At 61.4% G+C, this 55,353-nt stretch carries 62 protein-coding genes (1 of these 62 only partly in view); 11 read left to right on the top strand and 51 right to left on the bottom strand.

Translation table 11 applies throughout. The annotated features are described in order from the left end of the window. A protein-coding gene (locus F759_RS40860) for a DUF6726 family protein (protein ID WP_084534261.1) crosses the window boundary here: on the bottom strand, nucleotides 1-59 show its 5' end (the start). It extends 139 nt beyond the left edge of the window; 59 of the gene's 198 nt are visible here — the first part of the coding sequence; it begins with the start codon at nucleotides 57-59; its stop codon lies off the left edge, out of view. 15 nt (nucleotides 60-74) lie between these two features. After that, entirely contained in the window at nucleotides 75-266 is a 192-nt protein-coding gene (locus F759_RS40855) for a hypothetical protein (protein WP_084534260.1), read from the bottom strand. A gap of 478 nt (nucleotides 267-744) precedes the next feature. Between F759_RS40855 and F759_RS0114035 the strand changes: the two genes are divergently transcribed. Together F759_RS0114035 and F759_RS0114030 are read left to right on the top strand one after the other, a co-directional pair. Then, nucleotides 745-1,485, top strand: a complete 741-nt coding sequence (locus tag F759_RS0114035) for a response regulator (RefSeq protein ID WP_027800402.1) — start codon at nucleotides 745-747, stop codon at nucleotides 1,483-1,485. Then, a complete protein-coding gene (locus F759_RS0114030; protein ID WP_027800401.1) occupies nucleotides 1,482-2,792 on the top strand; it encodes an ATP-binding protein in 1,311 nt (436 codons plus the stop codon). Before F759_RS0114035 ends, F759_RS0114030 begins: the two co-directional genes overlap by 4 nt. Before the next feature lie 217 nt (nucleotides 2,793-3,009). Here F759_RS0114030 and F759_RS0114025 read toward each other — a convergent pair whose 3' ends face one another. Continuing rightward, on the bottom strand, nucleotides 3,010-3,954 hold the full coding sequence (locus tag F759_RS0114025; RefSeq protein WP_027800400.1) for a tyrosine-protein phosphatase: 945 nt from the start codon (nucleotides 3,952-3,954) through the stop codon (nucleotides 3,010-3,012). 362 nt (nucleotides 3,955-4,316) lie between these two features. On the opposite strand from F759_RS0114025, the gene F759_RS0114020 reads away from it, so the two are divergent. Then, a complete protein-coding gene (locus tag F759_RS0114020; RefSeq protein ID WP_027800399.1) occupies nucleotides 4,317-5,576 on the top strand; it encodes an MFS transporter in 1,260 nt (419 codons plus the stop codon). 30 nt (nucleotides 5,577-5,606) lie between these two features. After that, nucleotides 5,607-6,920 (top strand): D-amino acid dehydrogenase, encoded by a 1,314-nt coding sequence (locus tag F759_RS0114015; protein WP_027800398.1) that lies wholly within the window; start codon nucleotides 5,607-5,609, stop codon nucleotides 6,918-6,920. Nucleotides 6,921-7,121: 201 nt separating this feature from the next. Here the strand turns inward: F759_RS0114015 and F759_RS0114010 are convergent, their stop codons facing one another. From F759_RS0114010 to F759_RS0114000, 3 genes are all read right to left on the bottom strand, one after another. After that, complete coding sequence (locus tag F759_RS0114010; protein ID WP_027800397.1) at nucleotides 7,122-8,591, bottom strand: glutamate synthase subunit beta; 1,470 nt, start codon at nucleotides 8,589-8,591, stop codon at nucleotides 7,122-7,124. A 126-nt stretch (nucleotides 8,592-8,717) separates the two neighbouring features. Further along, complete coding sequence (locus tag F759_RS0114005; RefSeq protein ID WP_027800396.1) at nucleotides 8,718-13,421, bottom strand: glutamate synthase-related protein; 4,704 nt, start codon at nucleotides 13,419-13,421, stop codon at nucleotides 8,718-8,720. A 295-nt stretch (nucleotides 13,422-13,716) separates the two neighbouring features. Then, nucleotides 13,717-14,424, bottom strand: coding sequence for a transposase (locus tag F759_RS0114000; RefSeq protein ID WP_027800395.1), 708 nt, complete (start codon nucleotides 14,422-14,424; stop codon nucleotides 13,717-13,719). Nucleotides 14,425-14,611: 187 nt separating this feature from the next. On the opposite strand from F759_RS0114000, the gene F759_RS0113995 reads away from it, so the two are divergent. Continuing rightward, entirely contained in the window at nucleotides 14,612-15,337 is a 726-nt protein-coding gene (locus F759_RS0113995; RefSeq protein ID WP_027800394.1) for an OmpW/AlkL family protein, read from the top strand. A gap of 355 nt (nucleotides 15,338-15,692) precedes the next feature. Beyond that, complete coding sequence (locus tag F759_RS0113990) at nucleotides 15,693-16,073, top strand: DUF883 family protein (protein ID WP_027800393.1); 381 nt, start codon at nucleotides 15,693-15,695, stop codon at nucleotides 16,071-16,073. 246 nt (nucleotides 16,074-16,319) lie between these two features. Here the strand turns inward: F759_RS0113990 and F759_RS0113985 are convergent, their stop codons facing one another. The 7 genes from F759_RS0113985 to pilM form a co-directional block, all read right to left on the bottom strand. After that, nucleotides 16,320-17,525: a deoxyguanosinetriphosphate triphosphohydrolase gene (locus F759_RS0113985; RefSeq protein ID WP_027800392.1), complete on the bottom strand. Its 1,206-nt coding sequence runs from the start codon at nucleotides 17,523-17,525 to the stop codon at nucleotides 16,320-16,322. Nucleotides 17,526-17,595: 70 nt separating this feature from the next. Then, nucleotides 17,596-18,681, bottom strand: a complete 1,086-nt coding sequence (gene aroB / locus F759_RS0113980) for a 3-dehydroquinate synthase (protein ID WP_027800391.1) — start codon at nucleotides 18,679-18,681, stop codon at nucleotides 17,596-17,598. Beyond that, a complete protein-coding gene (locus F759_RS0113975) occupies nucleotides 18,681-19,232 on the bottom strand; it encodes a shikimate kinase (RefSeq protein WP_027800390.1) in 552 nt (183 codons plus the stop codon). Before F759_RS0113975 ends, aroB begins: the two co-directional genes overlap by 1 nt. A 106-nt stretch (nucleotides 19,233-19,338) precedes the next feature. Continuing rightward, nucleotides 19,339-21,051, bottom strand: a complete 1,713-nt coding sequence (locus tag F759_RS0113970; RefSeq protein ID WP_027800389.1) for a type IV pilus secretin PilQ — start codon at nucleotides 21,049-21,051, stop codon at nucleotides 19,339-19,341. Further along, the gene (locus F759_RS43315) at nucleotides 21,051-22,022 is read right to left on the bottom strand and encodes a hypothetical protein (protein ID WP_027800388.1); all 972 of its coding nucleotides are present in this window, start codon (nucleotides 22,020-22,022) and stop codon (nucleotides 21,051-21,053) included. The genes F759_RS0113970 and F759_RS43315 overlap by 1 nt, the downstream gene beginning before the upstream one ends. Next, complete coding sequence (locus tag F759_RS0113960) at nucleotides 22,019-22,759, bottom strand: PilN domain-containing protein (RefSeq protein ID WP_027800387.1); 741 nt, start codon at nucleotides 22,757-22,759, stop codon at nucleotides 22,019-22,021. Before F759_RS0113960 ends, F759_RS43315 begins: the two co-directional genes overlap by 4 nt. Continuing rightward, nucleotides 22,756-23,748 carry a type IV pilus biogenesis protein PilM gene (pilM, locus tag F759_RS0113955; protein WP_027800386.1) on the bottom strand — a complete coding sequence of 331 codons (993 nt, stop codon included), beginning with the start codon at nucleotides 23,746-23,748 and terminating at the stop codon, nucleotides 22,756-22,758. The genes F759_RS0113960 and pilM overlap by 4 nt, the downstream gene beginning before the upstream one ends. A gap of 254 nt (nucleotides 23,749-24,002) precedes the next feature. Between pilM and F759_RS0113950 the strand changes: the two genes are divergently transcribed. Next, a complete protein-coding gene (locus F759_RS0113950) occupies nucleotides 24,003-26,396 on the top strand; it encodes a penicillin-binding protein 1A (protein ID WP_027800385.1) in 2,394 nt (797 codons plus the stop codon). A 123-nt stretch (nucleotides 26,397-26,519) separates the two neighbouring features. On the opposite strand, the gene cyaY is transcribed toward F759_RS0113950, so the two are convergent. After that, entirely contained in the window at nucleotides 26,520-26,837 is a 318-nt protein-coding gene (cyaY, locus tag F759_RS0113945) for an iron donor protein CyaY (RefSeq protein ID WP_027800384.1), read from the bottom strand. Between the two features lie 35 nt (nucleotides 26,838-26,872). On the opposite strand from cyaY, the gene F759_RS0113940 reads away from it, so the two are divergent. After that, entirely contained in the window at nucleotides 26,873-27,226 is a 354-nt protein-coding gene (locus F759_RS0113940; protein ID WP_027800383.1) for a lipoprotein, read from the top strand. Between the two features lie 9 nt (nucleotides 27,227-27,235). Then, complete coding sequence (gene lysA, locus F759_RS0113935) at nucleotides 27,236-28,498, top strand: diaminopimelate decarboxylase (RefSeq protein ID WP_027800382.1); 1,263 nt, start codon at nucleotides 27,236-27,238, stop codon at nucleotides 28,496-28,498. A gap of 93 nt (nucleotides 28,499-28,591) precedes the next feature. Here lysA and msrQ read toward each other — a convergent pair whose 3' ends face one another. From msrQ to F759_RS0113910, 5 genes are all read right to left on the bottom strand, one after another. After that, the gene (gene msrQ, locus F759_RS0113930; protein ID WP_209440486.1) at nucleotides 28,592-29,302 is read right to left on the bottom strand and encodes a protein-methionine-sulfoxide reductase heme-binding subunit MsrQ; all 711 of its coding nucleotides are present in this window, start codon (nucleotides 29,300-29,302) and stop codon (nucleotides 28,592-28,594) included. Nucleotides 29,303-29,313: 11 nt separating this feature from the next. Next, a complete protein-coding gene (gene msrP, locus F759_RS0113925) occupies nucleotides 29,314-30,309 on the bottom strand; it encodes a protein-methionine-sulfoxide reductase catalytic subunit MsrP (RefSeq protein ID WP_027800380.1) in 996 nt (331 codons plus the stop codon). 182 nt (nucleotides 30,310-30,491) lie between these two features. Continuing rightward, nucleotides 30,492-31,703: a c-type cytochrome biogenesis protein CcsB gene (ccsB, locus tag F759_RS0113920; RefSeq protein ID WP_027800379.1), complete on the bottom strand. Its 1,212-nt coding sequence runs from the start codon at nucleotides 31,701-31,703 to the stop codon at nucleotides 30,492-30,494. 4 nt (nucleotides 31,704-31,707) lie between these two features. Beyond that, nucleotides 31,708-33,906, bottom strand: a complete 2,199-nt coding sequence (locus F759_RS0113915; protein WP_027800378.1) for a cytochrome c biogenesis protein ResB — start codon at nucleotides 33,904-33,906, stop codon at nucleotides 31,708-31,710. Between the two features lie 116 nt (nucleotides 33,907-34,022). Then, a complete protein-coding gene (locus F759_RS0113910) occupies nucleotides 34,023-34,676 on the bottom strand; it encodes a c-type cytochrome (RefSeq protein ID WP_027800377.1) in 654 nt (217 codons plus the stop codon). A 217-nt stretch (nucleotides 34,677-34,893) separates the two neighbouring features. Between F759_RS0113910 and yihA the strand changes: the two genes are divergently transcribed. Next, a complete protein-coding gene (yihA, locus tag F759_RS0113905) occupies nucleotides 34,894-35,547 on the top strand; it encodes a ribosome biogenesis GTP-binding protein YihA/YsxC (RefSeq protein ID WP_027800376.1) in 654 nt (217 codons plus the stop codon). Nucleotides 35,548-35,814: 267 nt separating this feature from the next. Next, the gene (gene hemB / locus F759_RS0113900; RefSeq protein WP_027800375.1) at nucleotides 35,815-36,813 is read left to right on the top strand and encodes a porphobilinogen synthase; all 999 of its coding nucleotides are present in this window, start codon (nucleotides 35,815-35,817) and stop codon (nucleotides 36,811-36,813) included. Between the two features lie 159 nt (nucleotides 36,814-36,972). Here hemB and dsbD read toward each other — a convergent pair whose 3' ends face one another. From dsbD to tuf, 32 genes are all read right to left on the bottom strand, one after another. After that, nucleotides 36,973-38,832 (bottom strand): protein-disulfide reductase DsbD, encoded by a 1,860-nt coding sequence (gene dsbD, locus F759_RS0113895; protein WP_027800374.1) that lies wholly within the window; start codon nucleotides 38,830-38,832, stop codon nucleotides 36,973-36,975. Continuing rightward, complete coding sequence (cutA, locus tag F759_RS0113890; RefSeq protein WP_036024371.1) at nucleotides 38,825-39,157, bottom strand: divalent-cation tolerance protein CutA; 333 nt, start codon at nucleotides 39,155-39,157, stop codon at nucleotides 38,825-38,827. The genes dsbD and cutA overlap by 8 nt, the downstream gene beginning before the upstream one ends. Nucleotides 39,158-39,516: 359 nt before the next feature. Next, nucleotides 39,517-39,909 (bottom strand): 50S ribosomal protein L17, encoded by a 393-nt coding sequence (gene rplQ / locus F759_RS0113885; RefSeq protein ID WP_006052227.1) that lies wholly within the window; start codon nucleotides 39,907-39,909, stop codon nucleotides 39,517-39,519. Nucleotides 39,910-40,080: 171 nt separating this feature from the next. Next, a complete protein-coding gene (locus tag F759_RS0113880; protein ID WP_006052226.1) occupies nucleotides 40,081-41,058 on the bottom strand; it encodes a DNA-directed RNA polymerase subunit alpha in 978 nt (325 codons plus the stop codon). Between the two features lie 124 nt (nucleotides 41,059-41,182). Continuing rightward, entirely contained in the window at nucleotides 41,183-41,806 is a 624-nt protein-coding gene (gene rpsD, locus F759_RS0113875) for a 30S ribosomal protein S4 (protein WP_027800372.1), read from the bottom strand. A 156-nt stretch (nucleotides 41,807-41,962) separates the two neighbouring features. Next, nucleotides 41,963-42,367 carry a 30S ribosomal protein S11 gene (rpsK, locus tag F759_RS0113870; RefSeq protein WP_006052224.1) on the bottom strand — a complete coding sequence of 135 codons (405 nt, stop codon included), beginning with the start codon at nucleotides 42,365-42,367 and terminating at the stop codon, nucleotides 41,963-41,965. A 28-nt stretch (nucleotides 42,368-42,395) separates the two neighbouring features. Beyond that, a complete protein-coding gene (rpsM, locus tag F759_RS0113865; protein ID WP_012434566.1) occupies nucleotides 42,396-42,761 on the bottom strand; it encodes a 30S ribosomal protein S13 in 366 nt (121 codons plus the stop codon). A 42-nt stretch (nucleotides 42,762-42,803) separates the two neighbouring features. Continuing rightward, nucleotides 42,804-42,920: a 50S ribosomal protein L36 gene (rpmJ, locus tag F759_RS0113860; RefSeq protein ID WP_004199844.1), complete on the bottom strand. Its 117-nt coding sequence runs from the start codon at nucleotides 42,918-42,920 to the stop codon at nucleotides 42,804-42,806. Nucleotides 42,921-42,940: 20 nt separating this feature from the next. Beyond that, nucleotides 42,941-43,159: a translation initiation factor IF-1 gene (gene infA, locus F759_RS0113855; RefSeq protein ID WP_004521905.1), complete on the bottom strand. Its 219-nt coding sequence runs from the start codon at nucleotides 43,157-43,159 to the stop codon at nucleotides 42,941-42,943. An 8-nt stretch (nucleotides 43,160-43,167) separates the two neighbouring features. Further along, nucleotides 43,168-44,514, bottom strand: a complete 1,347-nt coding sequence (secY, locus tag F759_RS0113850) for a preprotein translocase subunit SecY (RefSeq protein WP_027800371.1) — start codon at nucleotides 44,512-44,514, stop codon at nucleotides 43,168-43,170. A gap of 46 nt (nucleotides 44,515-44,560) precedes the next feature. After that, nucleotides 44,561-44,995, bottom strand: a complete 435-nt coding sequence (gene rplO, locus F759_RS0113845; RefSeq protein WP_027800370.1) for a 50S ribosomal protein L15 — start codon at nucleotides 44,993-44,995, stop codon at nucleotides 44,561-44,563. Nucleotides 44,996-45,024: 29 nt separating this feature from the next. Further along, nucleotides 45,025-45,207 carry a 50S ribosomal protein L30 gene (gene rpmD / locus F759_RS0113840; protein WP_007180126.1) on the bottom strand — a complete coding sequence of 61 codons (183 nt, stop codon included), beginning with the start codon at nucleotides 45,205-45,207 and terminating at the stop codon, nucleotides 45,025-45,027. A 10-nt stretch (nucleotides 45,208-45,217) separates the two neighbouring features. Continuing rightward, nucleotides 45,218-45,736: a 30S ribosomal protein S5 gene (gene rpsE, locus F759_RS0113835; RefSeq protein ID WP_013340735.1), complete on the bottom strand. Its 519-nt coding sequence runs from the start codon at nucleotides 45,734-45,736 to the stop codon at nucleotides 45,218-45,220. 14 nt (nucleotides 45,737-45,750) lie between these two features. Further along, nucleotides 45,751-46,116 carry a 50S ribosomal protein L18 gene (rplR, locus tag F759_RS0113830; protein ID WP_027800369.1) on the bottom strand — a complete coding sequence of 122 codons (366 nt, stop codon included), beginning with the start codon at nucleotides 46,114-46,116 and terminating at the stop codon, nucleotides 45,751-45,753. A gap of 12 nt (nucleotides 46,117-46,128) precedes the next feature. After that, a complete protein-coding gene (gene rplF / locus F759_RS0113825) occupies nucleotides 46,129-46,659 on the bottom strand; it encodes a 50S ribosomal protein L6 (protein ID WP_006052217.1) in 531 nt (176 codons plus the stop codon). Nucleotides 46,660-46,677: 18 nt separating this feature from the next. Then, nucleotides 46,678-47,073, bottom strand: coding sequence for a 30S ribosomal protein S8 (rpsH, locus tag F759_RS0113820; protein ID WP_006052216.1), 396 nt, complete (start codon nucleotides 47,071-47,073; stop codon nucleotides 46,678-46,680). Between the two features lie 14 nt (nucleotides 47,074-47,087). Beyond that, entirely contained in the window at nucleotides 47,088-47,393 is a 306-nt protein-coding gene (gene rpsN, locus F759_RS0113815) for a 30S ribosomal protein S14 (protein WP_006052215.1), read from the bottom strand. 7 nt (nucleotides 47,394-47,400) lie between these two features. Continuing rightward, nucleotides 47,401-47,940, bottom strand: coding sequence for a 50S ribosomal protein L5 (gene rplE, locus F759_RS0113810; protein ID WP_006052214.1), 540 nt, complete (start codon nucleotides 47,938-47,940; stop codon nucleotides 47,401-47,403). Between the two features lie 17 nt (nucleotides 47,941-47,957). Continuing rightward, a complete protein-coding gene (rplX, locus tag F759_RS0113805; RefSeq protein ID WP_006052213.1) occupies nucleotides 47,958-48,266 on the bottom strand; it encodes a 50S ribosomal protein L24 in 309 nt (102 codons plus the stop codon). A gap of 9 nt (nucleotides 48,267-48,275) precedes the next feature. Beyond that, nucleotides 48,276-48,644, bottom strand: coding sequence for a 50S ribosomal protein L14 (gene rplN, locus F759_RS0113800; protein ID WP_006052212.1), 369 nt, complete (start codon nucleotides 48,642-48,644; stop codon nucleotides 48,276-48,278). A 290-nt stretch (nucleotides 48,645-48,934) separates the two neighbouring features. After that, complete coding sequence (gene rpsQ / locus F759_RS0113795; protein WP_007180129.1) at nucleotides 48,935-49,207, bottom strand: 30S ribosomal protein S17; 273 nt, start codon at nucleotides 49,205-49,207, stop codon at nucleotides 48,935-48,937. Next, nucleotides 49,204-49,398 (bottom strand): 50S ribosomal protein L29, encoded by a 195-nt coding sequence (gene rpmC / locus F759_RS0113790; RefSeq protein WP_007180130.1) that lies wholly within the window; start codon nucleotides 49,396-49,398, stop codon nucleotides 49,204-49,206. Before rpmC ends, rpsQ begins: the two co-directional genes overlap by 4 nt. Before the next feature lie 10 nt (nucleotides 49,399-49,408). Continuing rightward, the gene (rplP, locus tag F759_RS0113785) at nucleotides 49,409-49,825 is read right to left on the bottom strand and encodes a 50S ribosomal protein L16 (RefSeq protein ID WP_013340739.1); all 417 of its coding nucleotides are present in this window, start codon (nucleotides 49,823-49,825) and stop codon (nucleotides 49,409-49,411) included. Between the two features lie 2 nt (nucleotides 49,826-49,827). Then, a complete protein-coding gene (gene rpsC, locus F759_RS0113780) occupies nucleotides 49,828-50,634 on the bottom strand; it encodes a 30S ribosomal protein S3 (protein ID WP_027800368.1) in 807 nt (268 codons plus the stop codon). Between the two features lie 11 nt (nucleotides 50,635-50,645). After that, nucleotides 50,646-50,978 carry a 50S ribosomal protein L22 gene (gene rplV, locus F759_RS0113775; protein WP_007180133.1) on the bottom strand — a complete coding sequence of 111 codons (333 nt, stop codon included), beginning with the start codon at nucleotides 50,976-50,978 and terminating at the stop codon, nucleotides 50,646-50,648. 7 nt (nucleotides 50,979-50,985) lie between these two features. Further along, nucleotides 50,986-51,261: a 30S ribosomal protein S19 gene (rpsS, locus tag F759_RS0113770; RefSeq protein WP_004199273.1), complete on the bottom strand. Its 276-nt coding sequence runs from the start codon at nucleotides 51,259-51,261 to the stop codon at nucleotides 50,986-50,988. Between the two features lie 10 nt (nucleotides 51,262-51,271). Further along, nucleotides 51,272-52,099: a 50S ribosomal protein L2 gene (gene rplB / locus F759_RS0113765; protein ID WP_025601735.1), complete on the bottom strand. Its 828-nt coding sequence runs from the start codon at nucleotides 52,097-52,099 to the stop codon at nucleotides 51,272-51,274. Nucleotides 52,100-52,101: 2 nt separating this feature from the next. Then, nucleotides 52,102-52,416, bottom strand: a complete 315-nt coding sequence (gene rplW, locus F759_RS0113760; protein WP_007180135.1) for a 50S ribosomal protein L23 — start codon at nucleotides 52,414-52,416, stop codon at nucleotides 52,102-52,104. Continuing rightward, a complete protein-coding gene (rplD, locus tag F759_RS0113755; protein WP_007180136.1) occupies nucleotides 52,413-53,033 on the bottom strand; it encodes a 50S ribosomal protein L4 in 621 nt (206 codons plus the stop codon). The genes rplW and rplD overlap by 4 nt, the downstream gene beginning before the upstream one ends. Then, the gene (gene rplC / locus F759_RS0113750; protein WP_027800367.1) at nucleotides 53,033-53,692 is read right to left on the bottom strand and encodes a 50S ribosomal protein L3; all 660 of its coding nucleotides are present in this window, start codon (nucleotides 53,690-53,692) and stop codon (nucleotides 53,033-53,035) included. The genes rplD and rplC overlap by 1 nt, the downstream gene beginning before the upstream one ends. Nucleotides 53,693-53,893: 201 nt before the next feature. Then, entirely contained in the window at nucleotides 53,894-54,205 is a 312-nt protein-coding gene (rpsJ, locus tag F759_RS0113745; protein WP_006998489.1) for a 30S ribosomal protein S10, read from the bottom strand. A gap of 157 nt (nucleotides 54,206-54,362) precedes the next feature. Further along, nucleotides 54,363-55,353 (bottom strand): elongation factor Tu (gene tuf / locus F759_RS0113740; RefSeq protein ID WP_027800366.1); only part of this gene is annotated, 991 nt, incomplete at its 5' end.

Below are 55,353 nucleotides of genomic sequence, written 5' to 3'. Positions count from 1 at the left end.
CCAAGCGCGAGCCATGCAGCGGCGCGGGTAAAACGCTCAAGGATTCTCGGGGTCGACACGTGGGCCTCGGTAGGTCAGGCCGTCGTGTTGACGTGATGGCCGACGAGGCCCGCGGGCATCGACGGCTGCGGCTGGGTCGCGGAGCCCTTGGCTTGCGCGGTGCTGCCGGCATTTGCGGAAGTGCCAGTAGACGCCGGCTTTTCCGTCGCTTTGGTAGGCGCCACCGGAGAAAAGCGTGTGGAATTAAGGTTGGTTGGAACGGTCATGATGAGCCTCGCATGGTTTGGCGGAATATCGGTCTCGCGCCGCCTATGCCGGGGCCCAGGCGTTGGGCTCTTCCGGCGTGCGGCGCAACGTATTGCAGGACGAATCATCCCGCCGCCGTGACCGTTGCGATGCACGAAGAAAAGCGCGCTTTTCAGCGGTTCTTACGACCGGTTTCGAGTGATTTCCATTGCTTCCCGTTGCGCGCGATTTGTTTCCGGAAAGCGGCTCGCGGTATGAAAAATTCGACGTCATGCACGGCGTTGTGACTGCATCGCCCTGGCCGCGTTGCATCGCGTTGCCAATCGCATTGCCAACCGCATTGCCAACCGCATTGCCAAATATGGCCGTGCTGAAATATGCTGCGAGCCTTCAGTGACGGGCGTTACGCGCAAACGCGCCAAACCCACGCGGCGCCGGGTAAGCATTCGTAAGAAAACAGTCGGCCGCGCGTCGCGCGCGTCAGTCTAGAATTTCGCCATGAATCCACAGGTCCTTATCGTCGACGACGATCCGGTCGTACGCGATCTGCTTTGCAAGTTCTTGCAGTCGAACGGCTTCGACGCGTCCGTGCTGCATGACGGCACCCATCTCCAGCGCCGGCTCGAGCGCGAACGGCCGTCGGTTGTCGTGCTCGACATCATGATGCCGAACACCGACGGCCTGCGCGCGCTCACCGCGCTGCGCGCCGCGGGCGACGACATTCCGGTGATCTTCGTCACGGCGCGCGGCACGGTAGCCGACCGCATCGTCGGGCTTTCGCTCGGCGCCGACGACTATCTGACCAAGCCGTTCGATCCGCGCGAACTGCTGGCGCGCATCCACACAGTTCTGCGCCGGCGCGGCCCGTCGACCACGAGCGCGCCCGAAGCCCGCAAGCCTTACAAGTTCGGCCCGTTCGAACTGGATTTCGCCACGCGCTCTCTGTCGCGTGCTGACTCCAGGCTTCCGTTGCGCGACAGTGAGTTCGCGCTCCTGAAGATCTTCGTCAACAATCCGTATAAGGTGCTGTCGCGCGTGCTGATTCACGATCTCGTGCACCGCGACAACCTCGCATTCCGCGACCGCAGCCTCGACGTGCCGATCTGGCGGCTGCGCCGCGTGATCGAGGACGATCCGTCCAATCCGTGCTACGTGCAAACGGTGCGCGGCAAAGGCTACGTGTTCGTGCCCGATGCGGACGGCACACCGTTCTCCGAAGAGGCTGCCTCGAACGCATGAGAAACCCGCTGAACACGCTATTCGGCAGAATGGCGTTGCTTTCGACGGCGGTGCTCCTGGCGATTCAGGCCGGCTGGTTCGTACTGGTGGTGATGCAGCCGCCGCGTCATGAAATCGACGGCTTTGCGCGCGGCATCGTGCTGGTCCTGCAAGCCATCAACGGTGAGCCGATCAAGGGCGCCGCGCTCGCGCCCGCCATGCGCGTGCATCTCGTTCCAACCTGGAACATGCCGCCGAATATCCATCTGCACGAACCGACGGAACATCTCGTCGTCGAATTGGCGCAACACCTGCGTCAAAATCTTCCGCCCGGCACCAGGATTGCCGTCGACGACCTGCGTCCGCCGCAACTGTGGGTGCTGTTTCCGGGCAAGTCGAACTGGGTGGTGCTGCCGGTCGATCTTCCGCCGCCGCCGCGCTTTCTGATCGAATCCATTTCGATGCTGGCGGCCGCGCTGATCCTGTCGCTGTTCGCGGTCTGGCAGATGCAGCGCCCGCTGTCGCGCGTCGCCGACGCCGCGCGCGCGTTCGGTTCGGGCGGGCGGCCGGAGCCCGTGACGGTGCAAGGCCCGCGCGAACTGCGCGATCTGATCGGCTCGTTCAACGACATGATGCGGCGCCTGAACGAAGCGGGCGACGATCAGGCCGTCATGCTCGCCGGCGTCGCGCACGACCTGAAAGCGCCGCTCACGCGCATGAAGTTGCGCGCGAGTGTGCTGGTAGCGGAAAGCGAGCGTGCGGGCTTGATACGCGACGTGGATTCGCTAACGAACATCGTCCAGCAGTTTCTCGAATTCGCCGGCCAATCCGCCGACGCAGGGCCTCCGGTCGAAGTCGACGAGTTCCTGCGCGAACAGTTTTCCGCCAGCGACAGCATCGCCGAAAATACCGACGGCGCCAGCAGTACGGAAGACGCGCCGCTCTTCGCGCTCGATTTGCGCGCGGGCCCGTCGTTCACGCTGCCGCGCACGCTGCTCGACCGGCTCGTCACGAACCTTGTGGATAACGCTTTGGAACACGGTGCGCCACCCGTTGATATCGCCACCGCGCGCAACGACGGCCATTGGGTCATTCGCGTGCGGGACCACGGCGCGGGCATCCCCGACGAGCGCATTGCCGCGGCAATGAAGCCATTCGTGCGGCTCGACGCCGCGCGCGGCGGCGAAGGCCATTGCGGCCTCGGCCTCGCGATCGTCGCGCGGCTTGCGCATGATCGCGGCGGACGTTGCGAGGTACGCAATCACGCGCAAGGCGGTCTGGAAGTGTGTATCGAACTGCCGGTTGTGTCGGGGGCGGCGTCGACATAGGACGCCGGCTGCAACCGTGAACTAGCGGGCGCCGCACATGCGCTTACGTCACCTTACCGGATCGTCTGTCGCATGGCCGGCGGCCTTATAGTCGCCCCCGGCAACCTCGATGCCGCCCTTCTCAGTCCGCCCGCTTATCCGGGGCGGATCTTTTTTGCCCGCGGTTTTGTTGTCCGCGGCTCTTGCCGGCTCTGTCGCCGCGCCGTTCGCACGCCGCTCAGATGACGAGCCGGCTACGCAAGCTCTCGATAGCGGACTCCGACACGCCAAGGCCTTCGGTCAGATAGCGCGTCATCGTGCCGTAGCTTGCCTGCACCTGATCGAAGCCCGCTTGCAGAAAGCTCTCCTGAACGCCGAGCAAGGGCTCCTGGATCGCGGCGAGCGCATCGCCGTCCTGCGCGCGCAAGGTTTCCTTCTGCGACCTGATGGCTTGAGCACGATAGACGTTGCTCAGCAGGTAGTCCTGCATGATGACGTCAAGCGGCACGTTCGCAATGCTCTGCAACAGCGCCGCGACCCAACCGGCGCGATCCTTACCGGCGTTGGAATGGAAGAGCTGCGCGCCCGCGCCATCCGCCAGGTCGCGCAGCAACGCGCCGAAGTTCGCTCGCTGCGCGCCGCCGGTCACATAGCCTCGAGCCTGCGACTCCATGAACGCCGCTGCGTCGGCCGCCGAATTCAAAGCGGGGGCGACGAAGTCGCGGACGCCAAGAACATTCAAGGTCTGCGATACCGAGCCGCGCGGCAGGATATCGGCCGTGCGCTCGATCTCGCCGGGCGTGCGCAAATCGTAGATGCCGGCAATGCCGAGTCTCTCGATCTCCATCTGATCCGCCACGCTGAGCGCGAGCACGTTCGCGCGAAAGAACGCGCCGCGGCGCATCGTCTTGCCGTCGACGGTCGGATAGCCCGCGGCAGCGCCAGCGACATCGCGAAAATTGTCGACCGATGCCAGTCGCGGCGTCTGGCCCTGCTCGTTATCGAGGTTACCGCCGCCGCACGCGGAAAGCAGCGAACTGCTCACGCCGGACACCAGCAGAACACTGGCCGAGCGCTTCAGGAACGTCCGGCGCGACGGGCATGCCGCAGGTACGTGAGCGGGCACGGCCGTGCGCGCAAAATGGCGGCGAGGTGCCGGGCAGGTTTTCGCGGTGGCGGACATTAGGCGATTAGACGTAGCGGGCGCGAGCGTGAGTAAATAAAGTGCAGTCTATGCGCTGCGCGCGCAGTGTAACGGTGTTCAATATTTTTTTGGTTACGGCGTATTAGTTCGTAAGCAAACGCTCGCGTGGCCTTTCCCCGGCCAACGCGCGTTAGCCCGTATGCCGGTTGGAATCAGGCGGCGAAATCGATTTCTCACGCATTTCGTCAGTTATCGGCCGCTTACTTTTCGCTGCCAATGCTTGTTGCCAATGTTGCTGCCAATTTTGACCACGCATGGCCGCATCATGCCTCGTCCCCGTAGAATAGAAATACCTCCCACAAGCCGCCGGCACACAAAAAACTTGGAGAACACAACAAAACATGCCCTCTCTCCAATGGTTCACCGAACTGACGCAGCGGGAACGCCGCACCCTGTACGCCGGTTTCGGCGGCTATGCCGTCGACGCGTTCGATTTCATGATCTACTCGTTTCTCATTCCGACGCTGATCGCGACGTGGGGCATGACGAAAAGCGAAGCGGGCATGATCGCCACCAGTTCGCTGATCTCGTCGGCGCTCGGCGGCTGGCTCGCCGGCATTCTGGCCGATCGGTATGGCCGCATCCGCGTGCTCCAGTGGACGATCGCGACGTTCGCGCTATTCACGTTTCTGTCGGGCTTCACGCATTCGTTCTGGCAGTTGCTCGCCACGCGCACACTGCAGGGAATCGGCTTCGGCGGTGAATGGTCTGTCGTGACGATCATGATGGCAGAGACGATCCGCTCGCCGCAGCATCGCGCGAAAGCTGTGGGCACGGTGCAAAGCAGCTGGTCGTTCGGCTGGGCGGCAGCGGCCATCATCTACTGGGCGTTTTTTGCGTTGCTGCCGGAACAATATGCGTGGCGCGCGTGCTTCTGGATCGGCCTGCTGCCGGCGGCCTGGATCATCTATATTCGCCGCAACGTCAGCGACCCCGATATCTATCTGGAGACGCGCCGTGCGCGCGAGAGCGGCTTTGAAACCGCGCACTTCCTGCAGATTTTCTCAGGGCCGCATTTGCGCACCACGCTGCTGGGCAGCGCGTTGTGCACCGGCATGCTGGGCGGCTATTACGCGATCACCACGTGGTTGCCCACCTATCTGAAGACCGTGCGTCATCTGTCCGTGTTCAACACGAGCGGCTATCTGATCGTGCTGATTGTCGGCTCGTTTACCGGCTATATCGTCGGCGCGATTTTGTGCGACAAGATCGGGCGGCGCGCGTCGTTCATTCTGTTCGCGGTCGGTTCGTTCGTGCTCGGCATGGTCTACACGATGCTGCCTATCACCGACGGCATGATGCTCGCGCTCGGGTTTCCGCTCGGCATTGTCGTACAAGGTATTTTTGCGGGCGTGGGCGCGTACCTGTCCGAGCTTTATCCGAACGCCATTCGTGGCTCGGGGCAAGGTTTCTGCTACAACCTTGGACGCGGCTTCGGCTCGTTTTTTCCGATTCTCGTCGGTACGCTTTCGCAGGGCATGTCGCTCGTGAAGGCAATGGGCATCGTCGCCGGCGCGGGTTATCTGCTCGTGATCGTCGCCGCGCTGTGCCTGCCCGAAACGAAGGGCAAGGTGCTCGGCACGGCCAATCCTGCCGCCTGACATCGCTGCTGATCTTTGCCGTATAAGCACATGAAAACGATTGTTCTGGGGGGCGGCGTGATCGGCGTCGCCACTGCTTTCTACCTGCGCCAGCAAGGCTGCGAGGTCACGCTGATCGAGCGCGAACCGGACGTCGCGCTCGCCACGAGTTTCGGCAACGCGGGCGTGATCGCGCCCGGCTACGTGACGCCGTGGGCCGCGCCGGGCATGCCAGCCAAGATCCTCAAGTATCTGTTCAAGCCGGCTTCGCCACTGATCTTCCGTCCGACCTTCGACCCGGCTCAATGGCGCTGGATCGCGCGCTGGCTGCGCGAATGCGACCTCGAACGTTTTCGCGTCAACAAGCAGCGGATGCAGCGTATCGCCTACTACAGCCGCGAATGCCTGCACGAATTCCGTAGCCATCATCCGTTCGACTACGGGCGCAGCCAAGGCTATCTGCAACTCTTTCGCAGCGAGTACGACGCCGAACTCGCGCAACCGGCGCTGGCTGTGCTGCGCGACGCGGGCATCGCGTATCGGGAAGTGAGCGCCGCGCAATGCGTCGATATCGAGCCCGGCTTGCGCTGGGCGCGCGTCACTCCGCTGTCGGGCATTCATCTTCCCGACGACGAAGCCGGCGACTGCGCGCGCTTCACTCGCGAACTGCGCGCGATCTGCGAGCGCAACGGGGTTCGGTTTCGCTTCGACACTCGCGTGACATCGCTCGATGTGCAAGGCGGTGCGGTGCGCGGCGTGCGTGTCCAAAGTGAAAGCGGTGGGGAACAGGGCGGTGCAAACGTCGGTGCAAACGCCGGCGGGCGCAGCGGCGAGACCGTGCCGGCGGATAGCGTCGTGGTGGCGCTGGGCGTCGACAGTGCGGCACTCCTTGCGCCGCTCGGCGTGAAGGTGCCGCTCTATCCGGTGAAGGGCTATTCGGCGACGCTGCCCGTCATCGACGATGAAAAGGCCCCGCGCGCCGCACTCATGGACGAGTCGCTGAAGACAGCGATCACGCGCTTCGGCAACAACCTGCGGGTGGCGGGCACGGCGGAACTGGGCAATCGCCAGGCCACATTGCGCGAGCAGGCCTTGCAGACGCTGATGAAAGTGCTGGGCGACTGGTTTCCGCACGCCGCCGCGCCGAGGTCGGCGCATTTCTGGGTGGGCCGCCGCCCGATGACGCCCGACGGCGCGCCATTGCTCGGACCGTCTGGCATCGACAATGTGTGGCTCAATCTCGGCCACGGCTCGACAGGCTGGGCGATGTCGATGGGCTCGGCGCGCGTGGTCGCCGATCTGGTCACGCAGCGCAAGCCGGAAATCGATCTCGACGGGCTGACGCTGGCGCGTTATGGAAAGTAACGTTGCGAACTAAGTGTCAGGAAACGCACGTTAAAAAGCCGGGTCACCCTCTCGGGCGCCCGGCTCTGTTTTTACCGCTTTGTGTACCGCCTCGGTGTGCCGCTTACCGCTTACCCGGCACGCCGTCGTCTCCACCTCTTCCCGCAAGCATTAGCCGGCTTGGCGCTACGAACTACAGTTGCCGCAGACCGGCAGCGACGATTAGCGCGGCAGGTCCGAACGGCCCATCAGGAAAGCGTCGACCGAACGCGCACACTGACGGCCTTCGCGGATTGCCCACACCACCAGCGACTGGCCGCGACGCATATCGCCGGCAGTGAACACCTTGTCCACCGACGTGTAGTACGCCTTGTCGCCTTCGGTCGAGGCACGCACGTTGCCGCGCGCATCCTTGTCGACGCCGAACGCTTCGAGCACCGGCGACACCGGCTGCGTGAAGCCCATCGCGAGCAGTACGAGATCGGCCTTCATTTCGAATTCCGAGCCCGGCACTTCCTGCATCTTGCCGTCCTTCCATTCGACGCGCGCCGCGATCAGCTTCTCGACCTTGCCGTTCTTGCCTTCGAGGCGCTTGGTGGCGACAGCCCAATCGCGCGAGCAGCCTTCGTCATGCGAGGACGACGTGCGCAGCTTGATCGGCCAGTACGGCCACACGAGCGGCTTGTTCTCTTCTTCCGGCGGCTGCGGCAGCAGTTCGAATTGCGTAACGCTCTTCGCGCCGTGACGGTTCGACGTGCCCACGCAGTCCGAACCGGTGTCGCCGCCGCCGATCACGACCACGTGCTTGCCCTTCGCGAGCAACTGGTTCGCGACCTTGTCGCCGGCATTCACCTTGTTCTGCTGCGGCAGGAATTCCATCGCGTAATGGATGCCTTCGAGCTCACGGCCCGGCACCGGCAGATCGCGCGGCGTTTCCGAACCGCCCGCGATCACGACCGCGTCGAAGTCTTCCTTCAACTGGTCCGGCGTGACAGTTTCCTTCGCCGTGTTGCCAATGTAAGGCGGCAGCGAATCGGGCTTGCCGACGAACACGTTCGCGCGGAACGTCACGCCTTCTGCCTCCATCTGGCGCATGCGGCGATCGATCAGCCACTTTTCCAGCTTGAAGTCGGGAATGCCGTAACGCAGCAGGCCGCCGATGCGGTCGTTCTTCTCGAACACCGTCACATCGTGGCCGGCGCGCGCGAGTTGCTGCGCGACCGCGAGACCGGCGGGGCCGGAGCCGATCACCGCAACCTTCTTGCCGGTCTTGTGCTTCGGCGGCTGCGGCGCGACCCAGCCTTCGGCCCATGCCTTGTCGATGATCGCGTGTTCGAGCGACTTGATGCCGACCGGATCGTCGTTGATGCCGAGCGTGCATGCCGCTTCACACGGTGCCGGACAGATGCGGCCCGTGAACTCCGGGAAGTTGTTCGTGGAGTGCAGCACTTCAATCGCGTTCTTCCAGTCCTGATGGAACACCAGGTCGTTGAAGTCCGGAATGATGTTGTTCACCGGGCAGCCGTTGTTGCAGAACGGAATGCCGCAGTCCATGCAACGTGCGCCTTGAATTTTCGCTTCGTCGTCGGTGAGTGCCGCGACGAATTCCTTGTAGTGCTTCACACGCGTGAGCGGAGCTTCGTACGCCTCGTGGCGGCGCTCGAACTCGAGAAAACCGGTTGCCTTGCCCATGTGGTTCTCTTCTCTATCTGTATCTAGGGGGTGATCTGAACCCGCCGCGCGTCGGATCACCGAGCGGCGGCGGGTACGGCTAAAGGTGGCTCTGCTGTCGGGAAACAATCAGCGAACGGTCAGCAGTTAAGCGGCGAGGACTTCCTTGTTCGCCTTCTTCGCTGCCATTTCGCCCAGCGCGCGCTTGTATTCGGTCGGGAACACCTTCACGAATTGACGGCGCGACGCGTCCCAGTTTTCCAGCAGCGCCTTTGCACGCGGCGAGCCGGTGAACTGGAAGTGACGCTCGACGAGGCCCTTGAGCAGCGCTTCGTCCGTCGTGCCGGCGTGCCACAGGCCACGGTCGACCGTGCGCTCCTGCTCGGCCTGTTGCAGAACCGGATCGAGCGCGACCATCGACTTGTTGCACTTGCCCGCGAACGTGTTATCCGGGTCGTACACATAAGCGATGCCGCCCGACATGCCCGCCGCGAAGTTACGGCCGGTTTCGCCGAGCACGACGACCGTGCCGCCCGTCATGTATTCGCAGCCGTGGTCGCCGGTGCCTTCGACAACCGCCGTCGCGCCCGAGTTACGCACGCAGAAACGCTCGCCCGCCACGCCGCGGAAGAACGCTTCGCCTTCGATCGCGCCGTACATCACCGTGTTGCCGCAGATGATGTTCTCTTCCGACTTGCCGCGGAAATCGTTTGTGGGACGGATGATGATGCGCCCGCCCGACAAACCCTTGCCAACGTAGTCGTTGCCGTCGCCGACCAGATCCAGCGTGATGCCTTTGGCGAGGAACGCGCCGAAGCTCTGGCCCGCGGTGCCCTTCAACTGGATGTGGACCGTGTCGTCGGGCAAGCCGTCGTGGCCGTACTTCTTTGCGATCGTGCCGGACAGCATCGCGCCGACCGTACGATTGACGTTGCGCACCGGCTGGATGAACGACACATGCTCGCCCTTCTCGATGGCCGCCTTCGCCTTTTCGATCAGCGTGTGATCGAGTGCGCGGTCTAGACCGTGATCCTGCTCTTCCACATGCTTGCGCGCGACTTCGGCCGGCACGTGCGGCAGATAGAACACGCGCGAAAAGTCGAGACCCTTCGCCTTCCAGTGCTCGATGCCCTTCTTCGTGTCGAGCAGTTCGGCGTGACCGATCAGGTCGTCGAACTTGCGGATACCCAGTTGCGCCATGATTTCGCGCGCTTCTTCGGCGACGAAAAAGAAGAAGTTCACCACGTGTTCCGGCTGCCCCTTGAACTTGGCCCGCAGCACCGGATCTTGCGTTGCAACGCCGACCGGGCAGGTGTTCAGGTGGCACTTGCGCATCATGATGCAGCCTTCGACGACGAGCGGCGCCGTCGCGAAACCGAACTCGTCGGCGCCGAGCAGCGCGCCGATCACGACGTCGCGGCCGGTCTTCATCTGACCGTCGGCCTGCACCCGGATACGCCCGCGCAGCTGGTTGAGCACCAGCGTCTGCTGTGTTTCCGCGAGACCCAGTTCCCACGGCGTGCCGGCATGCTTGATCGACGACAGCGGCGACGCTCCGGTGCCGCCGTCGTGGCCTGCGATCACGACGTGGTCCGCCTTCGCCTTGGCGACACCTGCGGCCACCGTGCCGACGCCCGACTCCGACACCAGCTTCACCGACACGCTAGCCGCCGGATTCGCATTCTTCAGGTCGTGAATGAGCTGCGCCAGATCTTCAATCGAGTAGATGTCGTGGTGCGGCGGCGGCGAAATGAGGCCGACACCCGGCACCGAATAACGCAGCTTGCCGATGTATTCCGACACCTTGTGGCCCGGCAACTGGCCGCCCTCGCCCGGCTTCGCGCCTTGCGCCATCTTGATCTGGATCTGATCGGCCGACGCAAGATATTCCGCCGTCACGCCGAAGCGGCCGGACGCCACCTGCTTGATCTTCGAGCGCAGCGAATCGCCGTCTTTCAATGGAATGTCGACGATCACTTCGTCGCCGATCACCGACTTCATCGTGTCGCCGTTCTTGATCGGAATGCCGCGCAGTTCGTTGCGATAGCGGTTTTCGTCCTCGCCGCCTTCGCCGGTGTTCGACTTGCCGCCGATGCGGTTCATCGCGACCGCCAGCGTGGCGTGCGCTTCGGTGCTGATCGAGCCGAGCGACATCGCGCCGGTGGCAAAACGCTTGACGATTTCCTTTGCCGGTTCCACTTCGTCGAGCGGAATCGCTTTGGTCGGATCGAGCTTGAACTCGAACAGGCCGCGGAACGTCATGTGACGCTTGGTCTGGTCGTTGATCAGATGCGCGTATTCCTTGTACGTCTGATACGAATTGCTGCGCGCCGAGTGTTGCAGCTTGGCGATCGCATCCGGCGTCCACATGTGTTCTTCGCCGCGCACGCGGTAGGCGTACTCGCCGCCCGCGTCGAGCATGTTCGCGAGAACCGGGTTGTCGCCGAACGCGTCGCGGTGCAGACGGATCGCTTCTTCCGCGACGTCGAACAGACCAATGCCGCCGACCTTCGACGACGTGCCCTTGAAGTACTTCTGCACGAGGTCTTCAGCCAGGCCGACCGCTTCGAAAATCTGCGCGCCGGTGTACGACATGTAGGTCGAAATGCCCATCTTGGACATGACCTTCTGCAAGCCCTTGCCGACCGCCTTCGTGAAGTTGTAGACGGCTTTCTCCGGCGACAGGTCGCCCTTCAGACCGGCTGCGAGCTGACCGAGCGTTTCCATCGCGAGGTACGGGTGCACAGCTTCCGCGCCGTAGCCTGCGAGCAGCGCGAAATGATGCGTTTCACGCGCCGAGCCGGTTTCCACGACGAGACCCGCGCTCGTGCGCAGACCATGCTGCACGAGGTGCGTGTGGATGGCGGCGGTCGCCAGCAGCGCCGGAATCGCCACGTTGTCGCGGTCCGTCTTGCGGTCCGACACGATCAGCATGTTGTAGCCGGACTTGACTGCATCGACGGCTTCCGCGCACAGCGACGCGAGGCGCGCTTCGATGCCTTCCTTGCCCCATGCAACCGGATAGCAGATGTTCAGTTCATACGAGCTGAACTTGCCGCCGGTGTACTGATCGATCGCGCGGATCTTGGCGATGTCCTTGAAGTCGAGCACGGGCTGCGACACTTCAAGACGCATCGGCGGGTTGATGTTGTTCGTGTCCAGCAGGTTCGGCTTCGGACCGACGAACGACACGAGCGACATCACCATGTTTTCACGGATCGGGTCGATCGGCGGGTTCGTGACTTGCGCGAACAACTGCTTGAAGTAGTGATAGAGCGTCTTGTTCTTGTTGGACATGACCGCGAGTGGCGAGTCGTTGCCCATCGAGCCGACGGCTTCTTCACCGGCTTGCGCCATCGGCGCCATCAGGAACTTGAGGTCTTCCTGCGTGTAGCCGAACGCCTGCTGACGGTCCAGCAATGCAGCGGCTTCGCGCCGTTCCGTCGCGACGTCTTCCGCCTTCGCCTCGATTTCGTCGAGCTTGATGCGCACGGCGTCGATCCAGCTCTTGTACGGCTTCGCGTTCGCGAGGTTGTCCTTCAGTTCCTTGTCGTCGATGATGCGGCCGTGTTCCATGTCGATCAGGAACATCTTGCCCGGTTGCAGGCGCCACTTCTTGACGATCTTCGACTCGGGAATAGGCAGCGTGCCCGCTTCCGACGCCATGATGACGAGGTCGTCATCCGTGACGATGTAGCGCGCCGGGCGCAGGCCGTTACGGTCGAGCGTCGCGCCGATCTGGCGGCCGTCGGTGAACGCGATCGCGGCGGGCCCGTCCCACGGTTCCATCATCGCGGCGTGGTATTCGTAGAACGCGCGGCGGTTGTCGTCCATCAGCGTGTGCTGTTCCCAGGCTTCGGGGATCATCATCATCATTGCGTGGACGAGCGGGTAGCCGGCCATCACCAGCAGTTCGAGACAGTTGTCGAACGAGGCGGTGTCCGATTGGCCCGGATAGATCAGCGGCCACAGCTTCGGCAGGTCGTCGCCAAGCACGTGCGACGCGATCGCGCCGGTACGGGCGTTCAGCCAGTTGACGTTGCCCTTCACCGTGTTGATTTCGCCGTTGTGGGCGATCATCCGGTACGGGTGGGCCAGTTCCCACGCCGGGAACGTGTTCGTCGAGAAGCGCTGGTGCACGAGCGCGAGCGCCGAAACGGTGCGCTCGTCCTGCAGGTCGCGGTAGTACACGCCGACCTGGCCGGCCAGCAGCAGACCTTTATAGACGACGGTGCGCGCCGACATCGACGGCACGAAGTATTCCTTGCCGTGCTTGAGCTTGAGCGCCTGGATGCGGTGGCTCGCGGTCTTGCGGATCACGTACAGCTTCCGTTCGAGCGCGTCGGTCACCATGATGTCCTTGCCGCGGCCGATGAAAATCTGGCGAATCAGCGGCTCGCTCGCCTTGACGGTCGGCGAGATCGGCATGGTGTGGTCGACCGGCACATCGCGCCAGCCGAGCACGACCTGACCTTCGGCCTTCACCGTGCGCTCGAGCTCCTGTTCGCAGGCGAGACGCGACGCGTGTTCCTTCGGCAGGAACACCATGCCGACGCCGTATTCGCCGAACGGCGGCAACGTCACGCCCTGCTTTGCCATTTCCTCGCGATAAAAACCGTCCGGAATCTGGATCAGGATGCCGGCGCCGTCGCCCATCAACGGATCTGCGCCGACGGCGCCCCGGTGGTCGAGGTTCTCGAGAATCTTCAGGCCTTGCTCGATGATCTCGTGGCTCTTCTTGCCCTTGATGTGGGCAACAAAGCCGACGCCGCAGGCGTCATGTTCGTTTTGCGGGTCGTACAACCCTTGCGCGGCGGGAACCGGATGAGCCGGTTGTTGGTGATCGTTCATGGGGACACCGTCTGTGAGGGGCCGGACAGGCCGTTTAATCCGTTTTTCTATTGCCGCACGTGCACACCCGCAACGGCGAAGGCGCTTCTGATGCGGCACCGTACGCATCCAAAAACGCCGGAATTCGGAATATACGCGACGAATCAATGGAATAGCAAATAAAACGTTATGCTCGATCCCCAATTATCAATTTGGTGCATTGCGATTGTTTTTTATTGGTGCCATATCAAATGAAGCCAAAATAAAACGGCATGTCTCGATGCCGTTCAGAACGCAGACCTTTGATTGGAATCGTTTACTGCGTTTGCGGCGTCTCACGCACCTTGCGCGGCCGTCCCCGCGGAAGCGGCGATACTCGCCGGTTCGCCGCGCGCGCCGCCCATTCTCGGTAGGTGTCGCTGCCGAGCACCCAGCCCTTTAACGTGGCCTGCTGAAGCTGGCTTGCCTCGCGCTCGTCGAGCGGCTGCTCGCAGAGTTCGCGGTACGCGCGCTGCCGCTCGAACGGCGTATTGCCGAGCGACCAGTAAAGTGGGTGGTCGGTGATGAGGCTGTCGAGCGTGAGACCGATGTGATGACGGTAGCTCGACCAACGGTAGTCTTCCGGCGCGCTTGCGATCTGCATGCGCACAGGGCACATTTCGACGACGCGGCTCGCCAGCAGGAAATACCGCTCGCCCTCGATCACCGTGGCGCGATAGCGCCCTTCCCACAACGTACCGCGCCGCGCGTAGCGACGGTTAAAGTGCGCCACGTAGCGACGCCCCACCGCCTGCATCGCTTTGGGCAGGCTCGACTCCTCCGTTGGAGTGACGAGCAGTTGGACCGCGCCCGGCATCAACGCATAAGCGTGGATCGATAAGTGGTGATCGCGCGAAGCCGCTTTCAAACAGTCGATGAACAGTTCGTAGTCCTGGTCGTCGACGAACGCAGGCTGCTGATCGAGTCCGCGGAGGATGACGTGCTGCGGCTGGTCAGGAACATAAAGACGTGCAAGCCGTGCCATGCTGAAGTATCCGATAGTCGCGTTGGTACATACCCGAAGGTCCGAAGAGCCGCATGCGCCGGAGATTCGACGCGGCGCGGCCAGGCCAGCAAGCGCGCCCGGCTTAGGGAGAAAACTCTAACCGGCGCGTATGGTTAGTTTCAAACGTTGTGGTCATAATGAGCGGGCCTTTTTTGGAGGAGCACATATGAAATTAAAACAGGCCGTAGTGGGGACCGCGGTACTAGCCGGCATGACAACGGCAGCGCACGCGCAATCGGCCGGTAGCTTTTTCGTCTCAACAGGCTGGTTCCATCTTGCGCCTCAATCGAGTAGCGAGCCCCTGCGAGTGACGAGCATCGGCGGCAGCCCGACCAACATCACAGAAGCCAATACCGGAGCCTCGCTCAGTTCGGCCGACACCATCGGCCTGACCGCGGGCTACTTCATCACCGACCACATTGCGACTGAATTCGTGATTGGTTATCCGCCTTCGTTCGACCTGAACGGCACCGGCAACCTCGCACAATTCGGCAAGCTGGGTCAGGCGAAGCAGTGGAGCCCGACGCTGCTGTTCAAGTACTACTTCAACGCTCCAACTGCCACCTTCCGTCCGTATCTTGGTATCGGCGTGAGCCGTATCTGGTTCACCGACGAGAAGATCACCAACGGAGCGTTCGAGGCAAACGTCCTGCATGGTCCGACCAGCGTGACTACGGATAGTTCGTGGGAGCCGGTGTTTAATGCGGGTTTCACTTACGCATTCAATCAGCACTGGTTCGCGGGCGTTTCGGTGTCGTACCTGCCGCTCAGCACGACGGCCAAACTGAACACGCAGGCGAAGACGCCGGTCGGTACGCTCAACGTGCAGTCGCAAACCAAGATCAAGCTGAACCCCATCGTTACCTACGTCAATATCGGTTACCGCTTCTAACACAGTTCGTGATGCATGATCGAACGACGCCGTGGGTTTAGGGTAGTCGAATTCCCGTGGCTTGAACAACGCCGTCATTCATCCAATGGCGGCGTTTTTTATTTTGTGCGCATGGTGAGACGCGCTGCGCTGCCTTTACCGATGCGGCGCGCAGCACAGTCCGTGCGTTTGTAAATATGACCCACGGGTGCTGCGCTTCGTGCAATATCTGCTGACCAATCCGCGGCTGCGCCTGCGCGCGCGGGGCGTTTGCGTTTGGCACCGAAGTTGCGTTCTGCTGGTGTTTCCTGCGTTGCGATGTGGTTTAAGCGTAACCGTGAACGTGGGCCTTTTTACCCTCATCGACGGAGCGACCATGACAGCACTTCCGAATACGCGAGACGCCCTCGGCGAATCCTGGACCAGCACGAGCCGCCGCGCGCGGCGTATCGCCCGCCACAGCCGCCATGCGGCCGAAGACATTGCAGGCGAGCTTCGCACGCTGATGTCGGAACTCGAGTCCACGCTGGCGGACGGCACCCAGGCCGATGCAGTAGCGCTGCGCGGCAGGCTGCGCAAGCAGCTCGATACGGCGCGCGCCCGTTTGGACGACACCCGCGAGGCGGTACGCGAACGCGCCGGTGTAGCGCTCGCCGGTGCCGACGACTATGTCCATGAAAATCCGTGGCAGACGTTGGCGATTGTCGGCGGCGTCGCGCTGATCGCAGGCGCGTTGTTCGCGTCGCGCATGCGCTGAAGGAACGCGGTTGTCGCGGAGTCGCGGTCGTCGCGGTTTATCGGCTGAGCGGCGCCCGGTTGCATTGGCGCTGCGCTGCCGGGCCAATATCGGCGGCGAGCGACGGGCATTGGCCAAATCACCGTGCCCGGCTGTGCGCTCGGCCTGGCTAGCCCGGTTGGTGCGCTGCGGTCATCCCGCTGCGGTTGCCATCGCGTGGCCGCCATCGCGTTGCGGTCGCGCGGTGGCCGCGGCTCTTGCGCGTGCTCAGTTATCCTCGATCACAAAGAGCCGCTGATACTCCTTCAGCGCGTAGCGGTCTGTCATGCCCGCGATGTAATGCGCGATCAACCGCGGTTGCAGCGCGGCATCGGCGGACTGGTAACCCGGCGGAAGCAGCCGCGGATCTTCGGTGAACGCGTCGAACAGACCGACGACGACGCGCCGCGCCTTGTTGGCCATGCGCATCACGCGGTAATGGCGATACAGGTTCTTGAACAGGAAGCGCTTGAGCGCCGCCGCTTGAGCCGCGATTGCTTCGCTGTGCGCGACGAGTGCCGGCGCGGCGCGCACGGCGTCGACCGAATCCGGCGCATGACGGGCCAGGTTCAGCTTCGTCGTGTCGATCAGATCGACGATCAGCGTATTGATGATGCGCCGCACCGTCTCGTGAATCAGCCTGCGCCCTTCGATCTGCGGAAAGTCGCGCCGCGCGGCTTCATAGTGCGTCTGCCATAGCTCGACTTCGGCGAGTTGTTCGACGGTGAGCAAACCGGAGCGCAAGCCGTCGTCGACATCGTGATTGTTGTACGCGATCTCATCGGCCACGTTCGCGATCTGCGCTTCGATGGACGGCTGACGTCCTTCCAGAAAACGCTCGCCGAGCGCGCCCAACCGCCGCGCGTTTTCCCGCGAGCAATGCTTCAGAATGCCCTCGCGCGTTTCGAAACACAGATTCAGGCCGTTGTACGCGCCGTAGTGCTCCTCGAGATCGTCCACGACCGCGAGGCTTTGCAGATTGTGCTCGAAGCCGCCGTGCTCACGCATGCATTCGTTCAGCGCATCCTGGCCGGCATGGCCGAACGGCGTGTGACCGAGATCGTGCGCAAGAGAAATGGCTTCGACCAGGTCTTCGTTCACGCGCAGATTGCGCGCCACTGAACGCGCGATCTGCGCGACTTCGAGGCTATGCGTGAGGCGCGTGCGGAACAGATCGCCTTCGTGATTCACGAACACCTGCGTCTTGTATTCGAGCCGGCGGAACGCCGTCGAATGAACGATGCGGTCGCGGTCGCGCTGAAATTCGGTGCGGGCGCTCGGCGGCGCTTCCGGATAGCGGCGCCCGCGCGAGTGCGCCGAATGCGCGGCGTACGGCGCGAGATGCGCTTCGAGCGCTTCCTGCGTCGGGACGCCGAGCGCTGCGGCGTCCGCTGCGAGTTCCTGCTTTACATCGTCGCTGCGCCTGTCTGTCACCGGGTTCTCCGAAACATGGGCGGCGCCGCTCGACGCCGTGCACGGCGCCACACTGCAACGGCCTGCCTTGTCAGACGGCGGCGGCCAGCGTGGCGTGCACCTCAGCGTCGGGCGCCTGGGTGATGAGCGTCTCACCGAAACGCTTCAGCAGAATGAATTTGATCGCACCGGCTTCCGCTTTCTTGTCGACCTGCATCAGTTCGACATAGCGCGACTCGCCAAGCGTCGGCGCGCGGGTCGGCAAATGCGCGGCGACGATGACATCGACGAGCCGCTTGCGCGACGCTTCGTCAAGATAGCCGAGACGCACGGACAGGTCCGCCGCCATCACCATTCCGCATCCGACCGCCTCGCCATGCAGCCATTCGCCGTAGCCGAGGCCGGCTTCGATCGCGTGACCAAATGTGTGACCGAAGTTGAGGATGGCGCGCAGTCCGCCTTCACGCTCGTCCTGAGCGACCACCGACGCCTTGATCTCGCACGACCTCTTGACGGCCTCGGCGAGCGCCTCGGGTTCGCAGCGATTCAACGCCTCGACATTGGCTTCGATCCAGCGGAAAAAACCAGCGTCGGCGATCGCCCCCGTCTTGATCACCTCCGCGACGCCCGCCGCCAATTCGCGCGCGGGCAGCGTGCGCAGCGCGCCAATGTCGGCGATCACGGCCTGCGGCTGGTAAAACGCGCCGATCATGTTCTTGCCAAGCGGATGATTGATGCCGGTCTTGCCGCCCACCGACGAATCCACCTGCGACAGCAGCGTAGTCGGCACCTGAATGAACGGTACGCCGCGCATGTAACAGGCAGCCGCGAAACCCGTCATATCGCCGATTACGCCGCCGCCCAACGCGATCAGCGTGGTCTTGCGATCGGCGCGCGAACCGAGCAGCGCGTCGAAAATCAGGTTCAGCGTTTCAAGGTTCTTGTGCGCCTCACCGTCCGGCAAGACGACCGTGGACACTTGTTTGCCGAGCGGCGCGAGTGCGGCGCGCAGCCTGTCGCCATAGAGCGGCTCGACAGTCGTGTTCGTAACGATGGTGACCGAATTGCCGGCGATATGCGGCGCGAACAACGCGGTCTGGCCGATCAGATCGGTACCGATATGGATGGGGTAGGCGCGTTCGCCCAGTTCGACATTGACGGTAATCATACGGCCCATTATGACGCAGGATGTTTGGCGACGCCGGCCATCTCGAGCTGCATCAGAACCATGTTGACGAGTCCGTTGACCGAAGGCCGCCCTGTTTCGATGACGAAATGCGCGCATTCGCGATAGAGCGGATCGCGCACTTCGTAAAGCGCTTCGAGGCGCGCTTTGGGATCTTCGGTCTGCAAAAGCGGGCGATTCTTATCGCGCCGCGTGCGCAGCCAGAGATCGTGCGGATTGGCGCGCAGGTAAATCACCACGCCACGGCTTTGCAGCGCCGCCCGGTTTTCCGGCCGCAAGACCGCGCCGCCGCCGGTCGCCAGCACGATATTGTCGCGCCCGGTCAGCTCCGAAATGACGCTCGACTCACGCTCGCGAAACCCGGCTTCACCTTCCAGCTCGAAGATCACGGGAATGCGCGCGCCTGTTCGCGCCTCGATTTCATGATCGGAATCGAAGAACGGGCGATCGAGACGGCGCGCAATGGCCCGGCCCACGGTGGTCTTTCCTGCCCCCATGAGCCCTACAAAAAATACATTGGCGTGTGCGTCCCGCGCTTGCAACGGTGTCCTCTGGCTAATCCGGTATGGTTCGTGCCGCAGCTTACTGGCAAAGCGGCTGCCTTGTCGAGCCTGCCCGCCGCCGCGTTCGGGCGGCGGCAGCGTGCGCCTAATTCGTCTGAACGACGCGCGGCGTGATGAAAACAGCCAGTTCGCTGCGCTGATCGCGGTGAGCCCGATGGCGAAAAAGCGCGCCTAGAACCGGTATTTTGCCCAGGACGGGCACGCGGGTCACATCGTCGCGGCCGTCGGTCGCGTAAATTCCGCCGATGGACACCGTACCACCATCCTCGACCTCGACGCGCGTTTGCACGTGCTTGGTATTGATCGCAGGCCCGGCGTCGGTCTGTTCGCCGACGCTGTCCTTGGCAACATCCAGGTCCAGCACGACACGGCCGTCCGGCATGATCTGCGGCTCGACTTCGAGCTTCAGCGTCGCGCGCCGAAACTGCACGCCCGACACGCCCTGCCCGACTTTCGCCTGATAAGGCAGTTCGGTGCCCTGCTCGACCACGGCTTTCATCCGGTCCGCCGTGACGACGCGCGGACTTGAGACGATTTGCCCGCGCCCCTCGGCTTCCAAAGCGCTCAGTTCGACATTCAGGAGCCGCGTCGCGCCTGCCGCGAACAGCGTCAGGCCGGCCGTCGCCGCTTCGAAGCCCGCGATGGGTCTGGCCGACAGATCATAGACGAGACCGTCCTTGCCGCCGCTCAAGCCGCGCGTGGTGCCATCGGCGCTCGTGCCGGCCATCGACAGTCGCACGCCGAGGTTGCGCGAAAAACCATACTCGCCTTCGACGATGCGCGCCTCGATCAGCACCTGCCGCGTAGGCCGGTCGACGGAAGCAAGCAGCGCGGCAATTTGCGCGAGGCGGCCATCCAGATCTGTCACGAACAGCAGATTGGTGCGCGGATCGGCGGTCACCGCGCCGCGCCTGGACAGCACGCGCTGGTTGCCCGAGCCGGTCAGAAGGCGCCGCACGTCCTCGGCGCGCGCATAGTGCAACTCGAACGTACGGCTCGCGAGCGGCTCCAGATCGGCGGTGCGCGCGTGGGCCTCGAAGCGCTGCCGCTCGCGCGCCGCCAGATCCGCAATCGGCGCGACCCATACCACGTTGCCGTGGCGCTCCATCGCGAGGCCGTTGACGTCGAGCAGCGTATCGAACGCGACGCGCCACGGCACCTTGTCGAGCCGCAGCGACACGGACCCGCGCACTTTCTCGCTTGCGACGATGTTCAAGCCGGTGAACTGCGCAAACGCATTCAGAACGGCGCCAAGTTCAGCGCGCTGAAAGTTCAGCGAGATCGGCTTGTCGTCGGCGGCGAGCGATGCGTCGGCGGCAGTCTTCGGCGCGCCGCTCAGGCGCACGAGCGGCGGCAAGGGCACCGGCGGGCCTTCGAGCGCCGCTCCCGTCACTAAGGCGTCCCGGGCGCCGGCAACCGATTGCCGGCCAAGAGGCACTGAACCGTCGGCGTCGTCGATGGCATCGTCCGCGCGACTTTGCCGGGCCAGCGTCGGCGTGCGCGAGACGGCGATATCGTCCGTGGAATCGTCGCGAAACGGGTTCGACGTCTCGGCGCTCGCACCGCGAGGCAGCGGCGGCGCATTGTATGGCGAATCGGACGATGCAACCGTATCGTCGAGCGGCATGTAGGCAGGCAAGGGAGGCAGCGATGGAACCGCGGCCCGCGCGGCGCCGACGTTTAGCGCCGCGCCAAGCGACAGACTCACCAACAACCCCGCTCGGACGCACGCACGAACGCAGGGCACAGCACCGATAAATGCCGGAGCGTCCATGTGCAACAACTTCGATGGGTTCATCACGAAGCCTCCGCGAGCTCAAGCGTACGCGTTGCATCGCCTTTAGCGAGCGTAACGCTGAACGCGTCGAAGCGTGTAACGCGCTCGTCGCCGATCTGCTGCCCCGACCCGACAGTAGTTGCGCCGTCCGGCGTATCGAACAATGCGAGACCGTGCACGCGATCGTGCAGCAATCCGACCAGATGAAGTTGCGCAAGCCCGGGCAGATCGGCTGACGCCTGCATCTGCGCGGACGAGAACGGATCGAAGAACACGACATCTTCTTCGTCATCCGAATCGAGGCTCGCGTCGGCGAGCTCCTGTACCGAGAGGCTGGCCGGCGCCGGGCGCAAGCCGCTGTACACGCGCAGTGTCGCGCTTACCGACAGCGAAGATCCATCGCGCTTGATGACGACGTCGACCGGAACCATCAGCACCGGCAGTTCTGTCAGCCCGCGCATGAACGACATCAGGTGAACGAAGTCTGTGCGCGCGGCGATCTGGAGCGGACGCTCGCTTTGAGCGCCCTCGCCGCTTGCAGCGCCGGGCTCGACTGCCAGCAACACAACGCCGTTTTGCACGGCGAGTTCGGAGACGACGCGCACGTCGTCGGCCGACGTCCACCGCGCGAGCGACGGCGACGGCGATGGCGATGGCGATGGCGATGGCGATGGCGATGGCGAGACGCTAACCGTACCTGCCGCAGCGACGTCACGGCGCAGCAACGGCAATTGCGCGACCACGCGCCTCGCATCCGCGAGTCGCTGCGCGCTCGCCTGCAATGCCGCGCGGCTCGCTTCAAGACGCCCGAGGTCGGCCACGATCCACCCATGCGCGCCAACGCTGAAGACGACCAGCGCAATCAGCAACGCAACCGCCCAGCGACGACGCGGGCTCCACGTGTGAAGCGGCGCGCGCAGACGCTTGAACCAATGCGACAGCGACAAGCTTGCGTATAGCAATCCGCCGGATTCGGCAAAAGTCGTACTCATTTCGAACCTCCAATCTGATCGGCCTTTGCTTTCGACGATGCCGCGAGGCTCGCGCCCCTGGCGACGTCTTTTGCGGAGTCCTCCCAACGCAGCCGAGCGCCGAATTCAATTGCGCCAGCCGAACCAGCATTTGCATCGGCATGCGGCGACGAGCGATGCGACTCGCTCATCTCCGCGCCCGCAACGCCGGGAATCGCCCCGAGACGCTTGAGCCACTGCGCCGAATCGAAATGCGCTCGCGATGTCGCGGCGAGTTCCGTCTCGTGCCCGCGCTGGCGAAGTTGCTGTAACAACACGCCGTCGCCGGGCTCGAAACTCAGCACATCGAGCAGGTCGCGCAAATACGTGAGCGGCTCGGACAGGTGTTTAGCGCGAGCGGCTTCATCGCGTTGCTGGTCGCGCGCCCGCAGCACCCTCGCATGCTCCGTGAGCGGCGCGGCGAGTTGTGCAAGCGATTGCTCGACCGACGCCCGCTGCGCATCGAGCCGCGCTTTCTCTAACGCCTGGTATCCAGCGAGCGCAACAACCGCTGTGCAACCGGCGAACGCAGCGACAGTCCATGCAAACAGACATCGCCGGCGCGCGAGCCGGGCCTTGCGTTGCCTGTGAGGCAGCAGATTGAAGCCGCCGAGCCAAAGTTTGAACGGACGAACGGCGTGCAGCCTGCGCATGTCGTGCGCGACATGTAATTGCGCCGCTGCGTTCAGGCGCCCTGCGTCGAAAACCGCGGCGCTCATTCGAACACCCCGCGTAACGCAAGTCCGAATGCGACGGCCGCGGCGGCGTCATGCAAAAGCAGATCGTTCAATTGCGGAGCGACTCCGCCCAGCGCCGCGCATTCGAACGGCAAGACCGTGCAGCCCAATATGTCCGCGATGTCCGCAATCGAAAAGCCGACTCCCTCGAGCAGTTCCACTTCGCCGCTCACCAGTGCGCAGTCGAGCACCGGGCCATGCACGAGGTCGCGCAATGCGTCCGCGAGATCGGAATGCTCTGGCGCGGGGTAACGCATTTCAACTGCGATGCTGTCGTCGACAAGACGCCAGCCATGCACGCCGTCCGCGCCGATCCACAACGCGACATACGGTTCGTGTGGGTCGAGCTCGTGACTGGCCGCGTAGCGCATGGCGCGCAGCGCAGCATGCGGCTCGCCGTCGATCGCCGTGAGCGAGATGCCGGCGGCGGCCGCGCATTCGATCCGCGCTTCGAGGTGCTGACGTCCGGTCGCGGCAATCGTCACTGAGCGAACCGGCGACGGCCTGTCGTCGACATACCAGTCGACGGCCAGCGCATGCCGCTCGAGTCCCGCAATGCGTTCCACTTCGTTCATTACCGCCGGTTCGAGTTCGGCGAGTTCATGCCCGCCGTCTTCCGCGCAACCGCTTTGCGCCGAGAGCCGCGCGAGCGGCACGGTGGCGGTCAACGTCGCCGACGCAGGCACCGCCATCGCGCATCGCAACGCCTGCGTCGCGCACGAGTGCGGCAGATCGGCAAACGCGTCGCGCAACGCGCGAGCGACTGCCTGCCGGTCGGCGATCTCGGCGCCGGCCATCGCGTTTGCAGGAAGCGGCACGGTGCGCGCATATTCGATCTGCAACGAAGCGCAAGCGCGCGCACGCTGACTCACCACGACGAGCCGCACGCTCTGCGTACCCACGTCGATACCGGCAGCGAAACGCTGCACACCTACCTGCACGGCTTCCAGCCATGAATTTCTTAACTTCATCACGCCCTCCCTGAGGCTCACGCGGCGAACCATTCGAACGCGAGTAGCGAGGAAGAATTGTGCGTAAGCGCGCCGCCGGGCGACACTCAGCCAAATGGCTAACGTTGAAATGCGGCACCCTTCGCGGGCATCAAAGCAGCTACAGTTAAGCCTCAATCCACGCGGCGCCGAGGCTTGTAAAGAACTGTCGGTAAGCCTGCCGAAAGCTGAAAAGCTGGGCGGCTATAATCGCGGGACTGTTTTTTGGTGCCTATATGCAATCCACGTCTCCCCCGTCTGTCCCGCCCGCGCCGCCGAAGCGCAAACGCCCGTTGTGGCTCAAGCTCCTGCTGGGCTTTTTCGGCTTGATCGTCGCGGGCATTGTGTGCGTGCTGCTGGTGCTAGGTTATGCGCTCGTCGTCGCCACGCCCAACCTGCCCCCGCTCGACGCACTGACCGACTACCGGCCCAAGGTGCCGCTGCGCATCTATACCGCCGACCATGTGCTGATCGGCGAATTCGGCGAGGAGCGACGCGACATCGTCCGCATTCAGGATGTACCCGACAGCCTGAAGAAAGCCGTGCTCGCAATCGAAGACGCGCGCTTCTACGACCACGGCGGCGTCGATCTGACCGGCATCGCGCGCGCCGGCATTGTTGCGCTGACCAATGGCCATGCGACGCAAGGCGCGAGCACGATCACCATGCAGGTAGCGCGCAACTTCTTCCTTTCGAGCGAGAAGACCTACACGCGCAAGATTTACGAAATGCTGCTCGCGTACAAGATCGAGTCGAAGCTCAGCAAAGATCAGATTCTCGAGGTGTACATGAATCAGATCTATCTCGGTCAGCGCGCCTATGGTTTCGCGAGCGCGGCGCGTGTGTACTTCGGCAAGGATCTGAAGGATCTGACGCTGGCAGAGTCCGCAATGCTGGCGGGCTTGCCGAAGGCGCCGTCCGCGTATAACCCGGTGGTGAATCCAAAGCGCGCGAAGGTACGCCAGGAGTACATCCTTCAGCGCATGTACGAACTGCATTACATCAACCAGCAGCAGTACGACGAAGCGAGCCGCCAGGCGCTCGTCGTAAAGGGCGCCGGCAAGGAATTCAGCGTGCACGCCGAGTACGTCGCGGAAATGGTGCGGCAGATGATGTACGCGCAATACCGCGAGGAGGCGTACACGCGCGGCCTCAACGTGGTCACGACGATCGACTCCGCCGATCAGGACGTCGCCTATCGCGCGTTGCGCAAAGGCTTGATGGACTACGAACGGCGCCACGGCTATCGCGGCCCGGAAGCGTTTATCAACCTGCCGTCCGACGCCGACGACCGCGAGCAGGCTATCGACGACGCGCTGCTCGAACATCCGGACAACGGTGAAATCATTGCCGCGGTCGTGACCGCTGCGAGTCCGAAGCAGGTGCAGGCGGCGTTTATCGACGGCAACGTCGCAACTGTTCAAGGCGACGGCCTGCGCTTCGCACAATCCGCATTGAGCGCGCGCGCGCAGCCGAACCAGCGCGTGCGGCCCGGCGCGATTATCCGCCTCATCAAGAATGACGACGGTGAGTGGGCGATCACGCAGTTGCCGCAAGTCGAAGGCGCGTTCGTTTCCGTCGTGCCGCAGGACGGCGCGATTCGCGCGCTCGTCGGCGGCTTCGACTTCAACAAAAACAAGTTCAATCACGTGACGCAGGCATGGCGTCAGCCGGGCTCGAGTTTCAAGCCGTTCATTTACTCGGCGTCGCTTGAAAAGGGGCTTGGACCGGCAACCGTGATCAACGACGCGCCACTCTTTTTCAGCGCCGCGGAAACCGGCGGCCAGGCGTGGGAGCCGAAGAATTACGGCGGTGGTTTCGACGGACCGATGACTATGCGCACCGCGTTGCAGAAGTCGAAAAACCTGGTGTCGATTCGTATCCTGAACCACATCGGCACGAAGTACGCGCAGCAGTACATCACACGCTTTGGTTTTGACGCGGACCGTCATCCGGCTTATCTGCCGATGGCGCTCGGCGCGGGCCTCGTCACGCCATTGCAGATGGCGGGCGCGTTCTCGGTGTTCGCGAATGGCGGCTATCGCGTCAACCCGTATCTGATCGCGGAAGTCACCGATCCGCGCGGCGTCGTGGTCGCGCATGCGCAGCCGCTCATCGCCGAGCAGAGCGCGCCGCACGCAATTGAGCCGCGCAACGCCTATGTGATGAACAGCTTGCTGCAAAGCGTCGCACAGCGCGGCACGGGCGCCAAGTCGAACGTGCTCAAGCGCACTGACCTCGGCGGCAAGACGGGCACGACGAACGATTCGCGCGATGCCTGGTTTGCGGGCTATCAGCACACGCTCACCGCGATTGCGTGGATCGGCTACGACAACCCGCGCAGTCTGGGCGACAAGGAAACCGGCGGCGGCCTCGCGTTGCCGGTGTGGATCGAGTACATGGGGCGCGCGCTCAAAGGCGTGCCAGACTACAAGATGCCGATGCCCGACGGCGTAGTCGAGCTCGGCTCGGAACTGTATTTCGACGAGTTCACGCCGGGCCACGGTTTCGTCGCGACGGTCGGCATCAGTCAGGCGACACTTGATGAAGCGAGCGCCGCGTCGGCTGCGCCGGGACAAGTCGGCGAGCAGGAAAAGCAGGACATCATGAATCTGTTCCGCGGGCACTGACGCAACCGCCCGCGCGCACCAGTAAAAAAGCCGCCGCGCAATTTCTTGCGCGGCGGCTTTTTTCTATCGTGTCGAAGCGAGGTCCGCTGTGCCGTTCGTTCGAGCACTGCTATCAGGCTTCGATCAGGCTTCGAAGTGAACCGGCTCGCCGGCCTGTTGGGTCGCGTACTCCGACAGCGCCGCGAAAAACTCGTTGCCGCTGCGCGTATCGCGCCACTCGCCATCGACGAAACGGTAGTGAAAACCGCCCGCTTTCGCGGCGATCCAGATCTCGCTCATCGGCGGCTGAAGGTTGACGATGATCTTCGAGCGATTCGCGAATTCGAGTGTCAGCACATTGCCGCTGCGCTCCAGTTCGATGTCGGCCTCGGTGTCGTCCAGCGCGCGTTCGATGGCGGCTAGCGCGGCCTCCGCGCGGGTCAGGTAATCACTATCGGACATGCTAAACTCCATCGATTAATTATTCAGGGACAGTCATGCGAGTCGTATCTCGGATGCGCGCGGCGGCGCCCGGCCGCGCGATTGTAGCGGGTTTAGCCATTCTCGCAGGTTGCGCGCTCGGTGGTTCGCTCGCCGGCTGCGGACAACGCGGTTCGCTCTATTTGCCTACGGTGCCGCCGTTGCCGGCCAAGCCCATCGACCGCACGCAGCCGTCGCCTGATGAAGTAAAACCCGGCGCGGAAACCGCGTCCGACTCAGACTCCATTCCTGACACGTCCGGCACGCCGCTCTCGCTCGCACCGGCGAACGAACTGTCGGCGTCTCCTGCATCCGCCGCTTCTGGTGCGTCGGCTTCACAGCCTGCTTCCGCCGCCACTCCCGCTCAATAAGACCTTCGCATGACTCGACCCGCATTTGACTACGTCGACGGCGTGCTTCACGCCGAAGATGTGTCCGCCGTTTCGCTCGCCGAACAGTTCGGCACGCCGCTATACGTGTACTCGCGCGCCGCGCTCACCGACGCGTGGAACGCCTACGCCGGCGCGTGCGCCGGCCGTCGCGCGAGCGTGCACGTGGCCGTCAAGGCCAACAGCAATCTCGCGGTATTGAACGTGTTCGCGCGTCTCGGCGCGGGCTTCGACATCGTGTCGGGCGGCGAGCTCGCGCGCGTGCTGGCGGCCGGCGGCAAAGCGGAAAACACCTTGTTTTCCGGCGTCGGCAAACACGCGAACGAGATGCGGGAGGCGCTCGCTGCCGGCGTCAAATGCTTTAACGTCGAATCGATTCCGGAACTCGATCGCCTGAACGCGGTGGCCGCGGAAATGGGCAAGAAGGCGCCGGTTTCGTTGCGCGTCAATCCCGACGTCGACGCGAAAACGCATCCGTACATTTCCACGGGCCTGAAGTCGAACAAGTTCGGCGTTGCGTTCGAAGATGCCCGCGCCACGTATCAGGCGGCGGCTGCCATGCCGCACCTTGAGGTGGTCGGCATCGACTGCCATATCGGCTCGCAGATCACCGAAGTCGCGCCTTATCTGGACGCGGTGGACAAACTTCTGGAACTGGTCGAACAGATCGAGCAGGACGGCACCACGATCCGTCACATCGACGTAGGCGGCGGCCTCGGCATTACTTACGACGACGAAACGCCGCCGGACATCGGCGAGTTCGTGCGCACCGTGCTCGATCGTATCGAGGCGCGCGGTCACGGCCATCGTGAAGTGTATTTCGAGCCGGGCCGCTCGCTGGTCGGCAATGCCGGCGTGCTGCTCACGCGCGTCGAATTTCTGAAACCGGGCGCTGAGAAGAACTTTGCAATCGTCGACGCGGCCATGAGCGATCTCGCCCGCCCCGCGATGTACGAGGCGTACCACGCTATCGACGCCGTCGTTAAGCGGGAAATCCCAGCGCATGTGTACGACGTCGTCGGACCAGTATGCGAAAGCGGCGACTGGCTCGGGCGCGAGCGGCTGCTCTCGGTGGGGCCGGGCGACCTGCTCGCGATTCGTTCGGCGGGCGCCTACGGTTTCGTGATGAGCTCGAACTACAACACCCGCCCGCGTGCAGCGGAGGTGATGGTTGATGGTACACAAGCGCATGTTGTTCGTGCGCGAGAAGAAGTCCAGCAATTGTTCGCGGGCGAAACGGTTTTGCCGGCGTAACCAAAGCCGAAAATCGGCTGGGCATAAAAAAGGCGATGTCATCATTGTGGCATCGCCTTTTTCGTTAGCGTTAACACCTGCGTGTGTGCGCAGTCAGCGCGGCTTCAGCCGCCGCTCTCTCAACCATACAATCAGACGCCAACCCAGCAACGCCAGCATGATCGCGCCGTAGATCTTCGGCAGGATCAAGTCGTGCTTGCCCGCCTTCATCCACCAGAAATGCAGAATCGCCAGCGCGCCGATGACATAGATTGCGCGGTGCAACGTCTGCCAGCGGCGGCCGAGCCTGCGCACCATCGCGCGCGGCGACGTTGCGGCCAATGAGATCAGCAGGACGAACGCCGCAAAACCGACGGTAATGAACGGCCGCTTGCCTATATCTTTGATGATCTCCGCCACATCGAACCACTTGTCGAACCACAGATACGTCGTGAAATGCAGCGTCGCGTAGAAGAACGCGTACAGCCCGAGCATGCGGCGAAAACGCACGAATGCCGCGACGCCTGTCAGCCGGCGCAATGGCGTCACAGCCAGCGTGATGCAGAGAAACACGAGCGTCCAAAGGCCCGTTGAGCGCGTGATGAACTCGATCGGGTTCGCGCCAAGACGGTCCGTCACGCCGAACAGCACGATGCGCGCGAGCGGATACCACGCCGCTATAAAAACCGCGATCTTCGCGGGCGCGACCCAGCGCGAACCGGCGCTCGTCCGCCTTGCCGGCCCGGGTGCCGGCGGCGCCGTGCGTGCTTTGTCTCGCGGCGCATTGCGCTCCGTGCGAGCGACGGTTTGAGTATCGAAAGCCATCGTCAGGTCGCTCAAAAATTCTTCTTCAGGTCCATGCCCTGATACAGCGATGCGACCTGATCGCCGTAGCCGTTAAACATCAACGTCTTGCGCTTGGGCGTGAAAAAGCCGTCTTCGCCGATGCGCCGCTCGGTCGCCTGGCTCCAGCGCGGATGGTCGACATTCGGATTCACGTTCGAATAGAAACCATATTCGCTCGACGCATAGGTATTCCAGCTCGTCGCCGGCTGTTTCTCGACAAAGCGGATTTTCACGAGCGACTTCGCGCTCTTGAAGCCGTATTTCCACGGCACGACCACGCGAACCGGCGCGCCGTTCTGATTCGGCAGCACCTGGCCGTACACGCCCAAGGTCAGCAAAGTGAGCGGATTCATCGCCTCATCCATGCGCAGACCTTCGGAGTACGGCCAGTCGAGTATCGGCGTCGACAGTCCGGGCATCTGCGACGGGTCGGCCAGGGTGATGAACTGCACGTATCTGGCGTTCCCTGTCGGCTGCACACGTTTGATCAACTCGGAGAGCGGCACGCCGATCCACGGAATCACCATCGACCACCCTTCGACGCAACGCAACCGGTACACGCGCTCCTCGAGCGGCGCGAGCTTGAGCAATTCGTCGATGTCGTAAACCTTCGGGTTTTTGATCTCACCCTCGACGCTCACCTTCCACGGACGCGCACGCAGTGTTCCCGCGTTTTGCGCCGGATCGGATTTATCAGTGCCGAACTCGTAGTAGTTGTTGTAGGTGGTGATGTCTTTGAACGGGGTGATCTTGTCGAGCGCGACGAACTTTGCATTCGTCTTCGCCGCCAGTTTCTGCGCCTTCGGATCGGACGACGTGTAGGCCGCCAGCGCTTCGCCGTTCACGCCAATCAGACTGCCGAGCGCCAATGCGCCGGCCGCCTGCAACACGCGCCGCCGGTTCTCGAAAATGTGCTGCGGCGTGATTTCGCTGCGGGCGATATCGTCGCCGGTGACTTGCATCCTGTCGCTTCGCTTGATCCACATCGTGCTGCTCCTTGCCGGCCGCCGCTTCAGACATCTAACGGGGCCGTGTGATGATCGCTCGTTGAGCCATCCATGCGTACTCTTATGACGAACACATTCGATGCGCAAATATTCCGCCAGCCATAAAAAAACCGCCGGTGCGAAGCACGCGGCGGTTCTTTGTCGGCTGAGTACGGCGGATATTACAGCTTGCCGTAACTATGCAGCCCCGACAGGAACATGTTCACGCCGAGGAACGCAAAGGTCGTCACCAGCAGGCCGGTCAGCGCCCACCATGCTGCAACCGCGCCGCGCAGGCCTTTCATTAGACGCATGTGCAGCCAGGCCGCGTAGTTCAGCCAGACGATCAACGCCCACGTTTCCTTCGGGTCCCAGCTCCAGTAGCCGCCCCAAGCTTCCGCTGCCCACAGCGCGCCGAGAATTGTCGCAATCGTGAAGAACGCGAAGCCGACGGCGATCGACTTGTACATCACGTCGTCGAGCACATCGAGCGCCGGCAGGCGGTCGGCCAGCACACCCCGCTCCTTCGTCAAATACGCGACGGCGACCATTGCCGACAACGCAAAGCTGCCATAGCCAATGAAGTTCGCCGGCACGTGAATCTTCATCCACCAGCTTTGCAGCGCCGGAACCAGCGGCTGGATCTGCTGCGCGTCGCGGGCGACCGAATACCACATCAGGAAGCCGACAGCGGCGCTGATTACCAGCAGCACGAACGCACCGAGCGCGCGCGTGTTGTAGTGCTGTTCGTAGTACAAATAGAAGAGCGCGGTGATCAGGCTGAACAGCACGAACACTTCGTACAGGTTCGAAATGGGAATGTGGCCGACGTCCGCGCCGATCAGATACGACTCATACCAGCGCACCATCAGGCCGACGAAGCCCATCAGCACGGCGGCCCAGGTCATTTTCGAGCCGATCGCGGCGCCCGTGGGCGAGCGCGACAGCAGGCCGATCCAGTAGAAAACGGTGGCGAACACGAAAAGCGCGCTCATCCACAGAATCGCGGACTGGCTTGACAGGAAATATTTCAGGAAAAACGCACTGTCGGCGCGGCTCAAATCGCCGTGATAGATCTGAATAGCTAGCAGCGACAGCGCCGCAATGCCCACCATTAGCGGACGAACGGGTTTCCAGCGCCAGCCCAGTACGACGAACACCGGCACCGCGCACACCAGCACCAGTTTGTCGTAGTAATTCATGAACGGGTGATAGCGCGACAGCGCGAACCCGGCGCCCGCGACCATCGCAAGCGCGAACAGCCAGTCCACGATACCCAGCCGTTTCAGGAACGGCCGCTCGTCGAATTGGGCAACATTGAACGCTTCGTCTGCCGACGCCTTGGAGGGCCGGGAGGATGAAGGAGAAGATGAAGAAACCTGCGTCAAGTCCATGATATTACCGGGTCGAATCTTGTGAGCTTGCGGACGGCGCGCCGGCGTTGCCGGGCGATGCATCAATGAGCTTGGCGCCCAGCGCGGCGCCGACCGCCTCGCGCGTCTGAACGAACTCTTTTTCGAAGTCGAGCGTCTTGCGGGCGCTCGACATGGCCATCACGACATGTGTGCCCTGCTCAGTATCTTTGAGCCAGAACCAGAGGCGCCGTTCGCGGACGTAGAACATCGAAAAGATGCCCAACACGAGGAGCAGGCTGCCAAGATACACGACTTTTTTGCCCGGTGCGCGCGTCAGCTGAAATACCGAGGCTTGCACCTGCTTGAAGGAGTCAAGCTGCAAGTAGACCGGCGATCCATACAGAAAGCTGTCGGATATCGCATTGATCGAGCTTTGGACGAAGCGGCTTGCATCCGCGTTGGCCTGCGCTTCGGGTTCGCCGAGTTGCTGTCGCGACAGTTGCCAGAGATCCCACATCGAGCCTTCGAGCATGCGCAGCAACAGACCTGCGGCCTTTTCCTGCTCGCCTTTCGGCACCGAATGGTCGATAAAGCCGGCGATCGCCTGGAAGCCGCCCACTGGCTGGCCGTTCGGCATCTTGACCGAACTGTCCGCGCCGGCAAAAAGGGTCAACACGCGCAGCGCGCTTTCTTCGAGGTGCTGCTGCAGTTCGGTGTTCGCTTGCGGCACCGAGCGCTGCGCGAAGCGGTGAGCGGCTTGCGCCCGCATTGCCGGGTTCTCCAGCGTGGCGCGCAGATTCATCCACTCATTGACGGTTCCGCCGCTGTCGGCCGGAATGCGCAAATAGCGGAACGGATCGTCGGGATTCAGACGCATGCCCGCGAGGAAGAAGCGTTCTCCTGCAACCGCCACCGGCAACATGTAGTTGTTGTACTCGCGCGCCTGACCGTCCTTGTCGCGCACTTTGTACTGTACCGACGGCCCGACGTTATGCAGATCCAGCGGCTTTGAGGTCTTCGCGCCGGAGCCGAGCCGCTCGTCGAACGCTTCCTTCAGCGAGCGATGCGCGGCGACGCCGCGGGCATCGGTCTGGCCGCTGCCGTTCGAGATGTTTTCGACGTTGATCGCACGGAAATCGGTGAACTCGACCGTCTGCCCGTCGGCGAGCGATGTGGCCGAACTCAGCGGCGCATTGCCGCCAATAGTCCCGCCGAACGGCGCGGTTTTCGCGCTCGGGCCGGTCATCGGGTAGGCCGTCATCTGCATTTGCGAGCCGCCGTCCTGGAAGCTCGATTGATAGATCGACACACCGTCGTACTCGAACGGCTTATTCACTTCGATGCGAGCCGGCACGCGCGCGCCGGTCTTGTGATCCACCACGACGATGTCGCTTGCGAACAGCTTCGGCATGCCCGTCGAGTAGTAATCGACGATGAACTTCTGCAGCTCGATCGAAAACGGCAGGTCCTGGATCAGCGAGCCGTCCGGCTGATTCAGGATCGCGGTGGATACGTGCTGGCCTTCCGGCACCCACGCGTAGCCGCGAAATGTCGGGTTCGATTGCGACAGCCGATGTTCCGGCGGAATGTCATTGATCACCGTGTTCGCGCGGATCGGCGACTTGTCGAACAGCCACATTTGCAGCTTGATCGGCAGATTGCTGTCCAGCAGGCCGCCGAGGCAAATCACGACGATCGCGATGTGCGCGGAAATGTAGCCGAGCTTCGTCAACGCGCCGCGCTTCGCCGCGATCAGCGTGGCGCCGTCGGACTCGCGCATAACGAACTTATAGCCGAGCTTGCCCGATAGTTTCGCGAGCACCGCGGCCGTCCGCGCGCGTGTGCCGTGCACCGCGAATTCGCCTTTGTGATGAAACGCGCGGAGGCTGGCTTCGCGGACCTTGTCTTTCCAGCTTTTCGCGTCGGCGATCATTTTCGGCGCGTTGCGGATCACGCACAGCGACACCGACACCATTAGAAAACCCAGAATCAGCATGAACCACCACGAGCTGTAGACCGTGTACAAGCTCAGCGCGCGGAAGATGTCAGCCCAGAACGGGCCGAACTGATTGACGTAGTTGGGATAGGGATCGTCCTGCGTGAGGACAGTGCCGATAACGCTGGCGATAGACAGAATCACGAGCAGCGCAATGGCAAAACGCATCGAACTCAATACTTCGACGACGCTGCGCACGATGCGATTGCTCGACTTCGACTGCAAACCCGACGTGGTGACGCTCATTCATACTCCGACTGAACAGCAAAAAAGGGTGAAGGGCGTTCGTAGACACGACGCCCCCACCCTTTTCTTGTTTTTTACCGGCCTCGGCGGGCCGGTTGCAGTTGCGCGCGGACCTCTTAGTGCAAGCCCGCGACGTAATCGGCTACAGCTTTGATCTCACTGTCCGACAGACGCGATGCGACAGCGTGCATCGCCTCGTTGTTATTGCGCGCGCCCGGACCCTGGGTGAACGCGTTCAGTTGTGCAACGGTGTATTCCGCCCATTGCCCCGATAAGCGCGGGTATTGCGACGGAATACCTTGACCCGTGGGTCCATGACAGCTCGCGCAGGCCGGCACGCCTTTGTCAGCGATGCCGCCTCGATAAATCTTCTGCCCGAGCGGCACCGTGTCCTTATTGTGCGCATAGCCCGGCTTCTGAGCCTGCGTCGCGAAATAGGCGGCGACGTTGACCATATCCTGATCGGACAGCGCCGCTGCCATACCCGTCATGATCGCATTGTTGCGCGCGGGCTGCTTGGCGCCGGGCTGCGGCTTGAAATCCTTGAGTTGCTTGACGAGGTAGTCGGGATGCTGACCCGCGAGCTTGGGGTATGCGCCGCCCGCACTGTTGCCGTCTGCGCCGTGACACGACGCGCAAACCTGCACTGCGATTGCCTGCCCCCGGTTGATGTCCGGCTTCGCCGGATCTGCTGCTCGTGCCTGAATTGCCAAACCTGAAAGACCTGCTGCTACATGAAAAACCATCAGAGCCTTGCACAGTCGATTCATTCGCACACCCTGTCTCGTCTTGTGGGATTTTAGAGGTTTTGCACAATACGACGGCGACCCAAGTGACCGCCAGGAGCCGCCGAGGCACGCGGGCTGGCCCCCTCAGGTTTTCAGTAAACCATCGTATTGTACAATAACTCGCTAATCGCTAAGACGCCAGTCGGGCTTGACCCGTCCCCACTCCGGGTTCCCCGGCGTCTCGAAATCCGGTCTGATCATGTCCTTCCTGCTCCACCAATCCCGCTTTTTCACGACCGTCAATCACCTGCGCGATCTGCCGGCCACCGCTCAACCTGAGATTGCTTTTGCGGGGCGCTCGAATGCGGGCAAGTCGACGGCGATCAATATCCTGTGCAATCAGAAGCGGCTGGCTTTCGCGAGTAAAACGCCCGGACGCACTCAGCACATCAACTACTTTTCCGTCGGCAAGGCCGACGAACCGACGGCCCATCTGGTCGATCTGCCGGGCTACGGTTATGCGGAAGTGCCTGGCGCAGCCAAGGCCCACTGGGAGGCACTGCTTTCCACCTACCTGCAATCGCGTTCGCAATTGCGCGGCATGATCCTCATGATGGATTCGCGCCGCCCGTTGACCGATCTCGACCGGCGAATGATCGAGTGGTTCGCGCCGACCGGCAAGCCGATTCACGCGCTGCTGACCAAATGCGACAAATTGACGCGCCAGGAATGCGTGAGCGCGTTGCGCGCGACGCAGAAGGGTTTTGCCGAGTATCGGGCCGCGGGTTATCAGGGCGAACTGACCGCGCAGCTCTTTTCGGCGCTCAAGCGAGTGGGTATCGACGAAGCACACGAGCTGGTTGAAAGCTGGCTCATCCCCGAAATGAAGGGCGAAACGGACGCTGCGCAGTAAAAGCGCGGCACGGTTTTGCCGAGCCTGAGCGCGCTATTTCAGCCGCCCATAAAAAAACCCGCCGCTTTAACGGCGGGTCAAACAGCCTAATCGAAAAACGACAGGCACCCGCTCAGGGAGGAGAAGCGGGGAGGTCAGCGCCAAGCGCCTTGCTCGATCGGTATGATATACCATTGTCTTGAAAAGTTTCCGTGAGTGGGCGCCGGCTCTCCGAGCACCGCTCGCGTCACTGCCCTACGTCAAGACATCCACGATCTTCAATCCCACATGAGCTTCTACCCGCACTACCGTCCGCGCCGCATGCGCCGCGACGACTTCTCGCGCCGCCTGATGCGCGAAAATATTCTCACCACCAACGATCTGATTTACCCCGTCTTCGTGGTCGAAGGCACTAACGTGCGGCAAGCCGTTCAGTCGATGCCTGGCGTCGAGCGCGTCTCGGTGGATCTGCTGATAAAAGTCGCCGAGCAATGCGTCGAACTGGGGGTGCCCGTGCTGTCGCTGTTTCCGGCGATTGAGCCGTCGCTGAAGACGCCCGACGGCCGCGAAGCGACCAACGCGGCCGGCCTGATTCCGCGCGCGGTTCGCGAGCTGAAGAAGCATTTCCCAGATCTGGGCGTGCTCACGGACGTCGCACTGGACCCATACACCAGCCACGGCCAGGACGGCGTGCTCGACGAAAACGGCTACGTGATCAACGACGAGACCGTCGACATCCTGATCGAGCAGGCGCGCGCGCAAGCGGAAGCCGGCGTCGATATCGTGGCGCCCTCGGACATGATGGACGGCCGGATTGGCGCAATCCGCGAAGTGCTCGAAAGCGAAGATCATGTCCACACGCGCATCATGGCTTATGCGGCCAAGTTCGCGTCGGCGTTTTATGGGCCGTTCCGCGACGCAGTCGGCTCGGCGACGAACCTCGGCAAAAGCAACAAGATGACGTACCAGATGGATCCGGCCAATTCGAACGAGGCGCTGCGCGAGGTACAGGCGGACATCGACGAAGGCGCCGATATGGTGATGGTCAAGCCAGGCATGCCGTATCTGGATATCGTGCGCCGCGTGAAGGACGAGTTCCAGTTTCCCACGTACGTCTATCAGGTCAGCGGTGAGTACGCGATGCTGAAGGCCGCGGCCCAGAACGGCTGGCTCGATCACGACAAGGCGATGATGGAATCTCTGCTCGCCTTCAAGCGCGCAGGTGCGGACGGCGTTCTGACCTATTTCGCGCTGGATGCTGCGCGGATTCTGCGCTCACAGAAGTAGTTCCGCGCTCAATACGCGACGCGTTCTCTCGGACGCAGCGCGTCGACTCATCCGCGAGATCAGGGGGCGCTGAAAATAAAAACGGAGGCGGACTTTCAGTCACGCCTCCGTTTTTTACGGGTTCGCACGCGAGCCCAGTTCATTCATACGGTCATGACATCACGCCTGCGGCCGGCTCGCCCGTTCTAGCGTGCGCAGGAATTTGTCGGCCGACTCATAACCGACGACGCGCAGCACCTCATTGCCGCCGCGGTCGAAAAAGATAATCCCTGGCGGGCCGAAAAGACCAAAGCGCTTGAGCAGCGCCTGATCGTCGGGATTGTTGGCGGTGACGTCGGCGCGCAGCAGGTTCATCTGCTTTAGCTTCGCTCGGACGCGCGGGTCGCTGAACGTGAATTTCTCCATCTCTTTGCAACTGACACACCAGTCGGCGTAAAAGTCGAGCATGGCGGGCTGTGCGGCGGCTTTAACGGCCTGATCCAGTTCGACCGATGAACGCACCGGCTGAAACGCCAGATCGCCCTGCGACGCAGTTTGAGGCACGCCAGACGCACGCTCGGCCGCTGGCGCTGCGCCGCGCGACGCAAGCACCGCCAGCGGGCGCAGAGGATCCGACGAGCCCGCCGCAACTCCGACGAGCAACACTGCCGCCCAAACGGCCAGAGCGGCGCCGATACCGCGGCCAAGCCGGCGCCATATCGACGCTTGCGCCAAAGGCGCTGAAAAGAGGCCCAGCGATGCGGCAGCGATCAATAGCCAGAGCGCACTCAGGAGCATGCCGGCCGTTGCTCCCAGCGCCGGCCAGACAATCCACAGCGCCGCCGCGAGGAGCACAACGCCGAACAATACCTTGACGCCGTCCATCCATGCGCCGGCGCGCGGCAGCAGGGTTCCCGCCCCAAAACCGATGATCAACAGCGGCACGCCAAGCCCAAGGCCCATCGAGAACAGTGCGGCGCCGCCGAGCACGGCATTCCCCGTATGCGCGATGAAGGCCAGCACCGCGAAAAGCGGCGCAGTCATGCAGGCGCCCACCACCAGCGCAGACAGCGCGCCCATCGCGGCAACGGCTGCGAACTTACCGCCCGAGCGTTGGGCCGACGCATGCGAAACGCCTTGCTGCCAGCGTTGCGGCAACGTGATGTCGAAACCTGCAATCAACGTGAGCGCGAAAATCGTCAGCAGTACGCCGAACGCGCCTAACACCCACGGATTCTGCAACCACGCGCCGAGACTTTGTCCAACGAGCGCGGCTGCAATGCCGAGTGCGGTGTAGACGAGCGCCATCCCGATTACATAGGCCAGCGATAGCGCAAAGCCCCTCGCGCGCGTCACTCGTGCGCCTTCGCCGATAATGATCGCCGAAAGAATCGGAATCATTGGGTACGAGCAAGGCAGCAAGCTCAGCACCATGCCCGCGACAAAGTACAGTCCGATAATCGCAAGGAAACCGCCGCCTTGCAGCAGCGATTGCGCATAGTCCGCGCTGGTCGCCCGCTCGTACCAGGGCGTATCGCTCGCCGTGGATTGCTGCGCGGCTGCGCTGGCCGCCGGTTGCAGTGCGGCGCCGCTTACGTGATAGACGCGCTCCATCGGCGGATAACAGATGCCAGCGTCCGCACAGCCTTGCGCTGTAACGGCCAGATCGAACCCTGCTGCCGCTTGCTTTACCGGAATGCGGATCGTCAACTCGTTGCGGTAAGTCTCGACGTCCTTGTTGAAAGTCTGGTCAAACTTGATATGGCCGGCAGGCAACTGCGGCTCGCCGATAGTCGCGTTTCCGTTGCGGGTGGCGAACGCGAAACGCTCGCGGTACATGTAATAGCCATCAGCGATTTTGTACGTGACGTCGACTTCGCCTGGCTTTTCGCTCGCACTGAATTTGAACGCTACGGCCGGATCGAGGAAGTCGTCCACCGCACGAGCGGGCGTGCCGAATTGTGCGAGAACCACGCAGGCAAGCACGAAAAATGCGACGCGAAACGCGTGAAGCGCGCGCCGATGTGGACCGTTAAACATGTAGAGGGCGTTGGGTTTCAGCAATGATCCACTGACCATAGGCGGCAGAGGTAACTGCTTGCCACGATAGAATTTCCGGCGTGTCGTACGGGTGGTGCGTCTGAATGTACTGCTCAAGCTCGAGTGCGCGTGCGGCGCTTGTCTTGAACAGCAACTGGATTTCTTCTGCCGTTTCGACGCGACCCTGCCAGTGGTAGCTGGACTGCACGGCACCCAGTTGCGTGACGCACGCACACAGCCGCGCGGCCAGCGCCTCCGCGGCGAGCTTCTGAGCTACGGCTGCGTCGGGCACCGTCGTCAGGACCAAAGTAATGCTCACGCTCACAGAAAGCTCCAGCAAAGCACGATTCGGGTGCCGATATCGTATCACCTAGCCTTAAGGCACCGCAGGCAGCTCGGGCGTAAGCGTGCGGCATCTGGTCGCGCGGTTTGCCGACGCGCACCCGCTGTCGGAGCCGGAAAACTTTACTCGTGGCGAGCCCAAGGCGTTTTTGTGCGCTGCGCAGGGCCGCCAAAACTGTTGAGAAGCACCATCGCACGCATTGCCTTTCTGCGCCAAGCGCCGTCGGGCTTAACGGCAGCATTCGCCTCGCCTGAAAAACAAAACCCCACGCTCCGAAAAACGTGGGGTTCATCAGCAGTCTTAAGCCAGACTTGGCGTCTGGCTTTTCCGCGCCTGGAAGCTTACTCGGCTTCTTGCACTTCAACTTCTTCAACTTCCGGACGGTCGAGCAGTTCGACCAGAGCCATCGGTGCATTGTCGCCGACGCGGAAGCCGAACTTCAGCACTCGAAGGTAGCCGCCCGGACGGGTAGCGTAACGCGGGCCGAGGACTTCAAACAGCTTCGTGACCGAGTCGCGATCGCGCAGACGGTTGAATGCCAGACGACGATTTGCCAGCGACGGCTTTTTGCCGAGCGTAATCAGCGGCTCGACAACTTTACGAAGTTCTTTCGCCTTCGGCAGCGTGGTCTTGATGACTTCGTGCTCGATCAGCGAGTTGGACATGTTACGGAGCATTGCCAGACGGTGGCTGCTCGTGCGGTTCAGTTTCCGCAGACCATGACGGTGACGCATGTTAATTCCTTCGATTCAGAGTTTTGGTCCAGCTCTTCTATCGCGCTCGATCTACTGCGAAGTAGCGAGTGCACGGGCCGGTAGTAAAAAAAGACAAGACGCGGATTTTAAAGGAAAATCCGCGTCTTTGCCAGTGCAGCGGCGGGCTCTGTCCCGGGACGAAGCGCCGATTTACTTGTCCAGCCCAGCGGGCGGCCAGTTTTCGAGCTTCATGCCGAGCGTCAAACCACGCGACGCCAGTACTTCCTTGATTTCGTTCAGCGACTTGCGGCCCAGGTTCGGCGTCTTGAGCAACTCGTTTTCCGTGCGCTGGATCAGATCGCCGATGTAGTAGATGTTCTCAGCCTTCAGGCAGTTCGCCGAACGAACCGTCAATTCGAGATCATCGACCGGACGCAGCAGGATCGGATCGATCTGCGGCGCGCGCGACGGCGCTTCAGCCGTTGCTTCGGTGCCTTCCAGTGCAGCGAACACCGACAGTTGATCGACCAGAATGCGAGCCGATTGACGGATCGCTTCTTCCGGCGAGATCACACCGTTCGTTTCGATGTTCATCACGAGCTTGTCGAGGTCGGTACGCTGTTCGACACGAGCGCTTTCAACGGCGTAGCTCACGCGGCGAACCGGCGAGAACGACGCGTCAAGCACGATACGGCCGATGATCTTGGCCGACTCTTCGCCATAACGACGCACGTTGCCCGGCACGTAACCGCGGCCCTTCTCGACCTTGATCTGAACGTCGAGCTTGCCGCCCTTCGACAGATGCGCAATCACGTGATCGGGGTTGATCACTTCGCAATCATGCGCGAGCTCGATGTCGCCGGCGGTAACAACGCCTTCGCCTTCCTTGCGCAGCGTAACCGTCACTTCGTCACGGTTATGCAGCTTGAACACCACGCCCTTCAGGTTCAACAACAGGTTGACCACATCCTCTTGCACACCGTCGAGCGTCGAATACTCATGTACGACGCCTGCAATCGTCACTTCAGTCGGCGCATAGCCGATCATCGACGACAACAGCACGCGCCGGAGCGCGTTACCCAAGGTGTGGCCGTAACCGCGTTCAAACGGTTCCATGACCACTTTCGCGTGGCTTTCGCCCAGCGATTCAACTGCGATGATCTTGGGCTTCAACAAACTGGTTTGCATAGGTTTTCCTTTTCAATACCCTCGGCTCGTTACACCGATAAGGCTGACCGGTAACAACCTGAAAATAAACAGCCGGGACGCCCGCTTGCGCAACGCAATCGGGGTGCCCCGGCCATTAATCCGATTACCGCGAATACAATTCGACGATCAGGCTTTCGTTGATATCGCCAGCGATGTCGCTGCGTTCCGGCTTCGACTTGAACGTGCCTTCGAACTTCTTCGAATCGACAGCGACCCAGCTCGGCAAACCGCCTTGCTCAGCCAGCGACAGCGCTTCGAGAATACGCGCTTGCTTCTTCTTTTGTTCGCGCACTGCAACAACGTCGCCAGCCTTCACTTGCATCGACGGGATGTTCGACACGACGCCGTTCACCGTGATCGCCTTGTGGCTCACCAGCTGACGCGCTTCAGCGCGCGTCGAGCCGAAACCCATGCGATACACGACGTTATCCAGACGCGATTCAAGCAATTGCAGCAGGTTTTCACCCGTATTGCCCTTCAGACGGTCGGCTTCAGCGAAGTAACGGCGGAATTGACGCTCGAGAACACCGTAGATGCGCTTCACTTTTTGCTTTTCGCGCAGCTGCGTGCCGTAGTCGGACGTACGTGCACCCGAAGTGCGGCCATGCTGGCCAGGCTTGCTGTCGAGTTTGCACTTGTCAGCGAGCGAACGACGGGCGCTCTTCAGGAAGAGGTCAGTGCCTTCACGGCGGGACAGCTTGGCCTTAGGGCCGATATAACGTGCCACGTTGATTCCTTCGTTGATTGATCACGCGAGTGCAAGCACCCGCGCTAGTCCGAACCCTTTGGGTCGAACAGTGGGCTTAGTCAATTCAATAGCGCAAGCAGCCTGTTTCGCCGGTTACTACATCCGGCGGCAACAGGCGCTAGCGAAAACAGCGTCTTAGATACGACGACGCTTCGGCGGACGGCAGCCGTTGTGCGGAACCGGTGTCACGTCGGAGATCGCGGTGATCTTGATGCCAAGACCATGCAACGCGCGCACCGCCGACTCACGGCCAGGACCGGGGCCCTTAATCCGCACTTCGAGGTTCTTCACGCCGTATTCCATCGCCACGCGGCCAGCCGATTCGGCCGCCACCTGGGCTGCAAACGGGGTCGATTTACGCGAACCCTTGAAGCCCTGACCACCCGACGTTGCCCAGGCAAGTGCATTGCCTTGACGATCGGTGATCGTGATGATGGTGTTGTTGAACGACGCGTGAACGTGAACCACGCCCTCGGCGACGTTCTTCTTGACCTTCTTGCGAACGCGTTGCGCCGCGGAGTTGTTCGAAGCCTTAGCCATTACGTTTTCCTGTAACTGTCAGTTCCGCTTACTTCTTCAGCGATTGCGCTGCACGACGCGGACCCTTGCGCGTACGGGCATTCGTACGCGTACGCTGGCCGCGCAAGGGCAAGCCCTTACGATGCCGAACGCCACGGTAGCAGCCGAGATCCATCAGGCGCTTGATGTTCATCGTCGTTTCACGGCGCAGATCGCCTTCAACGATGAACTTGCCGACTTCTTCACGCAGCTTTTCGAGGTCTGCGTCGTTCAGGTCTTTGACCTTCTTCGAAAATGCCACACCAGCTGCGACGCAAATGTCGCGCGAGCGCGTGCGGCCGACACCGTAAATAGCCGTCAGGCCAATTTCAGTATGCTGGTGATTCGGGATGTTAACCCCTGCGATACGAGCCATTGTTTTTCCTCAAACAAAAAGCGCAAGCAAAAAGCGCGGCGTTCAGCCTTGACGCTGTTTGTGGCGCGGATCAGAGCTGCAAATCACGCGCACAACGCCTTTGCGCTTGATGATCTTGCAATTGCGGCAAATGCGCTTAACCGATGCCATCACTTTCATGATATTACCCTTTTTTCAAATCACTTCGCCCGGAACACGATCCGCGCACGCGACAGATCGTAAGGCGTCAATTCAACCGTCACCTTGTCGCCCGGCAGGATTCGGATGTAGTGCATCCGCATCTTGCCGGATATGTGTCCCAATACGACATGGCCGTTTTCCAGCTTCACCCTAAAGGTAGCGTTAGGCAGGTTTTCGATGACTTCACCCTGCATCTGGATAACATCGTCTTTGGCCATAAGTCCTTTCAACGCATCGGGACGCCGCCGCCTTTGAAATTAGCTTTCTTCAGCAGCGATTCATACTGTTGCGACATAACGTACGACTGCACCTGCGCCATGAAATCCATTGTGACGACGACAATGATCAGCAGCGACGTTCCACCAAAATAAAACGGCACGTTCCAGCGCAGCACCAGAAACTCGGGCAGCAGACAAACAAACACGATGTAGATCGCACCGGCCAGCGTCAGACGCGTCAGGATGCGGTCGATATATCGCGCCGTTTGATCGCCCGGGCGGATGCCAGGAACGAAAGCGCCACTCTTTTTCAGGTTGTCGGCCGTCTCTCTGCTGTTGAACACCAGTGCGGTGTAGAAGAAGCAGAAGAAAACGATCGCCAACGCGTACAGCAACACGTACACGGGTTGGCCGGGCTTAATGGCTTCGGCCACGTTGTGCAGTGTGTCTGCGAACCAGCTGGTACGCGACCCCGAACTGAACCAGTTCAGAATGGTTGCCGGGAAGAGAATGATCGACGATGCAAAGATCGGCGGAATCACGCCCGACATGTTCAACTTCAGCGGCAAATGCGAGGACTGGCCGCCGTAAATCTTGTTACCGACTTGCCGCTTGGCGTAGTTCACAAGAATCTTGCGCTGGCCACGTTCGATGAACACCACCAGATACGTCACAGCAGCGATCAGCGCGACGACGATAATCGCCGAGATGATGCTCATCGAGCCGGTTCGCACCAGTTCGAAAAGACCACCGATTGCATTCGGGAAACCCGCTGCAATGCCGCCGAAAATGATGATCGAGATACCGTTGCCAAGCCCGCGCTCCGTGATCTGCTCACCAAGCCACATCAGGAACATCGTGCCTGTCACCAGCGTCACGACCGTCGTCAACCGAAACACCATTCCCGGATCGATCACCAGAGCCGGCTGATTTTCCAATGCCACGGCAATGCCGAATGCCTGGAACGTTGCCAGCAAGACCGTGAAGATACGCGTGTACTGCGTGATCTTCCGCTGCCCCGCCTGCCCTTCCTTTTTCAGCGCTTCCAGCTGCGGCGAAACAATAGCCAGCAACTGCATGATGATCGACGCCGAGATATACGGCATGATCCCGAGCGCGAAAATCGTGAACCGCGAAAGCGCGCCACCCGAAAACATGTTAAACATGCCAAGGATGCCGCCCGACTGGCTCTGGAACAACTTTGCCAGCTGGTCCGGGTCGATACCCGGCACCGGAATGTGCGCGCCGATACGGTAGACGATCAGCGCCAGCAGCAGAAACACTGCCCGCCGACGCAGATCGCCAAACTTCGCCGCGCTGCGACCGGGTTTTGCGAGACTCGGGCTGTTAGCCAAGTACCTTCTCCGATGCAAATGCTAGTGACGGCAAATAACTTGCGCGTTACTCGGCAAAAGAGCCGCCGGCTGCTTCGATAGCAGCGCGCGCACCTTTCGTCGCACCCAGACCCTTCACAACGATCTTGCGCTTGAGTTCCCCCGTCGCGATGATCTTGGCGCTCCTGATCAGCTCGCCAACCAGACCGGCTTGCTTTAGAGCCAACAGGTCGACCTCGTCGACCGGCAGCTTTTCCAGATCGGAGAGACGCACTTCACCGACGAATTCCTTCGTCAGCGAGGTGAAGCCACGCTTCGGCAGGCGACGTTGCAGCGGCATTTGGCCGCCTTCGAAGCCAACCTTGTGAAAGCCGCCCGAACGCGACTTCTGCCCCTTGTGACCACGGCCGGCGGTCTTGCCGAGGCCGGAGCCGATGCCGCGACCAACGCGACGCTTTGCGTGCTTCGCGCCTTCAGCCGGCTTCAGGTTATTCAATTCCATTATCAACTCCTTGAGTCCTGGTCAGCCGCTTAGCTGATGACCTTAACGAGGTACGAAACCTTGTTGATCATGCCGCGCACGGCCGGCGTGTCCTGCAACTCGCTAACCGAGTTGAGTCGGCGCAGACCCAGGCCACGCACCGTTGCGCGGTGCGTTTCGCGGGTGCCGATCAGGCTCTTGACGAGCTGGACCTTGACAGTTTTATCAGACATGGTGTCCACCTTAGCCCAGAATATCTTCGACGGACTTGCCGCGCTTCGCCGCGATGTCACTCGGCGTGGACTGCTTGCGCAGACCGTCGAGCGTTGCACGAACGAGGTTGTACGGGTTCGTCGAACCGTGGCTCTTGGCCACAACGTTCTGCACGCCCATCACGTCGAACACTGCGCGCATCGGGCCGCCAGCGATCACACCGGTACCGTCCTTCGCCGGAGCGAGGAGGACCATCGATGCGCCGTGCTTACCATGCACTTCGTGTTGCAGGGTACCGTTCTTCAGCGGCACCTTGAACATGTTGCGGCGGGCTTGTTCCATCGCCTTCTGGACAGCGACAGGCACTTCCTTCGCCTTGCCCTTGCCCATACCGACGCGGCCATCACCGTCGCCAACCACGGTCAGTGCGGCGAAACCGAGAATACGGCCACCCTTCACGACCTTGGTCACGCGGTTGACCGAAATCATCTTTTCGCGCAGGCCGTCGTCGCGTTCGTCAGCCTGAACTTTCGCTTGCATCTTTGCCATGACGAATTCTTCCCTTAGAACTTGAGTCCGGCTTCGCGCGCCGCATCAGCCAGCGCTTTCACGCGGCCGTGGTAACGGAAACCCGAACGGTCGAAGGCGACGGATTCGATGCCGGCAGCCTTAGCCTTTTCTGCGATGCGCTTGCCAATCAGCGTAGCAGCAGCGACGTTGCCGCCCTTGCCCGTTTGATCAGCGAGTTGCGCACGCACTTCGGCCTCGAGCGTCGACGCACTGGCGAGCACCTTGGTGCCGCACGGCGAGAACACTTGCGCATAGATGTGCGTGTTCGTGCGATGCACGGCGAGACGCGCGACCTGCAGCTCAGCGATCTTGACACGCGTCTGACGAGCGCGGCGCAGGCGAGATTGAGTCTTATCCATGATTGCGCACCCTTACTTCTTCTTCGTTTCTTTGAGGATCACGACCTCGTTGGCGTAGCGCACACCCTTGCCCTTATAGGGCTCCGGCGGACGATAGCCGCGCACTTCTGCAGCGACCTGGCCAACTTTCTGCTTGTCGATTCCCTTGATCACGATTTCGGTTTGCGACGGGGTTTCAGCCTTCACGCCTTCCGGCATCTGGTGCACCACGGGGTGCGAGAAACCCAGCGACAGGTTCAGCTTGTCGCCTTGCGCCTGCGCGCGATAACCGACGCCAACCAGCGTCAGCTTGCGCTCGAAACCCTTCGTCACGCCGTTCACCATGTTCGCCACCAGTGCGCGCATCGTGCCCGACATCGCATTCGCTTCGCGGCTTTCGTCAACCGGCTCGATCTTCAGAATGCCGTTGTCGTTCACCACTTTCACGAGGCGGTTAGCCGCCTGCGTAATCGTACCCAGCGGGCCCTTGACGGTAATGCGATCGTCGCTCAGGGCCACTTCTGCGCCTTGCAGCGCGATCGGGCTTTTACCTACTCGAGACATGTTTCTCTCCTTTCGGCCTTAAGCGACGTAGCAGATGACTTCGCCGCCAACGCCCGTTGCGCGCGCCTTGCGGTCCGTCATCACGCCCTTCGGCGTCGACACGATTGCCACGCCGAGGCCATTCATGACCACGGGAATGTCGTTACGGCCGCGGTACACACGCAGACCGGGCTTGGAGACGCGTTCAATGCGCTCAATAACCGGACGGCCAGCGTAGTACTTCAACACGATATTCAATTCAGACTTCGCACCTTCGGACTTCACTGCGAAATCATCGATATAGCCTTCGTCCTTCAGGACCTGCGCAATCGCAACCTTGACTTTCGACGAGGGCATTGTCACCGAAACTTTCTCAACCATCTGCGCGTTGCGGATGCGAGTCAGCATATCGGCGATAGGATCACTCATGCTCATTTACGTTTCTCCTATTACCAGCTCGCCTTGGTCAGGCCAGGGATCTCGCCGCGGAACGCGATTTCGCGAATCTTGTTACGCGCCAGCCCGAATTTACGGAACGTACCGCGCGGGCGACCAGTAATCGCGCAACGATTGCGCTTACGGGTCGGGTTAGAGTTGCGCGGCAGTTGTTGCAATTCCAGACGTGCTGCGTAATGCTCTTCGTCCGACTTGCTCATATCGCCAATGATCGCCTTCAACTCTGCACGCTTAGGCGCGTACTTAGCAGCGAGGCGAGCCCGCTTCTTTTCACGTTCGATCAGTGCCAGTTTAGCCACGGTAACCTCAGTTTCTGAACGGGAACTTGAAGCTGGCGAGCAGAGCCTTTGCTTCGTCGTCGGTCTTCGCAGTCGTCGTGATGCTGATGTTCAGCCCACGCAGTGCGTCGATCTTGTCGTAGTCGATTTCGGGGAAAATGATCTGCTCTTTCACACCGATGTTGTAGTTGCCGCGACCATCGAACGCACGACCCGACACGCCACGGAAGTCACGCACACGGGGGAGCGCGACCGTCACGAAACGGTCCAGAAATTCGTACATTGCCTGACCACGTAACGTGACCATTGCACCGATCGGATAGCCCTGACGGATCTTGAAGCCAGCGATTGCCTTGCGTGCCTTCGTGATCACCGGCTTCTGGCCTGCGATCTTCGTCAGATCTCCAACGGCGTTTTCGATGATCTTCTTGTCAGCAACCGCTTCGCCAAGGCCCATGTTCAGGGTGATCTTGGTGATGCGCGGCACTTCCATCACGGACTTGTAACCGAACTTCTCGATGAGGCCGGGTACAACCTTCTCTTTGTAAAACTCTTGCAAACGAGCCATTTTTTTACTCCGCAGCGTCAGGCGCTCAGCTCGGCACCGGTCGTCTTAAGGAAACGGACTTTCTTGTCTCCTTCGACCTTGATGCCTACACGCGACGCCTTGCCATTCGCGTCGACCAATGCGACGTTCGAAATTTGCAGCGGCATCGTCTTGGCTTCCACACCGCCCGTCGTACCCTTCATCGGGTTCGGCTTGACGTGTTTCTTGACGAGGTTGATACCCTCGACAATCACTTTGCCTTCGCCAACGGACAGCACGACGCCGCGCTTGCCTTTATCTTTGCCGGTGATGACGATAACTTCGTCACCTTTGCGAATCTTGTTCATCGCGACTCCTTACAGCACTTCAGGTGCCAACGAAACGATCTTCATGAATCGTTCGCTGCGCAACTCGCGCGTGACAGGCCCGAAAATACGGGTGCCAATAGGTTCGAGCTTGGCATTCAACAACACTGCGGCATTGCCATCGAACTTGATCAGCGAGCCGTCCTGACGGCGCACGCCCTTGGCGGTACGAACCACCACGGCGTTATAAATTTCGCCTTTCTTCACGCGCCCGCGCGGCGTTGCTTCTTTGACGGTCACCTTGATGATGTCGCCAATGCTGGCATAACGACGCTTCGAGCCGCCGAGCACCTTGATGCACATGACTTCACGCGCACCCGTGTTGTCGGCCACTTCAAGCCGAGTTTCGGTCTGGATCATGGTTTATCTTTCCCAACTTAATCCGGTCACACCACCATGGCGTACCCGGTCAGTCTTGGTCCCGTCAGCCAATCGGCTGCTTGGGTTAGAACAGCAGCGACGGCAAACGAAACCCGCCATCGCAATCCGGTGAATCCTTCGGAACAGACTGGCGCCTGAACCGCTTCCCCCACCAACTTCGCCCGCGACGGGGCTCCCATAAAAGAGGGAAGACCGAGATTATAACAAATAATCCCGGCCTTGCAAGCGAAACTTACTGCGATTTCAATTACTTCTACAACTTTGCGGCGTCAGATGACGCGAGCAGCCTCGACCAGGCGAGCCACAACCCAAGCTTTCGTCTTCGAAATCGGACGCGTTTCCTGGATTTCAACGAGATCACCCTCGTTGTACGTGTTCGCATCGTCGTGCGCGTGGTACTTCTTCGAACGCACAACGTACTTGCCGTAGATCGGGTGCTTCACGCGGTGCTCGACCAGCACGGTGACCGTCTTGTCCATCTTGTTGCTGACGACCTTGCCGACCAGCGTCCGCTTGAGCGAGGTTTTTACGCTATCGTTCATTTCTGGTTCGCCTTCTCAGTCAGGACGGTCCGCACACGTGCGATGTCGCGACGGACCTTCTTCAGCTGGCTCGTATTCGTGAGCTGCTGGGTCGCGAGTTGCATGCGCAGGCCGAATTGCGCCTTCAACAGGTCCGACAGCTCCTTGTTGAGCGCGGCCTGATCTTTCTGGTGAAGTTCGGAAGCCTTCATCATTTGCTCCTTAGGCGCCGAGCTGACGCACGATAAACGTCGTCTTCAGCGGCAGCTTAGCTGCAGCCAGACGGAACGCTTCGCGTGCCAGCTCTTCGGTTACGCCGTCCATTTCGTACAGCATCTTGCCCGGTTGAATCTCTGCGACGTAGTACTCAGGGTTACCCTTACCGTTACCCATACGTACTTCAGCCGGCTTGTGCGAGATCGGCTTGTCCGGGAAGATGCGGATCCAGATGCGGCCACCACGCTTGATGTGACGCGTCATTGCACGACGTGCCGCTTCAATCTGGCGCGCGGTCAAGCGACCACGACCGATAGCCTTCAGGCCGAACTCACCGAACGACACCGCGTTGCCGCGGGTAGCCACACCGGTGTTACGACCCTTCTGCTCTTTGCGATACTTTCTGCGTTTCGGTTGCAGCATCGTTATTCTCCAGTCTTCCCGTCGCCGCCGGCACCGCCAGCACGACGAGGAGCGCCACGGCGTGCACCTGCCGGGCCACCACCTTCACCATCGCGACGCGGACGGCGATCGCCACCCGGACGTGCGTTGCGGCGAGGACGCTTTTCTTCGGCGACTTCTTCAACCACCGGTGCGTCGTTGCGGCCGAGCGTGTCGCCCTTGTAGACCCACACCTTCACGCCGATGATGCCGTACGTCGTCTTCGCTTCCGACGTTGCGTAGTCGATATCAGCACGCAGCGTATGAAGCGGCACGCGACCTTCGCGATACCATTCCGTACGGGCGATTTCGATACCGTTCAGGCGGCCAGCGCTCATGATCTTGATGCCTTGAGCACCCAGACGCATTGCGTTTTGCATCGCACGCTTCATCGCGCGGCGGAACATGATCCGGCGCTCGAGTTGTTGCGTGATCGAATCCGCGATCAGTTGCGCATCGGTTTCCGGCTTGCGGATTTCTTCGATGTTGACGTGGACCGGAACGCCCATGCGGCGTTGCAGTTCCGACTTCAGCAGTTCGATATCCTCGCCCTTCTTACCAATGACCACACCCGGACGCGAGCTATAAATCGTGATGCGCGCGTTTTTCGCCGGACGCTCGATAACGACGCGACCAACCGAAGCGTTCTTCAGCTTCTTCTTCAGGTATTCACGAACACCGATGTCTTCCTGCAACATCGTCGCGAAATTGTTGTTGTTCGCGTACCAACGCGACGCCCAATTGCGGCTGACGGCCAAACGGAAGCCAGTCGGATGAATTTTCTGTCCCATCGTATGACCCCTTAATTCCCGACCGTCACAGTGATGTGACAGGATTGCTTCTCGATGCGGTTACCGCGGCCTTTAGCGCGCGCGGTGAAACGCTTGAGCGACGCAGCCTTGTCGATGTAGATGCTCGTGATCTTGAGCTCATCGATATCGGCGCCTTCGTTATGCTCCGCATTCGCGATCGCCGACAGCACGACCTTTTTCACGATTCCCGCAGCCTTCTTCGGCGAGAACGTCAGAACGTTCAGCGCCTTGTCGACCGGCAAACCGCGGATCTGGTCAGCCACAAGGCGCGTTTTCTGCGCCGAGATGCGGGCACCGCGATGAATTGCTTTCACTTCCATCATGAGCCCCTTATTTCTTAGCCTTCTTGTCGGCTGCGTGACCCTTGAACGTACGGGTCAATGCAAACTCGCCAAGCTTGTGGCCGACCATGTTTTCCGAGATATACACCGGAACGTGTTGACGGCCGTTATGAACGGCGATCGTCAGACCGATGAAATCCGGGAGGATCGTCGAGCGACGCGACCAGGTTTTGATCGGCTTCTTATCCCGCGAAGCTGCTGCCGCCTCAACTTTCTTCAGCAAATGGGCGTCGCAGAACGGACCTTTTTTTACAGAACGTGCCATTGCCTACTCCTTAACGCTTGTGACGGCGCTGGACGATCATGCTCGTCGTGCGCTTGTTGCTGCGGGTGCGATAACCCTTAGCAGGCGTGCCCCACGGGCTCACCGGATCGCGACCTGCAGCCGTCTTGCCTTCACCACCGCCGTGCGGGTGATCGACCGGGTTCATTGCAACGCCGCGCACCGTCGGGCGGATACCGCGCCAGCGATTCGCGCCAGCCTTACCGATTTGACGGAGGCTATGCTCTTCGTTGCCAACTTCACCAATCGTCGCGCGGCACTCAACGTGGACGCGGCGGATTTCACCCGAGCGCAGGCGGACCTGTGCGTAGATGCCTTCACGAGCCAGCAACATCGCCGACGTACCAGCCGAACGCGCCATTTGCGCGCCCTTGCCCGGCAGCATTTCGATGCAGTGGATCGTCGTACCGACCGGGATGTTGCGGATCGGCAGCGTGTTGCCTGCGCGAATCGGCGCTTCCGAACCCGACATCAGTTGCTGACCGACGGTGAGCCCCTTCGGAGCGATGATGTAGCGGCGCTCGCCATCTGCGTACAGAACCAGCGCGATGTTCGCGCTACGGTTCGGATCGTATTCGAGGCGTTCGACCTTCGCTGCGATACCGTCCTTGTTGCGACGGAAATCGACGACACGATAGTGATGCTTGTGGCCACCACCCTTATGACGCGTGGTGATGTGGCCATTATTGTTACGGCCGGCGGTCGAGGACTGCGAGTCGAGCAGCGGTGCGAACGGCTTGCCCTTGTACAGATCCTTGTTGACCACCTTGACCATCGCGCGGCGACCCGGCGAAGTCGGCTTAACTTTAACGATTGCCATGATTACTTGGCCTCCGCTTCAAAGTTGATTTCCTGGCCGGGCTTCAGGCAGACATACGCCTTCTTCACGTCCTTGCGCTTGCCCATGAAGCGGCCAAAGCGCTTGGCTTTGCCTTTCGAGACCAGCACGTTGACGGAATTGACTTCCACCTTGAACAGCAGCTCGACTGCAGCTTTCACTTCCTGCTTCGTGGCATCGGGCGCGACTTCGAACACAACCTGCTCGTTCTTGTCGGCCACCAGCGTCGCCTTTTCGGAGATCACCGGCGCGAGCAGGACCTGCATCAAACGATGATCGTTTTTGCGAATCTCGCTCATGACAGCAACTCCTCGATCTGGGCGACCGCAGCCTTCGTGATCAGGATCTTCTTGAAGTAGATCAGCGACAGCGGGTCGGCGTAACGCGGCTCGACAACCGCCACATGGGCGAGGTTGCGCGACGCGAGGTACAGGTTTTCGTCAACCGTGTCGGTAATCACCAGCACGGAGTCGAGACCCATCGCCTTGAATTTTTCGGCCAGCAGCTTGGTCTTCGGTGCTTCGAGCGTCAGCTCGTCGACCACCGAGATGCGGCCTTCGCGGGCCAGCTGCGAGAAGATCGAGCAGAGCCCTGCGCGATGCATCTTCTTGTTGACCTTGTGCGAAAAGTTTTCTTCCGGCGAATTCGGGAAAATCCGGCCACCGCCACGCCACAAGGGGCTCGACGACATACCGGCACGGGCGCGGCCCGTACCCTTCTGGCGCCACGGCTTCTTGGTCGTGTGCTTGACCTGCTCACGATCCTTCTGCGCGCGGTTGCCGCTACGGGCATTCGCTTGATACGCAACCACCACCTGGTGAATCAGGGCTTCGTTGTAATCGCGGCCGAACACGACGTCCGACGCGCTAACGCCTGCGCCTTCCTGACCATTGGCATTCAGGAGCTTAAGTTCCATTATTTCGCTCCTTTCACGGCACGCGTCTTCACGGCCGGCGTAACGAATACCTTGCCACCCTTCGCACCCGGAACGGCGCCCTTGACCAACAACAGCTTGCGGTCAGCGTCGATACGAGCGATTTCGAGGTTTTGCACCGTTACCGTGTCGTCACCCATGTGACCGGTCATGCGCTTACCCGGGAAAACACGACCCGGATCCTGCGCCATACCGATCGAGCCCGGCACGTTGTGCGAGCGCGAGTTACCGTGCGATGCACGGCCGGATGCGAAGTTGTAACGCTTGATGGTACCGGCGTAGCCCTTACCGATCGACACGCCTTGCACGTCGACCTTCTGGCCTACTTCGAACAGGTCAGGACCGACCACGGTGCCGCTCGACAACTCGGCAGCCTTAGCGGCGTCGATCTGGAATTCTTTGAGGATTTCACCGGCTTGAACACCGGCTTTGGCGAGATGACCGGCCAACGGCTTCGTCACACGCGATGCACGGCGCGTACCGAATGCAACCTGCACGGCCGTGTAGCCGTCGGTTTCAACAGTCTTGATCTGCGTCACGCGGTTGTCGGACACGTCCAGCACGGTAACGGGAATCGAATCCCCTTCTGCCGTGAAGATACGGGTCATGCCAACCTTGCGACCTACGAGTCCAAGGCTCATCGTTTTCTCCATTCCCGACTGCGATTGGTCGGGGCTAATTTACAAAATGCCGGTGCCGTTTCGGGCATGAAATCATGCTGCAGCACACCGACTTTTTTGCGCAAATGCGCGAAAAGCCTTGCATTATAGCGAGGCTTTTCGTTTTTCGCAAGCAATCAAAGACTTAGCGTTGCCCGACAAGCTGGGTAACGTTTGGGAGCCTTATTGCAGCTTGATTTCGACGTCCACGCCAGCCGGCAGGTCCAGCTTCATCAGCGCGTCGACGGTCTTGTCCGTCGGATCGACGATGTCCATCAGGCGTTGGTGCGTACGGATTTCGAGCTGATCGCGCGACGTCTTGTTGACGTGCGGCGAACGAAGGATGTCGAAACGTTGAATGCGAGTCGGCAGGGGCACCGGACCACGAACGATTGCGCCAGTCCGCTTCGCGGTGTCGACGATTTCAGCAGCCGATTGATCGATCAGGCGATAGTCGAAAGCCTTAAGGCGAATACGGATTTTCTGGTTCTGCATGACAATTCCTTGGAAAAGAGCGAGGCGGTATTGCGCCGCCAGATAGTAAAAGAACGTAGAGCCGGGCATGAGATAGAAGTAAGCGTTGTGAAGCGCTAACTCCTATCGACAGGCGCCCGGCTCCGGGCGCCACCTAAAGCAAAGTCAATCTGCGATTTTACTCGAGAATCTTGGCAACCACACCTGCGCCGACGGTACGGCCACCTTCGCGGATAGCGAAGCGCAGACCTTCTTCCATCGCGATCGGATTGATCAGTTTCACCGTGATCGACACGTTGTCGCCCGGCATGACCATTTCCTTGTCCTTCGGCAACTCGATCGAGCCCGTCACGTCCGTCGTACGGAAGTAAAACTGCGGACGATAGTTGTTGAAGAACGGCGTGTGACGGCCGCCTTCGTCCTTGCTCAGCACGTACACCTCAGCCGTGAAGTGCGTATGCGGGTTGATCGAACCCGGCTTGGCCAGCACCTGGCCACGCTCCACGTCTTCGCGCTTCGTGCCGCGCAGCAGGATACCGACGTTGTCGCCCGCCTGACCCTGGTCGAGCAGCTTGCGGAACATTTCCACGCCCGTGCAGGTCGTCTTCACCGTCGGCTTGATACCAACGATCTCGATTTCCTCGCCGACCTTCACGACGCCGCGCTCAACGCGACCCGTCACCACCGTGCCGCGACCCGAGATCGAGAACACGTCTTCCACCGGCATCAGGAACGCGCCATCCACTGCGCGCTCCGGCGTCGGGATGTACGTGTCCAGCGCGTCGGCCAGATTCATGATCGCCACTTCGCCCAGCTCGCCCTTGTCGCCTTCCAGCGCCAGCTTCGCCGAACCCTTGATGATCGGCGTGTCGTCGCCCGGGAAGTCGTACTTCGACAGAAGCTCGCGCACTTCCATCTCGACCAGCTCCAGCAGCTCGGCGTCGTCCACCATGTCGCACTTGTTCAGGAANACGATGATGTACGGCACACCGACCTGACGCGCCAGCAGGATGTGCTCACGCGTTTGCGGCATCGGGCCGTCAGCGGCCGAGCACACCAGGATCGCGCCGTCCATCTGTGCGGCGCCCGTGATCATGTTCTTCACATAGTCAGCGTGGCCCGGGCAGTCAACGTGCGCGTAGTGGCGGTTAGCCGTTTCGTACTCGACG

Origin of the sequence: Paraburkholderia dilworthii (genome assembly GCF_000472525.1) — a bacterium.
Classification (GTDB): Bacteria; Pseudomonadota; Gammaproteobacteria; order Burkholderiales; family Burkholderiaceae; genus Paraburkholderia; species Paraburkholderia dilworthii.
This window is presented reverse-complemented; position numbering and strand designations above follow the sequence as displayed.

Excerpts from the sequence above, each read along its gene's own strand:
- F759_RS40855 (WP_084534260.1), bottom strand. The coding sequence starts at position 266 with ATGACCGTTCCAACCAACCTTAATTCCACACGCTTTTCTCCGGTGGCG.
- F759_RS0114035 (WP_027800402.1), top strand. The coding sequence starts at position 745 with ATGAATCCACAGGTCCTTATCGTCGACGACGATCCGGTCGTACGCGAT.
- F759_RS0114030 (WP_027800401.1), top strand. The coding sequence starts at position 1,482 with ATGAGAAACCCGCTGAACACGCTATTCGGCAGAATGGCGTTGCTTTCG.
- F759_RS0114025 (WP_027800400.1), bottom strand. The coding sequence starts at position 3,954 with ATGTCCGCCACCGCGAAAACCTGCCCGGCACCTCGCCGCCATTTTGCG.
- F759_RS0114020 (WP_027800399.1), top strand. The coding sequence starts at position 4,317 with ATGCCCTCTCTCCAATGGTTCACCGAACTGACGCAGCGGGAACGCCGC.
- F759_RS0114015 (WP_027800398.1), top strand. The coding sequence starts at position 5,607 with ATGAAAACGATTGTTCTGGGGGGCGGCGTGATCGGCGTCGCCACTGCT.
- F759_RS0114010 (WP_027800397.1), bottom strand. The coding sequence starts at position 8,591 with ATGGGCAAGGCAACCGGTTTTCTCGAGTTCGAGCGCCGCCACGAGGCG.
- F759_RS0114005 (WP_027800396.1), bottom strand. The coding sequence starts at position 13,421 with ATGAACGATCACCAACAACCGGCTCATCCGGTTCCCGCCGCGCAAGGG.
- F759_RS0114000 (WP_027800395.1), bottom strand. The coding sequence starts at position 14,424 with ATGGCACGGCTTGCACGTCTTTATGTTCCTGACCAGCCGCAGCACGTC.
- F759_RS0113995 (WP_027800394.1), top strand. The coding sequence starts at position 14,612 with ATGAAATTAAAACAGGCCGTAGTGGGGACCGCGGTACTAGCCGGCATG.
- F759_RS0113990 (WP_027800393.1), top strand. The coding sequence starts at position 15,693 with ATGACAGCACTTCCGAATACGCGAGACGCCCTCGGCGAATCCTGGACC.
- aroB (WP_027800391.1), bottom strand. The coding sequence starts at position 18,681 with ATGGGCCGTATGATTACCGTCAATGTCGAACTGGGCGAACGCGCCTAC.
- F759_RS0113970 (WP_027800389.1), bottom strand. The coding sequence starts at position 21,051 with ATGAACCCATCGAAGTTGTTGCACATGGACGCTCCGGCATTTATCGGT.
- F759_RS43315 (WP_027800388.1), bottom strand. The coding sequence starts at position 22,022 with ATGAGTACGACTTTTGCCGAATCCGGCGGATTGCTATACGCAAGCTTG.
- F759_RS0113960 (WP_027800387.1), bottom strand. The coding sequence starts at position 22,759 with ATGAGCGCCGCGGTTTTCGACGCAGGGCGCCTGAACGCAGCGGCGCAA.
- pilM (WP_027800386.1), bottom strand. The coding sequence starts at position 23,748 with ATGAAGTTAAGAAATTCATGGCTGGAAGCCGTGCAGGTAGGTGTGCAG.
- F759_RS0113950 (WP_027800385.1), top strand. The coding sequence starts at position 24,003 with ATGCAATCCACGTCTCCCCCGTCTGTCCCGCCCGCGCCGCCGAAGCGC.
- cyaY (WP_027800384.1), bottom strand. The coding sequence starts at position 26,837 with ATGTCCGATAGTGATTACCTGACCCGCGCGGAGGCCGCGCTAGCCGCC.
- F759_RS0113940 (WP_027800383.1), top strand. The coding sequence starts at position 26,873 with ATGCGAGTCGTATCTCGGATGCGCGCGGCGGCGCCCGGCCGCGCGATT.
- lysA (WP_027800382.1), top strand. The coding sequence starts at position 27,236 with ATGACTCGACCCGCATTTGACTACGTCGACGGCGTGCTTCACGCCGAA.
- msrQ (WP_209440486.1), bottom strand. The coding sequence starts at position 29,302 with ATGGCTTTCGATACTCAAACCGTCGCTCGCACGGAGCGCAATGCGCCG.
- msrP (WP_027800380.1), bottom strand. The coding sequence starts at position 30,309 with ATGTGGATCAAGCGAAGCGACAGGATGCAAGTCACCGGCGACGATATC.
- ccsB (WP_027800379.1), bottom strand. The coding sequence starts at position 31,703 with ATGGACTTGACGCAGGTTTCTTCATCTTCTCCTTCATCCTCCCGGCCC.
- F759_RS0113915 (WP_027800378.1), bottom strand. The coding sequence starts at position 33,906 with ATGAGCGTCACCACGTCGGGTTTGCAGTCGAAGTCGAGCAATCGCATC.
- F759_RS0113910 (WP_027800377.1), bottom strand. The coding sequence starts at position 34,676 with ATGAATCGACTGTGCAAGGCTCTGATGGTTTTTCATGTAGCAGCAGGT.
- yihA (WP_027800376.1), top strand. The coding sequence starts at position 34,894 with ATGTCCTTCCTGCTCCACCAATCCCGCTTTTTCACGACCGTCAATCAC.
- hemB (WP_027800375.1), top strand. The coding sequence starts at position 35,815 with ATGAGCTTCTACCCGCACTACCGTCCGCGCCGCATGCGCCGCGACGAC.
- dsbD (WP_027800374.1), bottom strand. The coding sequence starts at position 38,832 with ATGTTTAACGGTCCACATCGGCGCGCGCTTCACGCGTTTCGCGTCGCA.
- rplQ (WP_006052227.1), bottom strand. The coding sequence starts at position 39,909 with ATGCGTCACCGTCATGGTCTGCGGAAACTGAACCGCACGAGCAGCCAC.
- F759_RS0113880 (WP_006052226.1), bottom strand. The coding sequence starts at position 41,058 with ATGCAAACCAGTTTGTTGAAGCCCAAGATCATCGCAGTTGAATCGCTG.
- rpsK (WP_006052224.1), bottom strand. The coding sequence starts at position 42,367 with ATGGCTAAGGCTTCGAACAACTCCGCGGCGCAACGCGTTCGCAAGAAG.
- rpsM (WP_012434566.1), bottom strand. The coding sequence starts at position 42,761 with ATGGCTCGTATCGCAGGGGTTAACATCCCGAATCACCAGCATACTGAA.
- rpmJ (WP_004199844.1), bottom strand. The coding sequence starts at position 42,920 with ATGAAAGTGATGGCATCGGTTAAGCGCATTTGCCGCAATTGCAAGATC.
- infA (WP_004521905.1), bottom strand. The coding sequence starts at position 43,159 with ATGGCCAAAGACGATGTTATCCAGATGCAGGGTGAAGTCATCGAAAAC.
- rplO (WP_027800370.1), bottom strand. The coding sequence starts at position 44,995 with ATGGAATTGAATAACCTGAAGCCGGCTGAAGGCGCGAAGCACGCAAAG.
- rpmD (WP_007180126.1), bottom strand. The coding sequence starts at position 45,207 with ATGTCTGATAAAACTGTCAAGGTCCAGCTCGTCAAGAGCCTGATCGGC.
- rpsE (WP_013340735.1), bottom strand. The coding sequence starts at position 45,736 with ATGGCAAAGATGCAAGCGAAAGTTCAGGCTGACGAACGCGACGACGGC.
- rplR (WP_027800369.1), bottom strand. The coding sequence starts at position 46,116 with ATGGATAAGACTCAATCTCGCCTGCGCCGCGCTCGTCAGACGCGTGTC.
- rplF (WP_006052217.1), bottom strand. The coding sequence starts at position 46,659 with ATGTCTCGAGTAGGTAAAAGCCCGATCGCGCTGCAAGGCGCAGAAGTG.
- rpsH (WP_006052216.1), bottom strand. The coding sequence starts at position 47,073 with ATGAGCATGAGTGATCCTATCGCCGATATGCTGACTCGCATCCGCAAC.
- rplE (WP_006052214.1), bottom strand. The coding sequence starts at position 47,940 with ATGGCTCGTTTGCAAGAGTTTTACAAAGAGAAGGTTGTACCCGGCCTC.
- rplX (WP_006052213.1), bottom strand. The coding sequence starts at position 48,266 with ATGAACAAGATTCGCAAAGGTGACGAAGTTATCGTCATCACCGGCAAA.
- rplN (WP_006052212.1), bottom strand. The coding sequence starts at position 48,644 with ATGATCCAGACCGAAACTCGGCTTGAAGTGGCCGACAACACGGGTGCG.
- rpsQ (WP_007180129.1), bottom strand. The coding sequence starts at position 49,207 with ATGAACGATAGCGTAAAAACCTCGCTCAAGCGGACGCTGGTCGGCAAG.
- rpmC (WP_007180130.1), bottom strand. The coding sequence starts at position 49,398 with ATGAAGGCTTCCGAACTTCACCAGAAAGATCAGGCCGCGCTCAACAAG.
- rplP (WP_013340739.1), bottom strand. The coding sequence starts at position 49,825 with ATGCTGCAACCGAAACGCAGAAAGTATCGCAAAGAGCAGAAGGGTCGT.
- rpsC (WP_027800368.1), bottom strand. The coding sequence starts at position 50,634 with ATGGGACAGAAAATTCATCCGACTGGCTTCCGTTTGGCCGTCAGCCGC.
- rplV (WP_007180133.1), bottom strand. The coding sequence starts at position 50,978 with ATGATGGAAGTGAAAGCAATTCATCGCGGTGCCCGCATCTCGGCGCAG.
- rpsS (WP_004199273.1), bottom strand. The coding sequence starts at position 51,261 with ATGGCACGTTCTGTAAAAAAAGGTCCGTTCTGCGACGCCCATTTGCTG.
- rplB (WP_025601735.1), bottom strand. The coding sequence starts at position 52,099 with ATGGCAATCGTTAAAGTTAAGCCGACTTCGCCGGGTCGCCGCGCGATG.
- rplW (WP_007180135.1), bottom strand. The coding sequence starts at position 52,416 with ATGAGCGAGATTCGCAAAAACGATCATCGTTTGATGCAGGTCCTGCTC.
- rplD (WP_007180136.1), bottom strand. The coding sequence starts at position 53,033 with ATGGAACTTAAGCTCCTGAATGCCAATGGTCAGGAAGGCGCAGGCGTT.
- rplC (WP_027800367.1), bottom strand. The coding sequence starts at position 53,692 with ATGAGCCTTGGACTCGTAGGTCGCAAGGTTGGCATGACCCGTATCTTC.
- rpsJ (WP_006998489.1), bottom strand. The coding sequence starts at position 54,205 with ATGCAGAACCAGAAAATCCGTATTCGCCTTAAGGCTTTCGACTATCGC.